Source organism: Cytobacillus oceanisediminis (genome assembly GCF_007830235.1).
GTDB lineage: Bacteria > Bacillota > Bacilli > Bacillales > Cytobacillaceae > Cytobacillus > Cytobacillus oceanisediminis.
On record NZ_VLKI01000028.1, the window covers coordinates 1 to 44477 of the forward strand.

A 44477-nucleotide genomic window follows, 5' to 3' on the forward strand; every position below is an offset into this window, starting at 1 on the left:
CCCCGCAATCTGGTCCGGTAGTTCAGTTGGTTAGAATGCCTGCCTGTCACGCAGGAGGTCGCGGGTTCGAGTCCCGTCCGGACCGCCATTTTTATAGCTTTAATTAAAGAACGAAACAAGGTTTCGTCTTTTTTTATGTCTTTTTTAGTCTTCGTTCTAGTGCACCGACTAATGAAAGATGGCATGCTTTGCCCATTGATTTAAAATGATGTACACTACATATAGATTATTCTCCTTAGGATTTATCCTAAGGTTTTTTTGTTCATACGCAGATTAAACCATTAAAGGTGATGAAATAATATGAGTCAGTTTGAGTTTATCTCGAACCAGCCAGAGGATACCATGGGATTGTCAAAACGACTTGGCAGCCTGCTCCAGCCGGGGGATGTTCTTGCTCTGGAAGGTGATTTAGGTGCAGGCAAAACGACATTTACAAAGGGGCTGGCACAGGGCCTGGGTGTAATCAGGAATGTGAATAGTCCAACTTTTACGATTATAAAGGAATACCAGGGAAGATTGCCTCTTTATCATATGGATGTGTATAGAGTGGAAGATTCCTTTGAAGATCTGGGATTTGATGAATATTTTGAAGGCAATGGGGTCACAGTTGTAGAATGGGCTCATTTAATTAAAGACCAGCTTCCTGATGAATTGTTGACGGTTAATTTATATTTGGGAGACAACGGATCAAGAAGGCTGGTTTTGGAACCAAAAGGAATGAGATATGAGGAATTGTGTAAGGAGATTATGTCATGAAGGTGCTATCCATCGATACATCCAATTATCCTCTAGGAGTGGCCCTCCTTGAGGGTGATAAGGTAATAGGCGAATATATTACAAATGTGAAGAAGAATCACTCTGTCCGGGTTATGCCGGCTATTGAAATGTTAATGAAAGATTGTGATGTCAAACCAGCTGATTTAGATAAAATCGTGGTTGCGAAAGGGCCTGGTTCTTATACTGGAGTTCGCATTGGTGTAACTATAGCCAAAACACTTGCATGGACATTAAATATACCGTTGGCAGGAGTATCAAGCTTGGAGATTTTTGCTGCTTCTGCAGGAAGGTACTTTGATGGGGTAGTATCCCCTTTATTCGATGCCAGGAGAGGACAGATTTATACAGGTCTGTATCGATATAAGGAAGGTCAGTTAGTTACTCTTGTGAAAGACCAGCTGCTTCTTTCTAAAGATTGGGCTGACCAGCTTTCTGAGCAAAATGAGAATGTGCTTTTCATAGGAAATGATTTGCCGCTGCATCAAGATATTTTTGAGGAAACACTCAAAGATCAAGCTGTATATGCAGCACCTACGGAACACAACCCAAGGCCTGCGGAACTTGCTTTATTAGGCAGAGACCGAGAGGGTGAGGAAGTTCATTCTTTTGTTCCGAATTATATTCGTCTTGCGGAAGCTGAGGCCAATTGGATAGAAGCGAACAAAGAAAAAAAGCTATAGTGATGAGGAATCGAAAGCATGAATAAGTCCTTAACTTTCCGTTTTATGAATGAGCAGGATATTGATGATGTTTTGGAAATTGAACACAAATCGTTTGCTACTCCCTGGAGCAGGGAAGCTTTTTATAACGAATTAACACAGAATCAGTTTGCCGTATACGTAGTTTTAGAAGAAGAGGATAAAGTGATAGGCTATTGCGGGGTTTGGATAGTAGTGGATGAAGCTCATATCACCAATGTTGCACTGCTGCCCGAATATAGGGGAAGGAAACTTGGTGAAGCACTAATGCGCAAGATAATTGAGGTTGCCGTTGAAATGGGTGCCAAAACGATGACCCTTGAAGTCAGGGTATCCAATTTTACAGCACAGTCCTTATACCGCAAACTCGGCTTCCAGGATGGGGCAATTAGAAAGAACTATTATACTGACAATCAAGAGGATGCTTTAATAATGTGGGTGAATTTATGAATAAAAAAGATCAATGGATCATGGGAATAGAGACGAGCTGTGACGAGACAGCAGTTGCCATCATTAAGAATGGCCGGGAGATGGCGGCTAATGTTGTTGCATCCCAAATAGAAAGCCATAAACGGTTCGGCGGAGTAGTCCCGGAAATTGCTTCCCGCCACCATGTCGAACAAATAACTATTGTACTGGAAGAAGCATTAAACCAGGCAGGAATTACTTATTCGGATCTATCTGCAATTGCTGTAACTGAAGGGCCTGGCCTTGTTGGGGCACTCCTTATCGGTGTAAATGCTGCAAAAGCGATTGCTTTTGCCCATGGGATACCGCTTGTAGGCGTGCATCATATTGCAGGGCATATTTATGCTAACCGCTTAGTTGCTGAAATGAAGTTTCCTTTGCTTTCTCTTGTTGTATCAGGAGGCCATACAGAGCTTGTCTATATGGAGGAACATGGCCATTTTGAAGTGATTGGCGAAACAAGGGATGATGCTGCAGGGGAGGCTTATGATAAGGTAGCAAGAACATTGAGCCTTCCATATCCGGGAGGGCCGCATATAGACAGGCTTGCACATGAGGGGGAGCCTTCGATTAATTTGCCAAGGGCCTGGCTGGAAGAAGGGTCCTATGATTTTAGCTTCAGCGGCTTAAAATCAGCAGTTATTAACACTGTCCACAATGCTGAACAGCGTGGGGAGAAAATTGTCCCCGAGGATCTTGCGGCAAGTTTTCAGCAAAGTGTCATAGATGTACTAGTGACGAAAACGGGAAGAGCAATGGATGAATATAAGGTTAAACAACTTCTGCTGGCAGGCGGTGTTGCAGCGAATAAAGGGTTGCGTGCAGCATTGGAGGACAAGTTTGCAAATAATCCGGGCATTGAGTTAATTATCCCGCCACTGTCTTTATGTACAGATAATGCAGCCATGATTGCAGCGGCAGGCAGTATTTTATTTGAAAAAGGCATTCATTCGGGCTTGGATTTAAATGCAAACCCAGGCTTGGATATTGCTATCCACAATGATAAATAATATAGGTAAAAGTCCCCGGTTGTCCTGGGGGCTTTTTTTGTGGATAAAATGGTCATTTTCTGAATTTTATGTTGATAATGTGGATAAAACACCATGATTCTGTGGATAATGTGGAAAACTCTGTGGAGACTGAATATAATCGACTTTTGTTTGTGGTTATCTTTGTGGATAATAAAAAAGACTGGCAGTGACTATCCTACCAGTCTAAAAGTTATGAATTTTCCTACATTAATCATCTGCTAAAGCTGCCCATTCATCCATTAGTTCTTCCAGCTTTGCTTTCAAATCATCATTTTCTTTTGTTATTTCCAATACTTTTTGGTGGTCTTGATAAACTTCGGGATCGCAGAGAAGCTGATCATAATCTTCGATTTTCTTTTCCAAAGCTTCTATCTGCTCTTCGATTTCTTCCATCCTTCTTTTTCTTTGTCTTTCGAGTTTTTTTACTTCCTTATCTAGCTGATAATTATTTTTTTCCTGTTTTGAAGGCTGTGCAGAATGCGCATTGTCATTTAGATCAAACGCCTGCAGTTCTTCTTGCTCCTGCTTTTTTTCAACATAATAATCGTAATCCCCAAGATATTCAGCTGCACCGCTGCTGGAGAGCTCTATCACCTTTGTAGTTATTCTGTTGATAAAATAACGGTCATGGGAAACAAAAAGAATAGTTCCCGGATAGTCGATTAAAGCATTTTCCAAGATTTCTTTGCTATCCAAATCAAGATGGTTTGTCGGCTCATCCAGGATTAAGAAATTAGCTTTCTGCATCATGAGCTTTGCCAGCGCCAGGCGGGCTTTTTCGCCGCCGCTAAGAGTTGATACGGTTTTAAGGACATCATCACCGGAAAATAGAAAATTGCCTAAGATCGTGCGGATTTCCTTTTCAGGCTTCAGCGGATATTCATCCCATAATTCGTTTAGAACTCGTTTATTGCTGTTGAGCTCAGCCTGTTCCTGGTCATAGTATCCGATTGTTACATTGGATCCATATTGAATATCACCGGAAAGAGCCGGTATCTTTTTCACAATCGTTTTCAGTAAAGTGGATTTGCCGATTCCATTCGGCCCTACAAGGGCAATGCTGTCTCCTCTGGCAAGGCGGAAGGAAATATTTTCAGAAACTTTATCTTCATATCCGACAGCGAGCGAGTTTACATTTAAAACTTCGTTGCCAGACTGCCTTTCAATATTAAAGCCAAAGGAGGCGGACTTCTCGTCTCCAAGCGGCCTGTCCATCACTTCCATTCTGGCAAGCTGCTTTCTCCGGCTTTGGGCTCGTTTGGTTGTAGAGGCTCGGGCAAGGTTGCGCTGGATAAAATCCTGAAGCTTTGAAATCTCTTCCTGCTGTTTTTCAAATTGCTTCATTTCGCGTTCAAAATTTTCCGCTTTTTGGTCCAAATAGGAGCTATAGTTTCCAGGAAATTTACGGATTTGGTGCCTTGAAATTTCGTATACCTGGGAAACAACTTTATCCAGGAAATAACGGTCATGCGAAACAATTAGAATGGCACCGTCATAGCTATGCAAGTATTGCTCAAGCCATGATAATGTTTCAATGTCCAGGTGGTTTGTAGGCTCGTCCAATATGAGAATATCGGGCTTTGTAAGCAAAAGTTTTCCAAGGGCCAGCCTTGTCCTTTGGCCGCCGCTTAAGGATGAAATTTTCGTATCGTAGCTGAAAGAACTAAAGTTCAGCCCATGAAGAATGGAGCGGATATCCGCTTCATACTGGTAGCCGCCATTTTCTTTGAATTCTACCTGAAGTTTGTCATATTCATTTAAGATTCGATCGTATGCATCAGAATTATTCATGGCGTCAGGATCTGACATTTGTTCTTCAAGCCGGCGCAGCTGTTTTTCCTGCTTCTGTAAATGCTCGAACACTGTCAGCATCTCATCCCAAATGGAAAGGTTGGATTCAAGGCCTGTATTTTGTGCCAGGTATCCAATCGTTACTTCCTTTGGTTTAATGATGTCGCCGGAATCATACGCCATATGGCCGGCAATTATTTTTAAAAGGGTAGATTTGCCTGCTCCATTCCGTCCGACTAGGGCAATCCGGTCCCTGGTTTGTACTTCAAGCTTTATATTCGTTAAAATAGGATCAGCAGCAAAATTTTTCGTTAGCTGATTTACTTGTAAAAGTATCATTATTTTCACCTCTATAGTATAGAGTAAGTGTAACTTATTCATATATGTTCGGCAATAAAGTGAAACTTCCATCAACGGAATGTTTTACATGTTGATGGTTAGTTGAGGCCCGCACGAGGCGGTCACTCAGACGATGCGACAGGACAAGGAAAGCTGCGGCAGCGATACATCGCACGACCAAAAGCGGCAGCTTTTGGGAGGATGTGGCGCTATTAGTCTGAGTTCATCTATTTGGGCATTTATAGACAGTTGTCCATTGAAGAACTATTCTCAAGTTTACTTTTTGATAAAGGAACTTACTGTCCGTTAATGCGGGGTAAAGGAGGAAGGCCTTTTATCCTGCAGGTGCAGAATGGAAATATTTTATTGGAAAATAGTAAAGAAATATGTGAAGAAGCATACAAAGCACGTACAAAGATGGGGTAAAATAGTGTATGATTTTGGAGAGAGGTGTTTTTTGATGGCAGATTTTACCCATTTTAATCAAGAGGGCAGAGCAAAAATGGTGGATGTCAGCGACAAGCCTGAAACAGCGCGGACAGCCATTGCCCAATCAAGCATAACTGTTAATAAAGAAATATATGAAAAGATTACATCCAATACTATGAAAAAAGGGGATGTGCTTTCTGTTGCACAAGTTGCCGGCATCATGGCCAGCAAGAAGACATGGGATATTATTCCGATGTGCCATCCGCTGCCGCTGACTGGAGTGGATATTTCTTTTTCATGGAAAACCGGGCAGGAAGAATATATTCTGCTCATCACTGCTTCTGTAAAGACGAAAGGAAATACGGGTGTGGAAATGGAAGCGTTAACAGCAGCTTCTGTTTGTGCTCTAACTGTTTATGATATGTGTAAAGCAGTAGATAAAGGAATGGTAATCGGACCAACCTTTTTAATAGAAAAAACAGGCGGAAAAAACGGAGATTTTAAAAGAGATTAATACATTATAGGGACGGAGATGGACGAATGGCCAATGAACCAATGAAAATACCGCAAGCCACAGCTAAACGGCTTCCTTTATATTATCGCTTTCTTAAAAACCTCCACTCCTCGGGAAAACAAAGGGTTTCATCAGCGGAACTCAGTGAAGCGGTTAAGGTGGATTCGGCAACAATCCGCCGGGACTTTTCTTACTTTGGTGCGTTAGGGAAAAAAGGTTACGGCTATAATGTAAATTATCTGCTATCCTTTTTCCGTAAAACCCTTGATCAGGATGAACTGACTAAAGTCGCTTTGGTCGGAGTAGGTAATTTAGGTACGGCCTTTTTAAATTATAATTTTCTCAAGAATAATAATACAAAAATAGAAGTTGCTTTTGACGTAGACGAGAACAAGGTAGGGACGAAGATAGGGGATGTGCCTGTCTATCATATGGATGATCTGGTAAAGGTCATTGAAGAAAATGATATTCAGGTGGTTATCTTAACAGTGCCGGCACCGCCTGCCCAGGCGATTACAGACCGGATGGTTAAAGCCAATATTAAAGGCATCCTGAATTTTACGCCTGCCAGGCTGACTGTGCCGTCGTCCATTCGGATTCACCATATAGACCTGGCTGTTGAATTGCAGTCACTGGTTTACTTCTTGAAAAATTATCCGGCAGAAACGTAAGCTGTCCTGCATTCCAATAGAAAACAGTTGAAGATTGTTATGGATTCGCTATTATAGGTAAGGGGAGGTGTGCGGCAATGATGAATCTTGGACCTGGTAGCCTCATACTCATTATATTGATTGCATTAGTTATTTTTGGCCCAAAGAAACTTCCGGAATTGGGGAGAGCAGCTGGGAGTACTTTACGTGAATTTAAAAACGCAGCAAAAGGCTTAGCGGATGATGACGATAAAAAAGATGCTAAGTAAGTTAGGATGAATAGTTATGAGTCATAATGATATGACGATATATGAACATATAGGCGAACTAAGAAAAAGGATAGTCATTTCCGTTATTTTTTTCTTTATCGCGGTGATATTTAGCTTTTTCCTGGCTGAACCGCTGATTGTCTATTTGCAAAAAGCAGATGAAGCGAAGGAACTGACGATGAATGCTTTCCGGTTAACCGATCCGGTTAAAATTTATATGCAATTTGCTTTTCTGATCGCTTTTATTATTACATCACCAGTGATTTTATATCAGCTATGGGCGTTTATCAGTCCGGGGTTATCAGATAAAGAGCGGAAAGTAACGCTTAGCTATATACCTGTTTCTGTCATTCTGTTTGTCGGCGGAATCGCATTTGCTTATTTTATTTTATTTCCATTTGTAGTCGAGTTCATGACTTCAATTGCCAATCGGCTGGATATCAATCAAGTAATCGGGATAAATGAATATTTTCAATTCCTTTTCCAGCTGACCATTCCATTTGGAGTGCTGTTCCAGCTTCCAGTTGTGGTTATGTTTTTAACAAGGCTGGGAATTGTCACGCCAATGTACTTGGTGAAAATAAGGAAATATGCATACTTTGTACTAGTAGTGATAGCAGCTTTTATTACACCGCCTGATCTTTTATCCCATATGATGGTCACGATACCGCTGCTGCTTTTATATGAAGTCAGTATTTTTATCTCTCGCATTTCCTATAAAAAAGTATTGGAAGCAGAGAAGCTGCAGGAAATTGAAAGTGAACAATCATAAAAAAAATGAGCCTTATCACAGGCTCATTTTTTGTTTTTATTTTTCATTTTAAAATGGAAACCAACCATTCGCAGGCCTGTGCCAAGATCGAATGTGGCAATAATGATTAGAAAATAGGTGAAGAATCCCCATGCTTCTTCACGCTGTATATTCTGAATGGCTATAAAGGTAAAAAGACATCCCAGCAGGATGTAAACGATGCCTGAAAACAAAGGTGTGCTTCTCATCAAAATCCTCCAATAAAGTGAAACTTCACTCAGCGGAGCGGTTTTCTTCGCTGAGTGTTAGTTGAACAAATCGGGCCTTTACGGGCAGTTGGCTATCATTATCGTACCTCGTCCTATTACTGAAATCGATAGTGGCGGCTTACTGCCCGTTAGACTGCGATAAAGCTGATAAAGCTTTGTACATTTTCCATTTCCTTCATCCACTTCTCCAGGTTGCCCTGATTAAGCTGAATGACTGCAACAAGAGTATTCATGGCGACGTGGGCAAAAATCGGTACGATTATCCGTTTTGTTTTTACATATAGGAAAGCAAAGGTAAAGCCCATGGCCGAATATAGAAGAATATGTTCAGGTTCAAAATGGGCAAGAGCAAAAATTACAGAGCTGATCAAGGCAGATAGGAAGAAGTTAAATCGTTTATAAAGAGAACCGAAAATAATCTTCCTGAATACGATTTCTTCCAGGATGGGCCCAACAACTGAACTAATCAAGATTACGACAGGGGAGGCTTCAATGATCCGGATGATTTGCTGTGTGTTTTCAGATCCCATTTCAACGCCGATCATGTTTTCAATGCTTGCAGCTGTAGCTTGAGCGATTAATGCTAAAAATATGCCTCCAATTGCCCAGCCAGCTGCACTTGCTGCAGAAGAAGCATCTCTTGGGGCCAAGCCCATTTTCATCTCTTTTCTCAGTAAAAGAAGGGTAATGACCAATGTAATAGTGAAACTGATGACCAGCCAATAGGCTACCGCCAGTATGTGCATGTTTTCGGGATTCTGTCCCAGGAAGTCTGCAATTAACATGATCAGCGGAACGCCGAAAAGACTTGAAAGCTGCATAGCTATATAAGCTATTAAAATAATCCAGTATTCCTTCTTCAAAATGTTTACCCCTTAAGATTGATGGTTTTAATACATGTACTAAAGCCATTTTACTCTTAAAAAGGAGTCGGTTTCAAATCTCAGCACTGTATCACGGATTTTTTAGCTGACTGACTAAAAAGAATACAAATGAAGCATACTTAGTGGGTTGTTTGTGTCGAATTTTGACGTGTTTTGGACGGTGCAAATTTTTTTAAAAAATTTAAGCTTCACCCTTGCAAATGGAAATGAGATTCATTAATATAATAATTGTGTTAGCACTCGATTAGAGAGAGTGCTAATAAATAAAAATATTTACATATTATTTGAGGAGGTTGTTTCACTTGTTAAAGCCACTAGGTGATCGAATTATTATCGAGCTTGTTGAAACTGAAGAAAAAACTGCAAGCGGCATCGTACTGCCGGACACTGCTAAGGAAAAGCCTCAAGAAGGTAAAGTTGTAGCTGTGGGAACTGGCCGCGTTCTTGAAAATGGTGAGCGCGTTGCTCTTGAAGTTGCTGACGGAGACCGCATTATCTTCTCAAAATATGCTGGTACTGAAGTGAAGTACGAAGGCAAAGAATACTTAATTTTACGTGAAAACGATATTCTTGCTGTAATTGGCTAATAGCCTAAGTACGTTAGATTTTAAAAACCGATAAAAAGCTAAAAAATTAGAGGAGGTTTTTTATAAATGGCTAAAGAGATTAAATTTAGTGAAGAAGCTCGCCGCGCGATGCTTCGCGGTGTAGATTCCCTTGCAAATGCAGTAAAAGTAACTCTTGGACCTAAAGGACGCAACGTGGTTCTTGAGAAAAAATTCGGTTCTCCGTTAATCACTAATGATGGTGTTACAATTGCGAAAGAAATCGAATTAGAAGATGCTTTTGAAAACATGGGTGCGAAGCTTGTTGCTGAAGTTGCAAGCAAAACAAACGATGTTGCTGGTGACGGTACAACAACTGCCACAGTTCTTGCACAGGCGATGATCCGTGAAGGACTTAAGAACGTTACTGCAGGCGCTAACCCAATGGGTATCCGCAAAGGTATCGAAAAAGCGGTTGTTACTGCTGTTGAAGAATTAAAAGCTATTTCAAAACCAATTGAAAACAAGGAATCAATTGCTCAAGTTGCAGCGATTTCTGCAGCTGACAATGAAGTTGGCCAATTGATTGCTGAAGCTATGGAGCGCGTTGGCAACGACGGTGTTATCACAATTGAAGAATCTAAAGGATTCACTACTGAGCTTGATGTGGTAGAAGGTATGCAGTTCGACCGCGGATATGCTTCTCCATACATGGTAACAGATTCTGATAAGATGGAAGCGGTTCTTGAAAACCCTTATATCTTAATCACTGATAAGAAGATTACTAGCATCCAGGAAATCCTTCCTGTCCTTGAGCAGGTTGTACAGCAAGGCAAGCCACTATTGCTTGTAGCTGAGGATGTTGAAGGTGAAGCATTGGCTACATTGGTAGTTAACAAGCTTCGCGGAACTTTCAATGCAGTTGCTGTTAAAGCTCCTGGCTTCGGTGACCGCCGTAAGGCAATGTTAGAAGACATCGCGATCCTAACTGGCGGTGAAGTGATTACAGAAGAGCTTGGCCGTGACCTTAAGTCTGCTACAATCGACTCTTTAGGACGTGCTACTAAAGTAGTTGTTACAAAAGAAAACACTACGATCGTTGAAGGTGCTGGAGACAGCGCGCAAATCGGCGGACGTGTGAACCAAATCCGTACTCAAATGGAAGAAACAACTTCTGAATTTGACCGCGAAAAATTACAAGAGCGCCTAGCTAAGCTTGCTGGCGGTGTTGCAGTTGTTAAGGTTGGTGCTGCAACTGAAACTGAATTGAAAGAGCGCAAGCTTCGCATCGAAGACGCCCTTAACTCTACACGTGCAGCTGTAGAAGAAGGCATCGTTTCCGGTGGTGGTGTTGCCCTTCTAAACGTATACAATAAAGTGGCTGCTATCGAGGCTGAAGGCGATGAAGCAACTGGTGTTAACATCGTATTGCGTGCGATGGAAGAGCCAGTCCGCACAATCGCTCACAATGCCGGACTAGAAGGTTCTATCATTGTTGACCGCTTAAAACGCGAAGCAGTTGGAACTGGCTTCAACGCTGCTACTGGCGAGTGGGTAAACATGATCGAAGCCGGTATCGTTGACCCAACTAAAGTAACTCGTTCAGCTCTTCAAAACGCTGGATCTGTTGCGGCTATGTTCTTAACAACAGAGGCTGTTGTTGCTGACAAGCCGGAAGAAAACGCTGCTCCTGCAATGCCTGATATGGGCGGAATGGGCGGAATGGGCGGCATGATGTAATAAGCATATAAACCTTTACAAAAGGTATATGCCCATCATTTGCTCATACTGAGAAAATGCTGAATAATAAAAAGGTCTTTCATCAGTTCGCAGAAACTGGTGGGGGGCCTTTTTTATTTTTGAAGTATAGTATTTTAAGTTTCACAAGTGTTATTGAAGATGTAGCTGTGGATTTTCTGAAAGAAGAAGGGTATATAGATTAAAAATAAATCCTAATTAAAAAGGGCTGCGGAAATTTCCGCAGTCCTTTTTTATGTGATCAAAGACTTATCCAATAAGGAAAATGTAGGATATTTATTTATCTGAATATTAATTCTATTAGCTGATTTACAATCCCCATTTGAAAAGGCATGATATTAATAATTCGGTTTTCGAATTAAATTGCCGGCTTATGGTTTTAGCTTTAGTAAACATTTCAATGGGAGGTTTGAAAATGAAGAAAAAGACTTTATGGCAAGTCCTAAGTTCAGCAGCACTGGCAGCATCAATCCTTGTTCCCCAAGTGAGTTTTGCTGAGGGTGCAAAACCTGTTACAGAAGAAAATGTATCAATCAATGGTTTTGTTGATTATGAAGAAATGAAGCAAAAGTTAAACCTGATCGAAAAATCATCCAATGGGCTAGTCGAGGTGGAATCAGCAGGGAAAACCAATCAGGATAGAGATATCTTTTCTGTCCGGGTAGGCCATGGAGATAAGGTTGTACTGGTACAGAGTGAAATCCATGGAAATGAAAAGACAGGTACTGCCGCTTTACTGAATATTCTTCAATTTTTGGGCTCAAGCCAATCAGAGGAAGCAAAAAGAATTAGGGAAGAATTAACGATTGTAGCTATTCCGATGATGAACGCTGACGGATCTGAATTGGACAGGCGCGGTAATGTCATGACATGGGAAGAAGTTCGGGAACAGTTCCCTCAATTACATAGTGCGCAGCCAACATGGAACTATTATACCCGCACCCTGCAAGGGGACAACTATTCCACAGCTCCAGGATTTGATGTAAACCGTGACTTCAATCCTGATTTAAATTACGTACCTAAAGCAGAGGACTTTCCGGGTAATTCAAGTACACCAGGCTGGTATATTACACCTGAGTCGCAAACAGTCCGAGATGTTTATAAGAGTTTACAAGACGAATTTGGAAAGGTAGAAGTATTTTTAGACCTCCATCACCAAAACTTCTATAAGATTGAAGGAACGGATACAGAGGTGACCATGTCCATTTCTGCAGACTTTGTACCAGATCCAAGCTCTCAAGAGGGTGCAAAGTATAACGAATATGCGGAGAAATACCGTTTTGATTTTTCCCGCCAGCTAAATGTTGCGCTTTATGATGCACTCCAAGAAAAAGGCAATTCTGTGTTTACAAATATCTCTTTATACGACCAAGATCTAGACTTGCCTGGAACAGCCTTGGGATCCTTCGCATTAAACGGAAGCGGGGTTGTCTTATTTGAGGTAAAGGGCCAAACGCAGAACTATGGCCAAAAAATGAAGGGGCAGCTAGTTAAAACGGTAGAAACTGGTGTAATGGGAATCATCAATGGTGTGGCAGATGGTAGTGTTTATAATTTAAATCCAGAGGAATATAATGAAATTCCGAACAGGGAACGTTATTAAGTAAACTAGTAAAAAGCTGATGATTCTGACAAGAACATCAGCTTTTTATATTTACTGCAAATGTCCAGGTATATTGTCTTTGGGAGATTCTTCAGCTATTTCTGTAAAAATATCCTCTTTATTTTCTGGAAGGATATGAATGGAGAAACCCTTGGAAAATGCGGGTTCTAATAAATTAATCAGCTGTTGGACGTCGGCTTGAAGCTGCTGGAATTCCTTTTTAGTGACAGGCTGGGCCTCTTCCTTTAATTCATAGCCAACCTGGCCGTTTGGCTCCAGGGTTGCCCATCTTACGTCACTGATTACGGCCACATTATGCTGCCTCAGCTTCATTTCCAGCTGGTCAACTGTAAAGCGCAGTTTTCTCAAGTTTTCCTCATTTAGTTCTCCTTCCTCAATAATAATTTTGGATTGTCCTGTAATGAATTTCTCAAATTTATCGGATTTGATTTGTACGTATTCCATGATGATTAATGTAAGGACAAGAATGAGGCCAACAGCAAGAGTGGTCCAAATGCTGTCTCCTGAAACAGGCTCGATTAATAAAGAACCGATGCCGATCATGATAACCACCTGAGCCAAAGTCATTTGCGAAATGGACTTTCTGCCTGCCAGCCTTAACAGCAAGGTACCGCCAATCACAACAAGGATTGGTTCCCAGATCCAGTCAAATCCCATCGTTATCCTCCTTTGCATGTTTTTTAATAGTCTCCCACAATAAGCTGCTGCTTATTGGCTTTTATATATTTATTTAACTAATAATAGATTTCCTATTGTTTCAATGTCATTAAACGTGTTATTATCAAAATATTATAAAATTTTCGAAACGCTTACAAGATTACATCATAGGTACATAAGAAAAATTTGCCGGGGGGATTAGGGATGAAGAAGATTATGGCCATTTTAGTATGCGGAGCTTTATTATTGCTGGCTGCATGCGGATCAGGAAACGAGGAAAGCAGCGGGGAAGCTGCTGAAAAGAAAACGGTGAAAATCGGGATAACCCAAATTGTTGAACATCCGTCTTTGGATTCAGCGAGAGAAGGTTTTATAGCAGCATTAAAGGATGCTGGCTATGAAGAGGGAAAGAACCTTAAAATAGACTTCCAAAATGCACAGGGAGATATGAACAATAACATGTCCATTGCCCAGAATCTTGTTGCAGATAAAAATGATTTAATCCTGGCTATCGCCACTGCAAGTGCCCAATCTGTGGTTCAGTCTACAAAGGATATTCCAATCCTGTTTACAGCCATTACGGATCCGGTAGGAGCGGAACTTGTACAAAGCATGGAAGAGCCAGGGGGGAATGCTACGGGGACATCTGACACACATCCAGATGCCATCAAGAATACGATCAACTCGATTAAAACATTCGTTCCAGATGCCAAAAAGGTTGGGATCATCTACAATGATGGAGAACCTAACTCGGTTGTGAATGTAAAACATGCGAAGGAAGCAATTGAAGAACTTGGACTTGAAGCAGTAGAAACAACTATTTCTACAAGCTCAGAAGTAAAGCAGGCTGCAGAGTCTTTAGTAGGCCGTGCAGATGTGTTTTATATTCCTAAGGATAATACAGTTGTCTCAGCACTTGAATCTGTACTTACTGTAGCAAATGAAAAAGACATACCATCCTTTGTTGGTGAAAGCGATTCTGTAAAACGCGGTGGATTTGCTTCTTATGGTTTTGAATACCATGATCTTGGTTACACAACTGGCCAAATGGCCGTTGAAATCCTCGAAGGCAAAAAGCCAAGCGAAATTCCAGTCGGTTACCCTGAAAGCCTTGAGCTTGTGATTAATAAAAAAGCTGCGGAAGAACAGGGCATTACTTTGACGGAAGAGATGCTGAAGGATGCTAAGGTGGTAGGGGAATAAAATAAAACGATACAGCCAGAAGGAGTTGGCTGTATCGTTTTTTGTTTAAGGCTCTGTTAAAGCTTATTGTTGTTTTTTAGCACCCTGTTGATTGGAGCGGAAGGTACGAGCTCCTCGAAAATGCATTCGCATTTCCTTCGTGCGGTGTTATTTCAGGGAAGCTTATTCAAAGTCCTGCGGGAGTGCGGATCAAAGGGTGACCCCGCAGGAGCAAAGCGACGAGGAGGCTCCCGGACCGCCCGCGGAAAGGGAGTGCCTGCAGTGGAAATCAACAGGCAAATTTAACAGAGCTTTGTTTAGAGTTCATTGTTAGAGATTTATATTTTGTTATTAAAGACCCTTGAGCAGCTGCTATAGAGAATAAAACTGTCTTCGATTTTGAAGGCAGTTTTTTATTGTATAGAGATATGCCATTCTGACTATTTAAGGGACAAGGAAACTCCCATAATTGTTTAAACATGTATTTAGTACTTATCCGACTATCTACAGACCTCTTTTTAAACTTATAGTGAAATAAATCATCTGTCAGTGAAATATTACATTAATTTTTAGTTTCGAAATTATTTTTACTATCATCAATAATACCTAATTAAGTATTAAGGCAGCTGAAAGGTTGGAATTTTTAGTAAAACGAACCTAAAGACCTATAATTTGTAATAATTGTAATAAGACTTGATGAAAATTAAAAAATATTTTATGAATATACATTCCATAGCCTCTATAGAGATAAGTCTTTATACCTAGGAAAAAATCTTGGTTTTGAAATGTTTATAGGAAAAAAATTACAGACATATTTCGACATTTTTAAAGGTGAGTTTGACGGATATGTGAACGCATGATAGTAAATATATAGTATAAAAAAAGGAAAATTTTTAAAAATACAGTTTTACATAATTTTAAACGGGGTAAATAGCAGGAAATTAGTTTCCATATTTTTTCATATAAATAAAATATATCCAGAATTAGGAGAGAAGATTTAGGATGTTAGAGTCAAAGAGGAGAGCCATTATATTTATATCTATCTCATTAATCCTGGCCCTGATAGCCGGGTTTATGTTTCTTCAAAAAGTAAGTGAACTTAATAATAAGCTGGGTGGAACCACAAAGGTTTATGTTGCCAGTGAACAGATTGATTCTAGGGTAATTATCAAACCGGAAGATGTAGAAACTGTCGATCTTCCAAATAAATTCTTTGTTGACGGTTCGCATATAAAGAATCCAAAAGAAATAACAAATAAAGTATCTGTAGTTCCATTAGCAAAAGGTGAAATTATTACAAAGAGTGTTTTGAAGGATTTCGCGGAATCAGGTGATCCGAATAATCGGCTTGTTGGACTTTTTGCCAGTGAAAAAATATCTTTTGATGAAGAATTAGAAGATTATGATCGGGTAGATATTGTAGTCTCGCACCAATTCGAAGGAACTCCAAAAACAGAAATTTTTATGTCGGATGTTTTTGTGTCTAGGATTTCTGAAAATAATAAGAAAAAATTGCTGGGTGTCGGCCTCGAGGTTTCCAAAGAGGATGCCCCTAAGCTGATTCACATGCAAAATTACGCAGACAGTATAAGAGTTTTAAAGGCTAACGTAGGTAAAGACCAACCGGCTCAAGAAGCTGTTAAAGGAGATAAGGCTGCCGAGAAGCAGGCCGAAAAACCAACTGAGAAGCCAGCAGAGCAAAAAGCTTCTAACGAAAAACCAGCTAAAAAGCCGGCAGAGAAGAAACCGGCCGAAAAACCATCTGGAGAGGGAAATTAATCAAGTTGCAAATTCAATAATATTGCCAAAAAAGTATATTGATGTCGGAGGTACAATACATGGCTACGGGAAGCAATATTCTGCTTGTCAGTGACGATAAGCAAATCAGTGAGCAGATTATACAGCAGGCACTTCAGGCATATTCTAGCCTTCAGCAGGCGGCTCCCTCTGAGGTAAGAAAAGAAATTGACCGGATTGCCCCTGATGTAGTATTGCTGGTAAATCCAGAAGATGAATCAGGAATTGAACTAGTCCAATATATTCATAGTGAATATCCGGACATAATTATCGTTTTTATTTCAAAACAACAGGATTTTCTGGTGCTGAGAGACGCTTCAAGAGCAGGAGCAACTGATTTTTTTGTTCTTCCGGATGAAATGAGCCAGTTCAGTGATCGAATTGAAAGAATACTATTAATTGCGCAGGAACAAAGCAAACATAATACACAAAACACTGTTTCTAACCAGGGCTTAAGAAGAGGGAGAGGGCAGATTTTTTCCTTTTATAGCGGCAAGGGAGGAAGCGGTGCAACACTTCTTGCAAGCACATTTGCCCAGACGCTTAAGTTAGAATCTACAGCTCAGGTACTTTTAATTGATATGAATCTGCAATTCGGCGGAGCTGATATGTACTTGGGTATTGAAAGCAATCGCTCGCTTGCTGATTTAAAGCCTGTTATTAATGAATTAAATGAGAATCATATAAGGAATGTCAGTGAGAAAGAACCAAACTCCAAAATGGAGATACTGCTGAGCCCAAGAGATGCTGAGATAGCAGAGGGATTGAATGAAGACTTCTTCACCAAATTGTTAAGGGCTTGCAGGCGCAGCTATGATTATGTCATTGTTGACCTGCCTTCAAATATGACATCCAATACATATGTAGCTTTGGAAGAAGCGGATGTTATTTACTATGTTATGAACTTGGACACTCCATCCCTTCAGGTGTTCAAACACGTAGAAGATTTATTTAAAAGGCTGGGCATGGATACAGAAGAGCGCCTGGAAATTGTGGTCAATCAAAAAGGAAGAGAGAACGAATTGACCCCGGCTGATGTGAAAAGTTTGCTGACAGCTCCTGTAAGTGCTGAAGTAAGACGAGATATTAAAGGGGTACAAACCTTTATTAATAAAGGGGAGCCACTAAGAAAAACAATGAAAGAGAAGAAACTTACACCGGTTGCAAAAGACGTTCGAAAGTGGGTATTAACCCTTCTAAAATAATTGATTTGACAGGGAAGGAGGGAAAGAATGTCGTTATTTAAACGTACAGAGAAACATCACCCAGAAACATCAAAGTCAAAGGTGAGCTATTCTGCTTACGACAGCCCTTATATCGAAGAACTAATCGAACATTATAAAACACGGCTGCTGAGAGAAACCAATTTGGAACAGCTGACAAGCTTGACACAAGGAGAAATGCGGTTAGCCATCGAGCGTTTAATTAGCCAATTCATGACTGAAGAAAAAGTTATTATTTCCAGAAGCGACAAAGAAACTTTACTTACTCGATTAATCGATGAATCAGTAGGTTTTGGACCGCTCGAGCCCCTTCTTCAAGATGATGAAATCACAGAGATTCTTATAAATGGACATAATGAAGTCTACATTGAGAAAAAAGGACAATTGCAATTAACTAATCTGCAGTTTCGTGATGAAGCTCATGTAAGGCATATCATTGACCGGGTTGTAGCGCCGCTCGGAAGGCGTGTCGACGAGAGCTCTCCTATGGTCGACGCCCGGCTCCAAGACGGAAGCCGTGTAAATGCAGTTATTCCTCCTGTTAGTTTAAATGGGACTCTCATATCTATAAGGAAATTCAGGGCCGATCCTTTTAAAATGAGCGATCTGATTGAATTCGGGTCTTTAAACGAAGCAATGGCGCAGTTTATCAATGCCGCAGTTTTTGCCAAGATGAGTGTCCTTATTTCGGGGGGGACAGGCAGCGGTAAAACAACCCTCCTTAACGCCCTTGCCAGATCAATACCTAGTGGCGAAAGGGTTATCACAATCGAAGACTCGGCGGAATTAAAGCTAGACCGGCCCAATGTAGTCGGAATGGAAGCGAGACCTCCAAACGTGGAAGGGACCGGAGAAATAACGATCCGGCAACTGGTGCGGAACGCCCTGCGTATGAGACCTGACCGAATTATTGTTGGGGAGGTTCGCGGATCAGAGGCATTTGATATGCTTCAGGCGATGAACACAGGCCATGAGGGTTCTCTTACTACAGTCCATGCCAACTCTCCGCTTGACGCCTTAAAGCGGGTGGAAGGTATGGTTATCATGGCAGGTATGGATCTGCCTTCAAAAGTAATCAGAGAATACATTGTAGGAGCATTGGATTTAATTATACAGGGAATACGCCTTCCAGATGGACAGAGGAAATTAGTTTCAATCTCTGAAGTCATAAAAAACCCTAACGGAGAAGCGGAGATTCAAGAAATTTTCAGATTCAAACGTACGGGTATCGATGGAAATGGTAAAATATTAGGCTACTTTACACCAACCGGAGTAATTCCTAAATGTCTCGATAGATTAAGAATTTTTGGAGCAGATATAGACGAATCAATTTTTCATGCAGAAGAAGAGGTGAGGGACAGTGACCATATCTATTCTTTATAGTTTAGCTGTCCTCTTCGGTTTATGGGGAGTATACAATCTATTAGGCTATCGAAACTCAAAAAAAGAGTGGCGGAATAAAGTTGGAAAATGGTACGGCCATAACAACAACCGAAAAAGCTTCATTCTCGTTCTGGGTGATAAATTTGACCGGACCAGCAGGGGTCAAAAAACGATTGATCAGCTAAGACGTGCAAACATTCACTTAATGGCATCTGAATTTTACGGAATATTATTTTTTGGCGCTATTACATTTGCGTTTTTCTTAAATAATTTTTTCAGTATTAAGTTTCCTATAAACATTGTCGTATCAATCGTTTTAATGGAAGTGGCTAGGAGAGCCTTATTCTTAATCCGCCGTAACAAATACGAAGAGAGGATGAATGACCAGCTCCCTGAAATCTGCCGGATTTTAGCTAACTCCACCCGCTCCGGAATGACCTTGACACAAGGCATTGGGATAGCCGCACAGGAACTGAATGAACCTGCAAGGGCAGAATTCAGCAGGCTGCATAGTGAACTTCAGCTTGGGGTCGACTTTAACCGTGCACTTAGAAATATGCAAAAAAGAATATCGTCCAGGGAATATCAATTGTTTGTAGCATCCCTCTTAATTCAAAAACGAGCTGGAGGTAACATCCATGCCGTTCTGGACGAAATGGGAAAAACAATGGAAGAAAGAAAATTGCTTTTGCAGGAAATCAAAACGATGACTGCAGAGCAAAGATATGTTGCATATATCGTACCTGTCCTTCCCATCTTTTTACTGCTGGTCATGAACAATATCAATGAAGGGTTTATCGATCCTTTATTTACGGGAATAGGGCTTGTCCTATTAGTGTTATTTTTGATAGGTACTTTCTTAACTTTCTTCTTAATTAGAAAAGTTACCAACATAAGGGTGTAGGCTATGGATGTTTTAATTTTGATTAGTGTTTTAATGAGCTTGTTCCTTTTTACTATTGGTTTAAAGTCATTCTATGACTATTTGATTGAGAAACAAGATTTAAAAAAGCATATACAAGACAATGTATTTGTAAATAGGTTTAGTTTAAAAAGAAGGAAAAGCAGCAGTGAAAAATGGCTGGAAAAAACGTTTTACTACGCGGATGATTTTTCCTCACTGGGAAACAGGGTGAATTTTTTCAGTGAATCACAGGATGTTGAGAGATGGCTTATGCAGGCCAGCTACCCTTATGGCCTGACTGTTGAACGGTTCCAAGGGCTGAAAATATTCGCTCTGATAGTTGGGCTTGTTGCCGGATTCATGCTAATTATCATCCAATTTCCTATGTCCCAGATTTTGATTATTGCACTCCCGCTTGCAGGCTATTTCAGTGTAATCTTATGGATTAAAAACAAAGCTAAAAAAAGGCAGGATGAACTTGGCTATGTTTTGCCGGACTTTCTTGATACTGTCAGTGTGACCCTTCAGGCAGGCATTGGATTGGACCAGGCACTAAGGGACATTGTTCCTTACTTTGATGGGCCTGTAGGAGAAGAGTTTTCGCGGTTTAACCAAGAGATAGATTTAGGGCTTCCCCGGGAGAAAGCATATAGGAATCTCCTGGACAGAAATGATAATGAGGCTTTTCAGTTGCTGATTAAATCATTGATTCAGGGATCGCGCCTCGGAGTGCCTGTAGCAACTACATTTAAGCTGCAGGCAAATGAAATGCGGAATATGAAAAGAGAGAAAATCAAAGAAGAGGCAGCAAAAGCTTCACCAAAGATTACTTTAATTACTACTTTCATCGTCATGCCGACTGTTATGCTATTGATCGGCGGATTGCTTATTTTAAACATGTTTACTGGCGAGGACACTATAATTAACATTTTTAATTAGGATTTTTATAATTTATTAAATTAATAGGGAATGAACTTTATTTGAAGGGAGGTGTTAAGCCATGAAAAAGGTTTCAATCAAACTTTATCAAAGAATAACAAGTGCTCTTAACAATGAACGAGGGGCTCAGACTTTGGAATGGGTAGCAGTTGGAGCAGTAGTTGTAACCATTGCAGCGCTTCTCGGGAGTGCATTTGATGGAAATGGAATTAAAGGAATTGTAGATAGTATTCTAGACAAAATTGCTGATACTTTATAGATCCTGGGTTCACAGTAATTTAATAAGATTACAATCAATATTTAGCGGCAATTGATCCCACAAACTTGCCGCTAAATATTCATTTTTGTTTAGGGAGTGTTTTTCATTATGGGGAAGAAGCTTCAACGCGTACTTATTTTTCTGCTGGCAGCTATTTTTTTATCAGCATGCAGTGAAGATAAGCCAGATTCTGATTCTAAAAAAGCAAGTAATAATGAGAAAGAGACTGTTGCAGATCAGCAAGAATCAGAAAAGGAAAAAGAAGGTGAGCCTTCGATTGAAGAGCTGCTGGCTGAACTTCCTAAACCCTCCGAATCGGTAACAGAGCTAGTTAATGCAGAGGCAGGAGAATTCTCAGGGAAAAGATTTGATGACTTAACTCCTGAAGAACAAAAGGGAGCAGTAGAAAGACTGAGGGAACTTCCCGAGCTAGGCAAAGATCCCACTGAGCAAGAAATAGAACTGTATTGGAGGAAGTCACTTGCTCTATTTCATGAAGACTACGCAAATCCGGCAGAGGTGCTGGGGGTCCTTGAAGTTGAAGCATTTGGCAGTCCGGATATAGAAGATGAACGGTTTCAATTTAAAGATAATTTGAATGTTGAAATCCTTCTTGATGCAAGCGGCAGTATGGCAAATCAAATTGATGGAAGATCCATGATGGATATCGCAAAGGGGTCCATTAAGGAGTTTGCGGAATCCTTGCCTGAAGGTACAAACATTGCTCTCCGTGTATATGGGCATCTGGGTACAAGTTCAAATCAGGATAAAGAACTTTCCTGTAAGAGCAATGAATTGGTTTATGAAATGAATTCTTACAATGCTGAAGCTTTGGGGAAATCTTTAAATAAATTCCAGCCAGCTGGGTGGACACCACTTGCTAAAGCAATTGAAGAAGCCAAGAAAGACTTAAGTTCATATAAGAGCGATACCAATACCAATATCATTTATTTAGTAAGTGATGGAGTGGAAACATGTGATGGTGATCCGGTTACTATGGCTAAAAGTCTGGCAGATTCCGATATAAAGCCGATTGTGAATGTAATAGGCTTTGACCTTAACGCTAAGGGCCAAAATCAATTAAAAGAAGTAGCGCAAGCAGCTAAAGGGATTTATAGCAATGCTAGAAATCAAGAACAATTAAATCAAGAATTGGATAGAGCCCGCGAAATTGCAGATAAGTGGACAGAATGGCAGAAAGATGCTGTAAACAATGCCTCCAGTCAGAGGTATGATCAGCTATTATCTGATATTCCACGAATGGGAAGTGAATGGAGTGAGGCAAACATGTACGAGAAATTCAATATTAGAGAGCCTTTGAGAGTATTAAGAGATGAAGGCCATATTAGCAGGGAAGCTTTCCAGCTATTATCTGATAAAACAAGTGAACGGTTTAGCAAAGTCATGGATATGAACAAACAAATCAGAGAAGAATTAAGAAGTTTAGCTAATAAAAACTTTGAGACTGTAAAAGAAGAAATCAACAAGAAATATAGTGAAAACGTAAATTAAAGTGAATATAATATCGATATTTTTGCAGGAATAGATGCTAGTTATTCCTGCAAAAATATCGATTTACCATTATTTAATTAACAGAGCCAATCTGGAAAAAAGGAGGGATGTTCATATGTCCATTATAAAAAAGAAACTCCAGGAAGAAAAAGGTTCCATGACACTCGAATTTCTAATGGTCATGCCTTATTATCTTTTTTTCTTTCTATTATTATGGCAGGCGGTTGCCTCGGGATTAACCATGATGAAGGCTCAGTCAGCTGTGAATGAAGCAGCAAAGTATTATGCGGTGACTGAAGAATACAGTGAAGCCTATAGTATTGCCAGTGATGCCATTGGAGTAAGCGACACTATGACATTCCAGGGATTTGATATTAATACAGGTTATAATGGTGAATTTGAAGCCATTATTCAACTCCGGCATGGGCTGGTATTTATTCCTAAGGAATGGAGAAATAAAGCATCTATTAATCTTACTCACAAGGTAAATAGCAGGGTGATTAAATGAGGCGTTTTTTAGATAATGAACGGGGAAGCGGAGTTCTTCTGACCATTTCAAATTTCGCAATAGTGGGAATAATGCTAATTCTCATTCTGAATATTGCCATGGCTTTTACAAAAAAAGAGCAGGCTTCCATTGCGGCAGAGCATGCGAGCTTGGCAGCTACAAGTGTATTGTATGAACAGGTATATGAAGATGTTAAAAGCTACAAAAAGTTAATAGACGCTGATATAGAAGAAGGCACCATAGACATATTAAAAACGATTGAGGAAAAAGTGGAAGAGAGAGAAGACAAACTTAAGTATTCCCAGCCTTTCCTTTCAAAGAATGAACGGCGTATTCAAGCCATCGATGATGTTTTATCAAGCGAAATTAAAGAGGATCATCTCTTTTCCGACCAAGTACTTCAAGCTGTAAGGAATGCGGAAAGCTATATAGATAGTTCTGTGCAGAAAACCATTGGAAAAAATCACGGTAATGATGCAGCCAGTGAGTATAAATGGGAATTCCAAGAATACCGAATTGTAGTGGAAGCAGAGACAAGGTTTGAAGCAGTTCACTACAATGGCCTTAATTTTGGAAAAGATAGCGACGTTTCACAAGTTGGTACAGGTCCGGAAATTTCATTTTTAGAGGCTTTAGGATGGTGAAAGTGTTAGTTGAATGCTAGATAAGAAAGGAGTATGAGGCAATGAAGAGGAGAACCAAAACTATGTTTAAAAGAACGGCAGCTTGCTTACTAGCATCTTTCATAATACTGATTAACTTTCTACCTGTGGCGGCGCTTGCCCAAGGGAATTTCAGCCCTGGCACTTTTTCTCCGGGTACCTTTTCCCCCGGCACATTCTCTCCAGGTGAATTCAATCCTGGTACATTTAGTCCGGGGCAATTCAATCCGGGTACATTCAGTCCTGGACAATTTTCACCTGGCCAGTTCACGCCTGGTCAGTTTACACCCGGAGATTTTAGCCCGGGTGAATTTTCTCCAGGAGAGTTTGATCCAGGGCAATTCATACCGGGGACAACAACGCCCGGAAATGGAACTGTAACAGATCCGTTTGGAAATTCCGGCGGGCAAAATGGCCTTCCTCCACAATTTAATCCACCCATCATAGACCTGCCGGGGAAGGTTGAACATCCTATTGGCAACACGGGAACCATGGATCCTGGCAATCCTGAGGCGAACAAGCACGTGCCATTTCCGTATGAAGATGACGGGAATTACCAGGCTTTTAAATTTATTACGAAAGACATGCTTTTTCCAGCTGTCGATGGCTTGTATCTGCATACCATTCAAGATATAGATTGGAATAAGTATGGAGATGGATTAAGCAGAGATCTTGCTAAGGGAATAGTTAAAAATCGTTTAGATGCAATGTTTAAAAATGAATCATTGTTGAGTGTGCCTGTTAATCTGGGAGTAGATATTTGGTCTGCTTATGATAATGGAAAACACATTAGCAAGTTTTTGGGTTCAACCGCTGATATTCGAAATGCCTGGAATGCTGCTAGGGCTGCTTCTACTACCGGAGGCTCCTTTAGTACAGCTGCGAATGCTGGATCATTCCTTTCAAATGCAACAAAAACATTTGAAATGGGTACAGGATTTGCGGGGAAAGCTGCCCCTTGGATGGCTGCAATCAGTACTGGGATTTCCGGAGCGGAAACTGTTATGAACTTTGCAAATGGAAAAACAAATGACGGAATTGCCAGCTTAGGAGAAACATTGATGTCCGGGGCAGTTGTTCTTTCGGCAACAGGTGTGGGTGCACCGATTGCTGCCGGAGTTGCTTTAGTCGGCGGGGCTCTTTGGGCCGGGGCTAAGATTTATAAGCATGCAGGAGCAATTAAAAGTGCATGGAAAAACAGAAGAAAACTAGTTTCGGATGCTGCCAAATCAGTAAGTAATGCAGTTAAAGGCGGGGTAGATGCTGTAAAATCTGGCTTTAAGGCAGTTTCTGGGTGGTTTAGCTAAATAAACTCCTATAGAATAGACACAGTTACTTAAATAACACAGCTAGTAATAGGGGGAAGATTCATGATCAGAATGCATAACTTGCCGGAAAATATTAAAGAGTCTCTAAAACCATATTACAAGGAAAACGAAACGCCGGATGTGTTTCCTGCCAAGTTTAATATTGGCGGGAAACTGTACTATTATTTTACATTTGCTCCTGCTGAGGAACAGTTAATTATGGAGAATGATGGTACTGTTCAACGCTTCGATGTTGTAAAAGAAGTTGCAGTAATTACTAATAGCTACAATGTATGCATTGAAACATTTGTAAATATCGGGTCTAAGTGGATTAAAGCTAATCGAATCGAGAACTATGTGAAATTAAAGGATATTTTGCAAGAGATAAAAAGTAAGCTTGACCCATTTCCACAAGATGTCGAAAGGGCTTATAGAATCTTTGAACCGGTGCCGGATAAAATCATTGAAAATCAGAAGGTTATTGAAGAATCAGTTAAAAAAGCTGACCAGCTTTGGCAGAGAGGCCGGGAAGACCTGCTGGTTACAGAGGAAGATGAAAAGGAAATGCACGGATACCTTGTGGACATGATCAGGGCACAGGTTCATCAAAATGATATTCAGCTTCAAACAGAAAATGAAAGAAAGATAATCTATGACTATGTTTCTTCTAAAAAAGGGCTGTTTAACTTTACTGCTCTAAATTTGGCCAGAAAATTAAAACCATACGAGAAACATATGTTTACTAGTAATTCAGAGGACGCTAAAGGCTGGAGTGAACTTAGGCATTCTGTTTTTAACGATGATCTTGAGGCTGAGCGTCAAAAAAATGCTGTGTTAGTATATAGGAAATTGCGTAACCCAAGATAAATCTAAAAGGGGGAATTTGCTTTGCTGCAAGCAATAAAAGAGGGCAGTGAATTATATAAAAAATACTTCCTCCGTGTAATCCTGATTGGCTTTACAATTATTCTTCCCATTCAAGCCATATATACATTAGCCATTAACTTTATTGCCATGCCTTTTGAGTTTTTTAATCTGTCTTTATGGACTTCAATTTTCCAAAGCATTTTTATGCTAATGAGCCTTTTTATCATCCTTATCCCCATGATTAGCTTGGCCAGCCAGGATACAAGAACCCATACAGTAAAAACAGGCAAAATATATGGAGATACGATTAAATATGCCTTTTTTGCGTATTTAATCAGTATCCCATTTTCCGTTGTGACAACAATTGGGTTACTGTTATTAATAATCCCTGGAGTCATTCTGCTAGTTCTTTTCATGGGCATTCCATTTGTTAAAGTTATTGAAGACGAAACTGTAACAATGGCCATAAAAAGGTCAGTATCCTTTGGGAAAGAAAACTTCATAGCGCTGCTTGGCATGCTTCTATTGTTTGCTGCAGCTGATTTTTTAGGTTCTTACTTGTTCTCATACTTAGCTATTATTATCTTAGGCCAAATGGCTGCAGTGAACTGGGCGATGATGATATTCAATATGTTCCTGCTTCCGCTTTTTGTATTTTCAGTTGCCAAACTATACTTTAAGTGGAATGGCGAAGCTGATCTTATTCAGGAAGGAGAGTTTCAGCAGCAGCTGGAGCAATACCGATAGAAGGTATCTGCAAGAAGAGATGCTTGAATTGTCTAAGAAAGAGAAAAACTGGAAGCAATTTTACTTATTTAACCGCTCTTCTTTTACGTCGTTTCTCTTTCAGTGGCAGAATGGATTTTTTCAGATGGAGGGATTCCATTAACGGCTATCGTTGTTAGCTATGCTTTTCCGGTTAACAGAATGTCTATGTCACTTTGCTCATCATGAAAATTATTTTGCTGATGCTTTTGCTGCCTCTTCAAGCAATTATATGACAAATGTTTTTAAAAAATAGAAGTTTTTCCCTGTTCAGACTAGCAATTCAATGAAGTCATATCCTAAGTCATAAGAATCCTTGCTTATGGCTTTTTATATGGAATAAAGCATGGGATTTGGCTTTGCTAAATTTCAGTAGTAACTATCGGCCTAAATGTCTTCTATCTTTTGAATCCATTAGAAGATGGAGAAATAGTAAAAAAGAATCAGGAACCAAAGCATACATAACTCGTAAATAAAATATCAAAAAGCAAGCCAAACCCTAATTAAGTTAAAAGGATAAGGATGAAGGAGGACCCCATGATTAAAAAAAGGCCTATTTCAATCGTGATATTTTGTTTGTTGAACACCCTGCTGCTCCTCTCCGCCTGCAGTAATTCCGATACAAGCAATGCGGAGACAAAGGCAACAAAGAAGGAAGAAGACAAATTTGAAAAGCTAGTTGAGGAAAAGAATAAGGAGCTGGAGCTTGAGCCGCTCGAGCTGACTTCTTATAGCGAGGAAGTCGGAGCCATAATAAAGGAGCCTGCGTATAAGGAGTTTGCCGTGAATGGCAAAGTAGTAGTTGAAGGAGAGGTAGAGAAGCATTCAGCGCTAATGTCTGAATATGCATGGATAAAGGTCCGTGCAGCAGAAGAGGGCCCTGCCGGCTATGACCATGAGTATTATACTCCCATCAAGGAAGGAAATTTCAAGCAGCCAATCCGTTTTTTTAATGGGGAAGGCGAGTATCGGGTGACGGTCCAGCTTCCAAGCATGGATAGTGAAAATTATTACTATGACACGGCAACATTTACAGTTCACAATATCAGCCCGGAAGCGGAGCGGGATGTAACCTTTACTCCATTTGGCCAGGAAGCGGAAATGGCTCTTGATTTGAAATCAAGTTATGTAAAAGAGAATGAAATCTTCACTTTAAATGGGAAACTGCGAACCTGACAGACAGCGATACGATTATGCTCAAATTAAACAAGGATGCTGGAATGTGGAAACACGTAATACCGATTGAGGAAGGCAAGTTCTCTTATGATGTTCCTTTATTCTACGGAAAAGGACTACACAAGCTCGAAATATTGGTTCCGGATAAAGAGCGCGAAAATTACTATCAGACTGCGACAACACTTTTAATAGATAACGAGTCTGACAGAACCATGAGCCCAATCGAGTACTCTAAAACCTATGAGGAACGGGGAGTAACATTGGAGTATCCGCAGTATGGCGGGGAGAAATCGGACGGCACCTTTTCGGTTAAAGGAAAAATTGATCCGAAAGCAGAGTTTGGCACTGAGACCACACACATCTATATTACGACTAAAAAAGGCGAGGACGAAGCGCTGGATGTAATCCCTGTCGAGGACTTCGCATTCGATGATTCTTTCTTTCTAAGATTCGGTCCCGGTATGTATGAGGTCACGTTAAGTGTTCCGGAAATAAAGGAGGAAAACAGTGATTACTTCAGGTTTTATGGGTTTGCCAAGTTTGAAATCGAGTCAACAGGCGAGGATAAGCGTGACCTGCTCCCATCCAGAGGCGTCCAATCAGATGCACAGCCGATTGCAGATCTGGCTAGAGAGTTAACAGAAGGGAAGAGCAGCGATCGGGAAAAAGCTAAAGCCGTTTATGATTATGTGGCAAAAACCATTTCCTATGATGTTGAAAAACTGGAAACAGATGATTTTAACTGGGATGATAGCGCCCTGAAGACCCTGGATTCTAAGACTGGTGTCTGCCAGGATTACTCTTATCTGGCAATTGCCCTGCTGCGTGCAAGCAATATGGAAGCCCGTTTTGTGGAAGGTACTGCCTTTAGCGGATTCTGGCCTCAAAGGCATGCCTGGGTGGAAGTAAAAGTGAATGGCAGCTGGCTGACCATGGATCCAACATGGGGAGCAGGTTATATAAAAGATGATAAATTCGTAGCGGCTTTTAATGAAAAATACTTTGATCCGAATAAGGAAGAGTTTGAAAAAACACATAACCGCACAGGGGTTTCTTATTAAGTTTATAAATCTTACTTAAAGTCATGGGGCTTGGTCCTATGGCTTTTTCTTCTTTTATAGAAAGGTAAAATGAGATAGGGCGGCGAAATTGTAGGATTGTGCGTTTTTAAACTGGCTGTGGAGGAAACAAAGTGAGAAAGATGATGGCGGCTGTGTTTTTATCCCTGATATTTCCAGGGTTAGGGCAGTTTTATAATAAGGAGTATAAAAAGGCAATCGCCTTTATTATTGTCGATATTGTGTTTGTGTATGTGTACCTGAAGGGGCTGATGTTTCCGCTGATTCTTTTCCATATCGTTGCGGCAGCAGATGCTTTTGCAGCTGCGAAAGACAAGAACAGTGAACAGGAGGATTTTCTCACATTCCAAAAAGCAGTTCCTATTTTGGGTACTTCCGTTATTTTTATTACACTGATGATTGCGGCCCCCTATTATTTTTTCCTAAAGCCTGCTGAACCTGTTGCTTCTGTACCCCAGAAAACGAGAGCAGAGATGAAGGCGGCAGAGGATAAAGTGATTTTGCATCTAGCGGATAAGTACCGGCATGATTTTTATGTTCAGAGTTCAAGATATAATGGTGAGGCTTCAAGATATGATATTACTGTTTATCCAAAAAACCAGCAGGAGCTTGCGTTTATAGCTAGCTATTCTGAAAAAGGGCAGAGCTTCAAGGATCGCTATATGAATATCAGATGGGAGAAAGAGTTCGACCAGGAGACGTCCTCTCTGCTGGGTAAGGGGGCAGCGCTTTCTTCTTCGATAGATGCGGATGAAGGGACACAGAAAAATCTAGATCAACTGGCCATTCCGTCTTATGAAGAACTCCGGCTAATGTATGCACAGGGGTATACCCACGAAATGAATATTAAGGTTAAAAATCCGGAAAGCCTTTATCCTTTTATCATCTATATAAAAGATAAGAAGATTAATAATCCAATGCTGAAATTGCAACTGTCTGACAGGATTCTTGAGCTTAATGCTAGAGATATAGAGGAGCTACAGAATCCATCTGATTTGAAAAAATATATAAAATAAAAGTGCCAGTATCCAGCTGGCACTTTTTTTTTAAAATCGTCGACGAAATACATACAAGGGTATATAATAAAAAACAAATACCATATAGGGTATAAAAATAGGGGGGGTAATAATACATGAAAAATATAGTAATCAAATCTATTATGGCATTTGCATTAATGCTATCTCTTTTTGCAGCAGGTGGAATTCTGCAAAAAGCAAGCGCTGCAACCACTGCAGCTGATGTACTTGTAACTTATGGACAGCTGGGTACCGACACGTACACGGATACACTTAATGGTGTTTTATATACAGTTGATTCTATCGGATTTATGGCAGACCGAATTCTATGGACTGAGGAGCAAATCGGTATTATGGCAGAACGCATTGTATATGTAACGGAGTTTTCTCAAGACAATTCTATAAAAGTTATTTATATGGCTACTTCATTATGGCCAACAGGAACAAGTGATGGCGGCTATACGTATAAAGTAGCGCTGATGCCAGTTGCCATGCTTCCTGCTGGATGGTAATCAATAATCTGACGAACAGGGTGGATCCCAGGATTCCCCTGTTTTTTTGTGGTGAGAAACTTTACAAATAAATCCAAATACCCTTTCTTGTATTTTCTGAAAATTATAAAATTATATAGACTGGGCTTTTTTGTCAGAGATCTTTCTGAAGGAGGGAAAGGTTTGATAAAACAAATGACAGGAGTTGTATTTTGTATGATGCTGATTTTTCCTGGAATGGTGAAGGCTGGCGGTTTTGGAGGAGATGACAGGGGGACTCCAGGCTATTGGTACTCTGGAGGCACTCCAGGCTTAATTGATCCGGCAAAGTCTCCACTCGTTTTTATTCATGGTTATAATAATTCATCAGCTGTTTGGCATGAAGGAAATGATATGTACGAAGTTGCGTTGGCCAATGGCTATGAAACAGCCTTCATCGATCTTCATCCTGATCGGGACATGTGGGCAAATGGCGCCATTCTGGCTGAGAAACTAGAGGAAATGTACCATTATTTCGGCGGACAGAAGCTTGTAATTATCGGCTACAGTAAAGGCGGGGTGGATACGCAAACAGCACTTGTTCATTATGGAGCGCATCAATATGTTTCAAATGTCATTTCTTTATCATCTCCGCATCATGGAACCCAGCTCGCAGATCTCGCACATAGCAGTGCAGCCTGGTGGCTGGCTGCTCTCCTTGGAAACAACAATGAAGCAACCGAATCCCTGCAGACAGGCCATATGCAATACTTCAGGACTATAACGGATACCCATGCAAATACCGCAAAAAATCAGTATTATACACTTGGCGGTACAAGATGGGGATCTTTTGGAAGCCCTTCCTATTGGGGCGGATTATACTTAAGCCAGTACGGCAAAAATGATGGCGTTGTAACGACAGTTAATTCCCGCTTACCCGGTGCCTCTATTGTACAGGAAGGCAGCTGGAACCATACGACCATCCGGGAAGGATCCTACACATTCCAGGCATTTAGGCCATATACAACGGTTACCCAGCCTGCTTCTATTTGGGCATCGGCAATCAAGGAAACTCCACCAAGCCAGCCGAAAATACACTCCATCGTAAAAGGCGGCAAAGCAGTGAATGCTTTAAAGGACCATTTTGCCGTTGAAGAAAATGTTAAATCCATGACTGTATCCTTCTTAAGCGATAAGAATTTGTCTTCATTAAAATTAATCGGTCCGGACGGGAAGGCGTTTAAAACAAAAAAGATCTATAAAGAAGCATCGGAATTTTTTAAGGGAGCATGGGTTCACCAGTTTGAAATGGATGCACCTGAAGCGGGGACCTGGTCATTGAAGGGACCTGGCAACGTTTCCTACCTCTACACAGTCTTTCTCGATAGTCCTTTAAATGAGACACTCCAAGAAAAGGCCGGGATTATGAACAGTAATAAAACTTATAAAACAAAATGGATTCACTTTGGACTCGATTCAACTGGGAAAAAACTGCAAAAAAAGACAAAGGGTGAGAAGACCGGACTGATGGCGGATAGCGAATTCAAACAGGAAGGCGTATATAACGTTACAACTGAAGTAAGAGGGGTAACCTCCAATGGGAAGCCTTTCGAGAGAACGATCATTGAATCTTTCTTTGTAAATAAGGATGGAGAACGTCAATAAATATTCTTTGGGCTGCTGGGAGGCAGTCTTTTTTAATTGGGAGATATGTAGTATAAAGCTTCGTCCCTTCCGAAAAAAATAAATTCCAATAATTTCATGAAACCTTTTACCAGTTTAACCGTTAATAGAATTATGCCAATTTTTTCAAAAAGACAGAAACGTCTCGTCAGATTACAGGACTTTTAGATGAGATATCGAATATATAAATGGTTGAAAGTAATTTTATTAGAATTGATAAATGCAAAACGCATGAGATAGATAAGGGGAGGTTTCACATGGATCGGAATCATATGCATCCTACGATAGAGAGGGTATTGGGGAATATTGAGAAAGTGATGATCGGTAAACGGGATGTAGCAGAGTTAAGCTTGGTAGCGCTTCTCGCGGAAGGCCATGTATTGCTAGAGGATGTTCCAGGCGTCGGAAAAACGATGATGGTGCGTGCGCTCGCGAAATCGGTTGGTGCAGCATTCAAGCGTATACAGTTCACACCTGACTTGCTTCCTTCAGATGTAACAGGTGTATCCATCTATAATCCAAAGGAAATGGAATTTCAGTTCAGGCCTGGTCCAATCATGGGCAATATCATTTTAGCAGATGAAATTAACAGAACTTCTCCCAAAACGCAATCCGCACTTCTCGAGGGGATGGAAGAAAGCAGCGTCACGATTGATGGGGTAACACACCGCCTTGAAAAACCGTTCTTTGTCATGGCGACACAGAATCCGATTGAGTATGAAGGAACATATCCGCTTCCGGAAGCACAGCTGGATCGTTTTTTATTAAAAATGAAGATGGGCTATCCCGAGGTTTCGGAGGAGATGGAAGTGCTGAACCGGGCGCAGCGAATTCCGCCAATTGAAGAACTGGAGCCTGTCATAGATTTGGCGGAGCTCCGTGAACTGCAGAAAGAAATCAAGGAAGTCCATGTTGATGATACAATAAAACGCTACATTGTGGATATTGCCAACCGGACTAGAACGCATAGCAGTGTGTATCTAGGGGCGAGTCCGCGTGGTTCGATTGCTTTAATGAAAGCGGCCCAGGCATACGCATTTATGTATGGACGCGATTATGTGCTTCCGGATGATATTCAGTATTTGGCACCAGCTGTGTTTGTCCACCGGATTATTTTAAAATCCGAGGCGAAGTTTGAAGGCATTACAGCAGATGAAGTAGTGGAACGTGTTTTTGCCAGGGTTCCAGTCCCTGTTCAAAGGTTAGTGAAGTAATATGAGCCGGGTATTTAATACGCTAAAAGGTGTATGGAAACTAATCATTTTATTCATTCTTATTCTCCTCACCTTTTCTTATGCCATGTTTCAGGGAGGGTTTGTGAGCTGGTTTCTATTTTACAGTTTTCTTCCTTTTGCTTTATATGCGCTCGCTTTATCTTTTTATTCCTTAAACGACTTTCAAGTGGAAAGGGTACTGCCTAAAACGGAGTTCAATGCAGGTGAAAATGCCGTCATCACATTGAAAATAAGGAGGAAAGCTGCTGTTCCATTATTATATATGGTTATCGAGGATGGGATGAGCGAGCAGCTCCTTTATTCGAAGCAGGGGAAAAAGGCAAAGCGGTTTTTGTTTCCCGGGTTCCAAAAGGAAATTTCCCTGCAATATCAAATAGATAGTTTGCCTAGGGGGGAGCATTTCTTTACCTCCATTCGAATTAAAACAGGGGATTCGCTTGGTTTAATTGAAAAAGAAAGACAAGTTCCTGCAGAGAATCGGATGATTGTTTATCCGGCTTATGAGGAGATTATCTATAAGCCTTTGGCGCATCATTATGACCAGGGAATGACTGCCTCAAAAGAGCGGGTGCAAAGGGATACTTCCATGGCTATCGGCATAAGGGAGTATCAGCCGGGAGATCGGTTTTCCTGGATTAACTGGAAAGCGACAGCTAAGAGAAATGATATTATGACAAAGGAATTTGAACAAAGACAGTCTCATGATGTCTCTATTCTCATGGATTGTGAACCGGATAGCCGATTTGAAGCCGTTGTTTCTTTTACGGCATCCCTTGTGAGAGCCATTCTGCGCAAAGGAGCTCAAGTTGGCTTTCTGACTTCTGCAGCAGAACGGACTATTTTTCCGATCAGGGGCGGAGAAACACAGCAGCTGCAGCTGTTTTATCATTTGGCCAAAATAAAGGATGGTTCTTCTGTACCGTTGGACCGTGTACTTGAAGCCGAAAGCTTTCTTTTGCAGCAAAACAGCCAGCTTATGCTCGTTACACCCAAATTATCAAAGGCGCTGATTGAGAAAGTGGGATTTGTCGCTTCAAAAAATGGTTCAATTACAATCTTTTTAATAAAAGACATGGATGAATCCCCTCTACAGGAGGAGATTGCGCTAAAAGCATCAGCCAATTCAAGGGGAGTCCGGGTAATCATGGTTCATAACGGACAGTTTTCAGATGCATTTACGGGGGTGAGCAAAGGATGACATCTCATAAGGTCCAAAAAGATCTTGCCACCTTCCTTCTCTATGTTTTGGGATTTTTACTATTATGGGAATGGCTGAGGCCACTTGAACAGTTAACAGATACATCGAATATAACAGTGTTTCTGATATTTTTGATGTTATCTCTACTCATGTCTTTTTACGGTGTTTCCCCTTTATTAAGCGGCTTTATAAAAGTGCTTTATGTGGTTTATGTACTGCACTTTCTGTATTTTGAAGGTGCCTTCTTTCAAACATCCTGGATCTCGCCATTTTGGGAGGATCTGATATATAATTTTAGCCTAATGGCTGATAGAGATTGGTCAAGCATAACCAACCTGTTCAGAAGTTTATTATTTTTTGTTCTGCTTGGGCTGATGACCTATTTAATTCAATACTGGCTCATAAACCGCAGGCAGATTTTTATCTTCTTATTTATGACGCTGGTTTATATAACCGTTCTGGACACATTCACTCCGTATGTGGCAAATGGGGCAATTGTCAGAACGGTTATTGCTGGCTTTGCTGTCATGGGAATATTGACTTTTTATCGCCTTCTGGACAAGGAAGGGATTAAGAAAGAAGTCTCGCTATCCCGCAAATGGATGGTTCCGCTGGCCTTGCTGATAGCTGTAAGCGCCGGCTTGGGCTTTACGGCTCCAAAGGCAGAACCGATGTGGCCGGATCCGGTGCCATTTATAAAATCTTACGGACAAAACAGCGGCGGAAATGGACCGGGTATCCAGAAAATCGGGTATGGGGAAGATGATTCCCGCCTTGGCGGCCCTTTTATTGGGGATAACGGGGTGGTTTTTAGAGCGGAAGTGGAGTCACGCCACTATTGGAAGGTGGAGACGAAGGATACATACACTGGCAAAGGGTGGGTTACCTCTCAGCCGGAAGAAGAATTCCTTCCATTTGGAATGGGTGAGGATATTCCTGTCTCATCGTTTATCGACAATAATGCAATTGAGACAACCGAAGAAACCAGCTCTGTGTATACTTTTATGAATTACCCACACGTGGTTTATCCATTAGGAGTAAAAAGTATAGATGCTCCGCCATTTATTACGTATGAACTCGAAACGGCTACTGAAAAAATCCGCACTCTCGATGGCGGCCGTCCTGTCGCGTTAGATCAATACAAACTGAGGTTCGAAGTACCGGAATACAGTGTCACCGGCCTGAAGTCGGCAGAAACTAACGCAGGGGTACTGCCTGATGAATTTTTGGCAAGATACACACAGCTGCCTGATGAACTGCCAAATAGAGTCAGGGAATTGGCGCTTGAAATCACCCAGGATAAAACCGATTGGTTTGAAAAAGCCAGGGAGCTGGAAAGGTATTTCCACAGATCGGAATACAATTATGACCAGCAGGACGTGGCTGTCCCGGATGAAGATGAGGATTATGTTGATCAATTCCTATTTGATACAAAACAGGGCTATTGCGACAATTTCTCCTCTTCAATGGCGGTCATGGCCAGGTCGATTGGATTGCCTGCCAGGTGGGTCAAGGGCTATACCGAGGGAGAATTCCAACAGCCTACTGGTTCTGGACTTCGTTTGTTTGAAGTGACAAATAATAATGCCCATTCCTGGGTTGAAATTTATTTTCCTGAAATCGGCTGGGTTCCGTTTGAGCCTACCCAGGGCTTTAGCAATAACATTCAATTTAATTTTGATAATGCCGGCCAAAATACGAACCAGGCTGAACCAGAAGAGCCGAAAGAGACGGAAACGCCTGTTAAGCCAGAAAAGACTGAAGAAAAAGTGGCGGATGAATCCTCATTCTCCATAAAAGAGATTTGGGAGTCAGTGAAGGCTTTCTTTGCTGACAACTGGAAAGTAATCGGAATAGCGGTTTTGACTGGGGCATTACTGATCTTAATGCTTTACCAAAAGCGCGGTAAATGGCTCCCGCATTATTTCGTCTGGAGATTTAAACAGACGGAAAAGGATGAACACTTTCCTAAAGCATATTTAATTCTTTTAAAGGAATTGGACCGTTACGGCTTAAAGAGGAAAAACGGCCAAACCTTAAGAGAGTATGCCAAATATGTGGACAGCTTCTTTTCTACGAAGGAAATGAGCCGATTAACATCACGCTATGAGGAGCTTATTTACCGGGGAGTTCTGAAGGAAGGAAGCTGGACTGAGACGAAGGAATTGTGGGAAAATTTAATTAAAAAGACAATAGCTTGACCAGAAATTAAGCGTGTTGTTACAATAGGCAAATAAGACAGCTGCAAAAATCCAGCATATTGTTCGGTTTTTGCTGTTAAAACAACTTAATCATGCAACCTTCATATATCCTCGATAATATGGTTCGAAAGTCTCTACCGGATCGCCGTAAATGATCTGACTATGAAGGCAGAATATACTTTTTGCTATATGTAAAAACCGGAATTCTGCCTTCACTTTTTTTTGTGGGGAGAGTTCCGGTTTTTTATTGTCTAGCTCCAGGCGCCGTCGGCTCGAGGTCATAAGAAAATCGCTTCTGAAGGCAACAAACGTCTCCTGCTAGCACTTTTCTTATGCTAAGTCCCGCAGGTCATACAGACGCTGCCACAGGACGTGGCCGCTTTAGTCTGCGTTCAATTTTAGCGGGCGCCTTGCGCTTTTCTAATTGTATATGTTGGATTGCAAAGAATTTTATTTTCACTAGATATTTTGTTTACATGAGAGAACACTAAAGGCAATATCACAAATTTAATGAGGTGAACAGCGTGACGGGGAAAACAGAACTTCAAAATCAAGAGATGATCGTAGTGCTGGATTTCGGAAGCCAGTACAATCAGTTAATCACACGCAGAATCCGCGAATTTGGCGTTTACAGTGAGTTGCATCCGCATACGATTACTGCTGCAGAAATAAAAGAGATGAACCCAAAGGGAATTATTTTCTCCGGCGGTCCTAACAGCGTCTATGGGGAAAATGCTTTTCGCTGTGATGAAGAGATTTTTGAACTGGGCTTGCCGATCTTCGGCATTTGCTATGGCATGCAATTAATGACGATGCATTTTGACGGCAAGGTTGAGCCGGCCAAGCACCGTGAATACGGCAAGGCAGTTCTTAAGGTTGAAAATGAATCAAAGCTATTTGCAGACCTTCCTAGGGAACAGACTGTTTGGATGAGCCATGGGGATCTTGTAGTGGAAGCCCCGGCAGGCTTTACTGTTGACGGAACAAACCCTTCTTGCCCGATTGCTGCAATGAGCAATGAAGAGCGAGGATTATATGCTGTGCAATTTCACCCGGAAGTCCGCCATTCCGTTCATGGAAATGATATACTGAAAAACTTTGTATTTGGCGTTTGCGGCTGTACAGGCGATTGGTCTATGGAAAATTTTATTGAAATTGAAATGGAGAAAATCCGCCAGGAAGTCGGCGATAAAAATGTTCTATGTGCTTTAAGCGGTGGTGTTGATTCCTCTGTTGTGGCCGTCCTCATCCATAAGGCAATTGGCGACCAGCTGACATGTATCTTTGTTGATCATGGTTTGCTGAGGAAAGATGAAGCGGAAGGTGTCATGAAGACTTTTGCTGATGGTTTTAATATGAATGTAATTAAAGTGGATGCACAGGAGCGTTTCTTAAATAAACTTAAAGGTGTCAGCGACCCGGAACAAAAGCGAAAAATTATTGGCAACGAATTTATCTATGTATTTGATGATGAGGCAGCCAAGCTTGAAGGCATCGACTTCCTTGCTCAGGGAACACTTTACACAGATATTATCGAAAGCGGTACGGCTACTGCCCAAACAATCAAATCACATCATAATGTAGGCGGTCTCCCTGAAGATATGCAGTTCAAGTTAATCGAGCCACTGAACACTTTATTTAAAGATGAAGTGCGGGCGCTTGGAACAGAGCTTGGTATTCCGGATGAAATTGTATGGAGACAGCCATTCCCTGGACCTGGTTTGGGCATCCGTGTACTAGGAGAAATTTCTGAAGATAAGCTTGAAATCGTACGCGAGTCTGATGCAATTTTACGCGAAGAAATCCAAAAAGCCGGACTGGACCGAGACATTTGGCAATATTTCACTGTCCTGCCTGATATCCGCAGTGTTGGAGTAATGGGCGATGCCCGGACATACGATTACACAATCGGAATCCGTGCAGTAACATCCATTGATGGCATGACATCTGACTGGGCAAGAATTCCTTGGGATGTGCTTGAAGTCATTTCAACAAGGATCGTCAATGAAGTATCCCATGTCAACCGAGTTGTTTATGATATTACAAGCAAACCGCCAGCAACGATTGAGTGGGAATAAAATACGAACGATAAGAAAAGACGAACATAAAAATGTTCGTTTTTTCTGTTGACTAAGACTTTTTGGGGTGTTAAGATAAAGTAGAATTATATATGTCGTATTACGTCGTATAATCTTGGGAATATGGCCCAAAAGTTTCTACCGAGCTGCCGTAAATAGCTTGACTACGAGGTAAGTGTTACTTATAGGGGATCTGTTTTGGCTATTATACTTTTTCCTATTTATCCCTATTTGTTCACGAACCCTGTTGTCAACGCTCCGGTAACTCTCGGAGCGTTTTTATTTGGTCAATTTGGCAACCATATAAACAGACATTTTTAGGGGGGAGAAAAATGAAGAAGTACTTCCAGTTTGAAGAACTTGGAACAAACTATCGCCGTGAATTTATCGGCGGTCTTACAACTTTTTTAGCAATGGCTTATATACTAGTTGTTAATCCGATTACCTTATCGTTAATGGATATCCCAGATCTGCCAGATGCCATGAGAATGGATTATGGTGCCGTATTCGTCGCCACTGCTGTTGCAGCAGCGATTGGTTCTTTATTGATGGGGGTAATAGCTAAATACCCAATAGCGCTAGCGCCGGGAATGGGCTTGAATGCGTTCTTTGCCTATACAGTTGTTTTAACAATGGGGATCCCTTGGCAGCATGCTTTAGGGGGCGTCTTGATTTCTGGAGTTATATTCATCTTATTAACGCTTACAGGATTGCGCGAAAAAATTATCAATTCAATACCAGCGGAATTGAAGTATGCAGTTAGTGCAGGTATTGGTTTATTCATAACGTTTGTTGGTGCTCAAAGTGCTGGGCTAATTGTTAATAATGATGCTGTTCTGGTTGGATTAGGAGATTTTACTGATGGGAATGTGCTGCTGGCTATCTTTGGTATAGCAGTAACAGTCGTTTTAATGACAAAAGGAATTAACGGCGGAATTTTTATCGGTATGGTCATTACAACTATTGTGGGAATGATTACAGGGTTAATTGATGTTCCTGGCAAGATTGTGGATTCCGTTCCAAGTGTGGCTCCTACTTTCGGAGCAGCTTTCGAAGCTTATGGCGATCCTTCCTTCTTTTCAACAAGCATGCTGGTTGTGGTATTAACATTTTTATTTGTTGATTTCTTTGATACAGCGGGAACCTTAGTAGGAGTAGCAAATCAGGCGGGCTTAATGAAAGATAACAAATTGCCGCGGGCAGGAAAGGCTTTATTCGCGGATTCTGCTGCAACTGTAGTGGGAGCTATCTTTGGAACATCGACAACAACGTCATTTATTGAGTCATCATCAGGGGTAGCGGCAGGTGCGAGAACAGGTTTTGCTTCGGTTGTAACAGCAGGGCTTTTCCTGTTATCACTATTCTTCTTTCCGCTTTTGGAAGTCATCACTTCAGCGGTTACAGCTCCGGCATTAATTATTGTGGGTGTATTAATGGTCGCTTCATTAGGGAATATCGATTGGAATAAATTCGAAGTTGCAGTCCCTGCTTTTCTAACGATTATTGTGATGCCATTGTCTTACAGCATTGCTACCGGAATTGCGGTCGGATTCATTTTCTATCCGATTACAATGATTGTAAAAGGAAGGACCAAAGAAATCCATCCGGTTATGTATGTTCTGTTCGTAATCTTTATTCTGTATTTTATTTTCTTAAAATAATGATTTGATTTGGAGATCCGCTCTTAAAATGCGGGTCTTTTTTTTATTTAGCCAAATAAATAATTCAATCCGTTGACTTCCCGGACGGGCTTTAATACCATGAGAGTACATTTGTTTAATGGGCGGGGAGAAAAGAATGGGAGAGTATAAGGTAAAAAAGGTACTTAATAATAATGTCTTAATCGGCAGCCATGAATCGTTCGGCGAAGTCGTCCTCATTGGGAAGGGGATCGGCTTTAATCAGAAACCTGGGCAGCAAATCGATTCTGCTCTGGTAGAAAAGCTCTTTGTACTAAAAAATGAAAAAGAGCAGGAAAATTACATTAAACTGATGCCGTTTGTTGACAATGAATTGCTCGAGGTAATCATCTCCTCTATTGAATTGATTAAACAACGGTCAAGCTCGGTACTTAATGAGCATATCCATGTTGCTTTAACAGACCATCTGATGTTCGCCATAACGCGCTTAAAAAAGGGAATGGAAATGAAAAACCCTTTTCTTATTGAAACAAAAGCCTTATATCCCTTTGAATACGAGGTTGCCCAGGAGGTTGTAGGCCTTATTGGACAGCGAACAGGTATTTATTTGCCTGAGGGAGAGGTTGGCTTTATTGCCCTTCATGTTCATAGCGCTGTCATGAACCGCAATCTATCTGAGGTCAATCAGCACTCCCAGCTTGTAACCCATCTAGTCAATATGATTGAGGATCAGTTAGATATAAAAATTAATAAAGACAGCATAGATTATATGAGGCTTGTCCGGCATATTCGTTTTACCATTGAACGTGTTAACAAAGGCGAGCAAGTAGAAGAACCAGAAAAAATAACTTCCCTCTTGAAAGAAGAATACCCGGTATGCTACAATCTCTCATGGAAGCTCATTAAGGTAATGCAGCAAACATTAAAAAAACCAGTTTATAATGCGGAAGCGGTTTACATGACCATGCATCTGCAGAGACTTCAAAAGAAAATAAATTAGTCATTATTTTATCTTGTCTAGCTACAGGCGCCAACGGCTTCGAGGTCATAAGCCAATCGGTCAAGAAGGTAAAGATCAACCTTCATGCCCGCTTGTCTTATGCTTGTCGCTGTTAAGCGGGCGCCTTGCGCTTTTCGTCTTTACGTGTTACTGATTCGATCAGGCATGAGTGAAGAAAGGTAATTGAATTTAGGCAAATAGGGTAAGATACCCTTGTATACGCCTAAGTTCTATCCTTTTTTCCTCATGCCTTTTTTATTTGTTTTTAATGCTTGCGGCAATGAAATGAAAACGCTTAATGAGTAAAACTATTAGGGGGTTAACTTATGTTTAAAAAAATATTTGGCGTCCTGCAAAAAGTCGGGAAAGCTTTAATGCTTCCGGTGGCGCTATTGCCAGCAGCGGGAATCTTGCTTGCTTTAGGTGCGGCGCTGCAAAATCCGGCACTTCTTGAACTGGCACCTTTCCTGGATAACAGCGGGGTTTTGATCGTCGCTCAGGTCATGCAAAAAGCGGGAGATATCGTCTTTGCAAACTTGCCTGTGCTATTCGCAGTCGGTGTAGCTGTTGGGTTGGCTGGCGGTGAAGGTGTAGCGGCACTGGCTGCCATCATCGGATATTTAATTATGAATGTCACAATGGGTACGGCGGCAGGGATTACTGCAGAGGATGTAAATGGACTTAACTATGCGAATATCTTGGGAATTCCAACTCTGCAAACTGGTGTATTCGGCGGTATCATCGTCGGTATTATTGCGGCTGCTCTTTATAACAAGTTTTATGAGATAGAACTGCCATCTTATTTAGGGTTCTTTGCCGGTAAGCGTTTCGTTCCGATTATTACAGCTGCAACAGCAGTGGTCTTAGGGTTGCTAATGCTTGTAATCTGGCCGCCGATCCAGGCTGGATTAAATGCTTTCTCGCAAAACATGGTTCATGCAAACTTAACACTATCAGCGTTTATCTTCGGTTTAATTGAACGTTCATTGATTCCTTTTGGATTGCACCATATTTTCTATTCTCCATTCTGGTATGAATTTGGCCAGTATGTAACCAATGCGGGTGAAACTGTCCGCGGTGACCAGCGTATCTTCATGGCGCAAATCAGCGATAATGTTCAAAGATTGACGGCTGGTACCTTCATGACTGGTAAGTTCCCGTTCATGATGTTCGGTCTGCCAGCAGCTGCGTTAGCGATTTATCACGAAGCACGCCCTGAAAAGAAAGTTATAGTTGGCGGACTTATGGCTTCTGCCGCATTGACTTCATTCTTAACAGGCATTACTGAACCGCTTGAATTCTCATTCTTATTCGTAGCGCCTGTACTTTTTGCCGTACACGCAGTGTTTGCAGGTCTTTCTTTCATGACTATGCATTTATTGGATGTTAAAATTGGTATGACATTCTCGGGTGGTTTAATCGACTATATTTTATTCGGCTTAATCAACCCTCAAACAAATGCTTGGATCGTTATTCCGGTAGGATTAGTCTTTGCAGTCATTTATTATTTCGGTTTCCGATTTGCCATTCGCAAATTCAACCTGAAAACTCCAGGCCGTGAAGAGGTAGAAGATGAGGAAGAGGTTGCTTCCGGCAAAGGTGGAGACCTTCCGTATGAAGTTCTTGAAGCAATGGGTGGACAAGAAAACATTTCTCACTTAGACGCTTGTATCACTCGCCTTCGTGTATCAGTAAATGATATTAACAATGTAGATAAAGATCGTCTGAAGAAATTGGGCGCTTCTGGTGTATTGGAAGTCGGAAATAACATACAGGCTATCTTTGGACCGAGGTCTGAGACTATTAAAGGGCAAATGAAAGATATTATGAGCGGCAAAAGACCGCGAGTTGTTGAAAAGGCTCCTGAAGGCGGAGTTGAACAGCAAATTGAAGAAGTAAATCCTGAAGCGCTCCAAACTGAGCATAAGGAAGACCTTTTCGTTGCACCGATCAAGGGTGAAATCAAACCTATTACAGAAGTTCCTGACGCGGTATTCTCAGGAAAAATGATGGGTGATGGATTTGCAATTGTGCCTACAGAGGGAACAGTAGTCTCACCTGTAGACGGAAAAATCGTTAATATGTTCCCGACTAAGCATGCAATCGGTATTCTTTCAGATTCTGGCCGTGAGATCCTTATCCATGTGGGTATTGATACGGTTAATTTAAAAGGCCAAGGCTTTGAAACGCTGGTAGCTGAAAACGAGCGTGTAGAAGCTGGGCAGCCATTATTAAAAGTGGATCTTGATTACATCGAGAAAAACGCCACTTCTAAAATCACGCCAATCGTATTCACGAACCTTGAACAGGGTGAAGCAGTAACGATAAATAAACCAGGAGCTGTAGACCTGAAGGATAAAGACATTATTACCATCTCCAAGCAGTAATATATTATATAGAAGAAACCAGTCACTTTTTTTGTGACTGGTTTCTTCTATATAAAGGTACAGGTACAATAGGATGTATTTTCAATGGTTAAAAAAACCAATTTATTTTTGTGGATATTATGTTGACCCTTTGGGTACATAGGTGTTATTATATATAAACAGTCGCTGACACGTTAGCAACGAATTAAATAACTTGAAAAAAGTTGTTGACGCTGCGATTAAGAAATGATATATTAATAAAGTCGCTTTTGAGCGACGGAATAAAACTTGCTCTTTGAAAACTGAACGAACAAAAACGTCAACGTTAATTCTTTAGTCTTTTTAAAAAAGACAACTTATGAGCTTAATCAACTCTTATATGGAGAGTTTGATCCTGGCTCAGGACGAACGCTGGCGGCGTGCCTAATACATGCAAGTCGAGCGGACGGATGGGAGCTTGCTCCCGGAAGTCAGCGGCGGACGGGTGAGTAACACGTGGGCAACCTGCCTGTAAGACTGGGATAACTTCGGGAAACCGGAGCTAATACCGGATAATTCTTTCCCTCACATGAG

40 protein-coding genes, 1 tRNA gene, 1 rRNA gene and 2 riboswitches are annotated in these 44477 nt (G+C 41.1%); of the genes, 38 read left to right on the forward strand and 4 right to left on the reverse strand.

Going from position 1 to position 44477, the window contains the following annotated elements; genetic code table 11:
* Positions 1-11: 11 nt before the first annotated feature.
* The 5 genes from IQ19_RS25325 (at position 12) to tsaD (ending at position 2953) form a co-directional block, all read left to right on the forward strand.
* Positions 12-88 (forward strand) — tRNA-Asp (locus IQ19_RS25325).
* 212 nt (positions 89-300) lie between these two features.
* The gene (tsaE, locus tag IQ19_RS25330; protein ID WP_144546254.1) at positions 301-756 is read left to right on the forward strand and encodes a tRNA (adenosine(37)-N6)-threonylcarbamoyltransferase complex ATPase subunit type 1 TsaE; all 456 of its coding nucleotides are present in this window, start codon (positions 301-303) and stop codon (positions 754-756) included.
* Positions 753-1457: a tRNA (adenosine(37)-N6)-threonylcarbamoyltransferase complex dimerization subunit type 1 TsaB gene (gene tsaB / locus IQ19_RS25335; RefSeq protein ID WP_144546256.1), complete on the forward strand. Its 705-nt coding sequence runs from the start codon at positions 753-755 to the stop codon at positions 1455-1457. The genes tsaE and tsaB overlap by 4 nt, the downstream gene beginning before the upstream one ends.
* An 18-nt stretch (positions 1458-1475) precedes the next feature.
* Positions 1476-1925, forward strand: coding sequence for a ribosomal protein S18-alanine N-acetyltransferase (gene rimI / locus IQ19_RS25340; protein WP_144546258.1), 450 nt, complete (start codon positions 1476-1478; stop codon positions 1923-1925).
* On the forward strand, positions 1922-2953 hold the full coding sequence (tsaD, locus tag IQ19_RS25345) for a tRNA (adenosine(37)-N6)-threonylcarbamoyltransferase complex transferase subunit TsaD (RefSeq protein ID WP_144546260.1): 1032 nt from the start codon (positions 1922-1924) through the stop codon (positions 2951-2953). The genes rimI and tsaD overlap by 4 nt, the downstream gene beginning before the upstream one ends.
* A 228-nt stretch (positions 2954-3181) precedes the next feature.
* On the opposite strand, the gene IQ19_RS25350 is transcribed toward tsaD, so the two are convergent.
* Positions 3182-5104, reverse strand: coding sequence for an ABC-F family ATP-binding cassette domain-containing protein (locus tag IQ19_RS25350; RefSeq protein ID WP_144546262.1), 1923 nt, complete (start codon positions 5102-5104; stop codon positions 3182-3184).
* Between the two features lie 460 nt (positions 5105-5564).
* On the opposite strand from IQ19_RS25350, the gene moaC reads away from it, so the two are divergent.
* The 4 genes from moaC (at position 5565) to tatC (ending at position 7738) form a co-directional block, all read left to right on the forward strand.
* On the forward strand, positions 5565-6047 hold the full coding sequence (gene moaC / locus IQ19_RS25355; protein WP_144546323.1) for a cyclic pyranopterin monophosphate synthase MoaC: 483 nt from the start codon (positions 5565-5567) through the stop codon (positions 6045-6047).
* Positions 6048-6073: 26 nt separating this feature from the next.
* On the forward strand, positions 6074-6718 hold the full coding sequence (locus IQ19_RS25360) for a redox-sensing transcriptional repressor Rex (protein WP_144546264.1): 645 nt from the start codon (positions 6074-6076) through the stop codon (positions 6716-6718).
* 77 nt (positions 6719-6795) lie between these two features.
* Positions 6796-6966 (forward strand): twin-arginine translocase TatA/TatE family subunit, encoded by a 171-nt coding sequence (tatA, locus tag IQ19_RS25365; protein ID WP_144546266.1) that lies wholly within the window; start codon positions 6796-6798, stop codon positions 6964-6966.
* A 16-nt stretch (positions 6967-6982) separates the two neighbouring features.
* Positions 6983-7738 (forward strand): twin-arginine translocase subunit TatC, encoded by a 756-nt coding sequence (gene tatC / locus IQ19_RS25370; protein WP_110067737.1) that lies wholly within the window; start codon positions 6983-6985, stop codon positions 7736-7738.
* 23 nt (positions 7739-7761) lie between these two features.
* Here the strand turns inward: tatC and IQ19_RS25375 are convergent, their stop codons facing one another.
* Positions 7762-7965, reverse strand: coding sequence for a YdiK family protein (locus tag IQ19_RS25375; protein ID WP_144546268.1), 204 nt, complete (start codon positions 7963-7965; stop codon positions 7762-7764).
* Between the two features lie 149 nt (positions 7966-8114).
* Entirely contained in the window at positions 8115-8849 is a 735-nt protein-coding gene (locus tag IQ19_RS25380; RefSeq protein WP_144546270.1) for a CPBP family intramembrane glutamic endopeptidase, read from the reverse strand.
* A gap of 323 nt (positions 8850-9172) precedes the next feature.
* Here IQ19_RS25380 and groES point away from each other — a divergent pair, with 323 nt between their 5' ends.
* From groES to IQ19_RS25395, 3 genes are all read left to right on the forward strand, one after another.
* Positions 9173-9457, forward strand: a complete 285-nt coding sequence (gene groES / locus IQ19_RS25385; RefSeq protein WP_009336289.1) for a co-chaperone GroES — start codon at positions 9173-9175, stop codon at positions 9455-9457.
* A 66-nt stretch (positions 9458-9523) separates the two neighbouring features.
* Positions 9524-11155 (forward strand): chaperonin GroEL, encoded by a 1632-nt coding sequence (gene groL / locus IQ19_RS25390; protein WP_144546272.1) that lies wholly within the window; start codon positions 9524-9526, stop codon positions 11153-11155.
* 433 nt (positions 11156-11588) lie between these two features.
* Positions 11589-12776, forward strand: a complete 1188-nt coding sequence (locus tag IQ19_RS25395) for a M14 family zinc carboxypeptidase (protein WP_144546274.1) — start codon at positions 11589-11591, stop codon at positions 12774-12776.
* Between the two features lie 51 nt (positions 12777-12827).
* Here the strand turns inward: IQ19_RS25395 and IQ19_RS25400 are convergent, their stop codons facing one another.
* A complete protein-coding gene (locus IQ19_RS25400) occupies positions 12828-13454 on the reverse strand; it encodes a DUF421 domain-containing protein (protein ID WP_144546276.1) in 627 nt (208 codons plus the stop codon).
* Positions 13455-13658: 204 nt separating this feature from the next.
* Between IQ19_RS25400 and IQ19_RS25405 the strand changes: the two genes are divergently transcribed.
* From IQ19_RS25405 to IQ19_RS25525, 26 genes are all read left to right on the forward strand, one after another.
* Positions 13659-14657, forward strand: coding sequence for an ABC transporter substrate-binding protein (locus tag IQ19_RS25405; protein WP_144546278.1), 999 nt, complete (start codon positions 13659-13661; stop codon positions 14655-14657).
* A gap of 981 nt (positions 14658-15638) precedes the next feature.
* Positions 15639-16415: an SAF domain-containing protein gene (locus IQ19_RS25410; protein ID WP_144546280.1), complete on the forward strand. Its 777-nt coding sequence runs from the start codon at positions 15639-15641 to the stop codon at positions 16413-16415.
* A 59-nt stretch (positions 16416-16474) separates the two neighbouring features.
* Complete coding sequence (locus IQ19_RS25415; RefSeq protein WP_144546282.1) at positions 16475-17638, forward strand: CpaE/TadZ family protein; 1164 nt, start codon at positions 16475-16477, stop codon at positions 17636-17638.
* Positions 17639-17665: 27 nt separating this feature from the next.
* Entirely contained in the window at positions 17666-19039 is a 1374-nt protein-coding gene (locus tag IQ19_RS25420) for a TadA family conjugal transfer-associated ATPase (protein WP_144546284.1), read from the forward strand.
* Complete coding sequence (locus IQ19_RS25425; RefSeq protein WP_144546285.1) at positions 19017-19943, forward strand: type II secretion system F family protein; 927 nt, start codon at positions 19017-19019, stop codon at positions 19941-19943. The genes IQ19_RS25420 and IQ19_RS25425 overlap by 23 nt, the downstream gene beginning before the upstream one ends.
* 3 nt (positions 19944-19946) lie before the next feature.
* Complete coding sequence (locus IQ19_RS25430; protein WP_144546287.1) at positions 19947-20882, forward strand: type II secretion system F family protein; 936 nt, start codon at positions 19947-19949, stop codon at positions 20880-20882.
* A gap of 61 nt (positions 20883-20943) precedes the next feature.
* The gene (locus IQ19_RS25435) at positions 20944-21141 is read left to right on the forward strand and encodes a hypothetical protein (RefSeq protein WP_144546289.1); all 198 of its coding nucleotides are present in this window, start codon (positions 20944-20946) and stop codon (positions 21139-21141) included.
* Positions 21142-21249: 108 nt separating this feature from the next.
* A complete protein-coding gene (locus IQ19_RS25440; RefSeq protein WP_144546291.1) occupies positions 21250-22653 on the forward strand; it encodes a VWA domain-containing protein in 1404 nt (467 codons plus the stop codon).
* Positions 22654-22768: 115 nt separating this feature from the next.
* On the forward strand, positions 22769-23161 hold the full coding sequence (locus IQ19_RS25445; protein WP_144546293.1) for a TadE/TadG family type IV pilus assembly protein: 393 nt from the start codon (positions 22769-22771) through the stop codon (positions 23159-23161).
* Entirely contained in the window at positions 23158-23805 is a 648-nt protein-coding gene (locus IQ19_RS25450) for a TadE/TadG family type IV pilus assembly protein (RefSeq protein ID WP_144546295.1), read from the forward strand. Before IQ19_RS25445 ends, IQ19_RS25450 begins: the two co-directional genes overlap by 4 nt.
* A gap of 62 nt (positions 23806-23867) precedes the next feature.
* A complete protein-coding gene (locus IQ19_RS25455; protein ID WP_144546297.1) occupies positions 23868-25130 on the forward strand; it encodes a hypothetical protein in 1263 nt (420 codons plus the stop codon).
* A 63-nt stretch (positions 25131-25193) separates the two neighbouring features.
* Positions 25194-25997, forward strand: a complete 804-nt coding sequence (locus IQ19_RS25460; RefSeq protein WP_144546299.1) for a hypothetical protein — start codon at positions 25194-25196, stop codon at positions 25995-25997.
* A 21-nt stretch (positions 25998-26018) separates the two neighbouring features.
* Positions 26019-26744, forward strand: a complete 726-nt coding sequence (locus IQ19_RS25465; protein ID WP_144546301.1) for a hypothetical protein — start codon at positions 26019-26021, stop codon at positions 26742-26744.
* 555 nt (positions 26745-27299) lie between these two features.
* Positions 27300-27938 carry a hypothetical protein gene (locus IQ19_RS28790; protein WP_242021125.1) on the forward strand — a complete coding sequence of 213 codons (639 nt, stop codon included), beginning with the start codon at positions 27300-27302 and terminating at the stop codon, positions 27936-27938.
* A 44-nt stretch (positions 27939-27982) separates the two neighbouring features.
* On the forward strand, positions 27983-28999 hold the full coding sequence (locus IQ19_RS28795) for a transglutaminase domain-containing protein (protein WP_242021126.1): 1017 nt from the start codon (positions 27983-27985) through the stop codon (positions 28997-28999).
* A 140-nt stretch (positions 29000-29139) separates the two neighbouring features.
* Complete coding sequence (locus tag IQ19_RS25475; RefSeq protein WP_242021127.1) at positions 29140-30033, forward strand: DUF5683 domain-containing protein; 894 nt, start codon at positions 29140-29142, stop codon at positions 30031-30033.
* 116 nt (positions 30034-30149) lie between these two features.
* Positions 30150-30545, forward strand: coding sequence for a hypothetical protein (locus IQ19_RS25480; protein WP_144546305.1), 396 nt, complete (start codon positions 30150-30152; stop codon positions 30543-30545).
* A 162-nt stretch (positions 30546-30707) separates the two neighbouring features.
* Positions 30708-32168 carry an esterase/lipase family protein gene (locus tag IQ19_RS25485; protein WP_144546307.1) on the forward strand — a complete coding sequence of 487 codons (1461 nt, stop codon included), beginning with the start codon at positions 30708-30710 and terminating at the stop codon, positions 32166-32168.
* 275 nt (positions 32169-32443) lie between these two features.
* On the forward strand, positions 32444-33400 hold the full coding sequence (locus IQ19_RS25490) for an AAA family ATPase (protein WP_144546309.1): 957 nt from the start codon (positions 32444-32446) through the stop codon (positions 33398-33400).
* A 1-nt stretch (position 33401) separates the two neighbouring features.
* Positions 33402-34619, forward strand: coding sequence for a DUF58 domain-containing protein (locus IQ19_RS25495; protein WP_144546311.1), 1218 nt, complete (start codon positions 33402-33404; stop codon positions 34617-34619).
* Positions 34616-36820: a transglutaminase TgpA family protein gene (locus IQ19_RS25500; protein WP_144546313.1), complete on the forward strand. Its 2205-nt coding sequence runs from the start codon at positions 34616-34618 to the stop codon at positions 36818-36820. Before IQ19_RS25495 ends, IQ19_RS25500 begins: the two co-directional genes overlap by 4 nt.
* A gap of 81 nt (positions 36821-36901) precedes the next feature.
* Positions 36902-37003, forward strand: a riboswitch (purine riboswitch).
* 374 nt (positions 37004-37377) lie between these two features.
* On the forward strand, positions 37378-38898 hold the full coding sequence (gene guaA / locus IQ19_RS25505; RefSeq protein WP_199749556.1) for a glutamine-hydrolyzing GMP synthase: 1521 nt from the start codon (positions 37378-37380) through the stop codon (positions 38896-38898).
* A gap of 85 nt (positions 38899-38983) precedes the next feature.
* Positions 38984-39085, forward strand: a riboswitch (purine riboswitch).
* Positions 39086-39230: 145 nt separating this feature from the next.
* Positions 39231-40559 carry an NCS2 family permease gene (locus IQ19_RS25510; protein ID WP_144546317.1) on the forward strand — a complete coding sequence of 443 codons (1329 nt, stop codon included), beginning with the start codon at positions 39231-39233 and terminating at the stop codon, positions 40557-40559.
* A gap of 136 nt (positions 40560-40695) precedes the next feature.
* On the forward strand, positions 40696-41538 hold the full coding sequence (gene glcT / locus IQ19_RS25515; RefSeq protein WP_144546319.1) for a glucose PTS transporter transcription antiterminator GlcT: 843 nt from the start codon (positions 40696-40698) through the stop codon (positions 41536-41538).
* Between the two features lie 326 nt (positions 41539-41864).
* On the forward strand, positions 41865-43925 hold the full coding sequence (gene ptsG / locus IQ19_RS25520) for a glucose-specific PTS transporter subunit IIBC (RefSeq protein WP_144546321.1): 2061 nt from the start codon (positions 41865-41867) through the stop codon (positions 43923-43925).
* 355 nt (positions 43926-44280) lie between these two features.
* Positions 44281-44477: ribosomal RNA gene (locus IQ19_RS25525) — 16S ribosomal RNA — on the forward strand; the annotation flags it as partial.

Bases quoted from the DNA above. Each gene is read 5' to 3' on its own strand.
- IQ19_RS25430 (WP_144546287.1), top strand. From the start codon at position 19,947: ATGGATGTTTTAATTTTGATTAGTGTTTTAATGAGCTTGTTCCTTTTT.
- IQ19_RS25395 (WP_144546274.1), top strand. From the start codon at position 11,589: ATGAAGAAAAAGACTTTATGGCAAGTCCTAAGTTCAGCAGCACTGGCA.
- guaA (WP_199749556.1), top strand. From the start codon at position 37,378: ATGATCGTAGTGCTGGATTTCGGAAGCCAGTACAATCAGTTAATCACA.
- rimI (WP_144546258.1), top strand. From the start codon at position 1,476: ATGAATAAGTCCTTAACTTTCCGTTTTATGAATGAGCAGGATATTGAT.
- IQ19_RS25500 (WP_144546313.1), top strand. From the start codon at position 34,616: ATGACATCTCATAAGGTCCAAAAAGATCTTGCCACCTTCCTTCTCTAT.
- IQ19_RS28790 (WP_242021125.1), top strand. From the start codon at position 27,300: ATGATTAAAAAAAGGCCTATTTCAATCGTGATATTTTGTTTGTTGAAC.
- IQ19_RS25495 (WP_144546311.1), top strand. From the start codon at position 33,402: ATGAGCCGGGTATTTAATACGCTAAAAGGTGTATGGAAACTAATCATT.
- ptsG (WP_144546321.1), top strand. From the start codon at position 41,865: ATGTTTAAAAAAATATTTGGCGTCCTGCAAAAAGTCGGGAAAGCTTTA.
- moaC (WP_144546323.1), top strand. From the start codon at position 5,565: ATGGCAGATTTTACCCATTTTAATCAAGAGGGCAGAGCAAAAATGGTG.
- IQ19_RS25410 (WP_144546280.1), top strand. From the start codon at position 15,639: ATGTTAGAGTCAAAGAGGAGAGCCATTATATTTATATCTATCTCATTA.
- IQ19_RS25360 (WP_144546264.1), top strand. From the start codon at position 6,074: ATGGCCAATGAACCAATGAAAATACCGCAAGCCACAGCTAAACGGCTT.
- tatA (WP_144546266.1), top strand. From the start codon at position 6,796: ATGATGAATCTTGGACCTGGTAGCCTCATACTCATTATATTGATTGCA.
- IQ19_RS25450 (WP_144546295.1), top strand. From the start codon at position 23,158: ATGAGGCGTTTTTTAGATAATGAACGGGGAAGCGGAGTTCTTCTGACC.
- IQ19_RS25400 (WP_144546276.1), bottom strand. From the start codon at position 13,454: ATGGGATTTGACTGGATCTGGGAACCAATCCTTGTTGTGATTGGCGGT.
- IQ19_RS25480 (WP_144546305.1), top strand. From the start codon at position 30,150: ATGAAAAATATAGTAATCAAATCTATTATGGCATTTGCATTAATGCTA.
- tsaD (WP_144546260.1), top strand. From the start codon at position 1,922: ATGAATAAAAAAGATCAATGGATCATGGGAATAGAGACGAGCTGTGAC.
- IQ19_RS25375 (WP_144546268.1), bottom strand. From the start codon at position 7,965: ATGAGAAGCACACCTTTGTTTTCAGGCATCGTTTACATCCTGCTGGGA.
- IQ19_RS25420 (WP_144546284.1), top strand. From the start codon at position 17,666: ATGTCGTTATTTAAACGTACAGAGAAACATCACCCAGAAACATCAAAG.
- IQ19_RS25460 (WP_144546299.1), top strand. From the start codon at position 25,194: ATGATCAGAATGCATAACTTGCCGGAAAATATTAAAGAGTCTCTAAAA.
- glcT (WP_144546319.1), top strand. From the start codon at position 40,696: ATGGGAGAGTATAAGGTAAAAAAGGTACTTAATAATAATGTCTTAATC.
- tsaB (WP_144546256.1), top strand. From the start codon at position 753: ATGAAGGTGCTATCCATCGATACATCCAATTATCCTCTAGGAGTGGCC.
- IQ19_RS25455 (WP_144546297.1), top strand. From the start codon at position 23,868: ATGTTTAAAAGAACGGCAGCTTGCTTACTAGCATCTTTCATAATACTG.
- IQ19_RS25350 (WP_144546262.1), bottom strand. From the start codon at position 5,104: ATGATACTTTTACAAGTAAATCAGCTAACGAAAAATTTTGCTGCTGAT.
- IQ19_RS25445 (WP_144546293.1), top strand. From the start codon at position 22,769: ATGTCCATTATAAAAAAGAAACTCCAGGAAGAAAAAGGTTCCATGACA.
- IQ19_RS25440 (WP_144546291.1), top strand. From the start codon at position 21,250: ATGGGGAAGAAGCTTCAACGCGTACTTATTTTTCTGCTGGCAGCTATT.
- IQ19_RS25405 (WP_144546278.1), top strand. From the start codon at position 13,659: ATGAAGAAGATTATGGCCATTTTAGTATGCGGAGCTTTATTATTGCTG.
- tsaE (WP_144546254.1), top strand. From the start codon at position 301: ATGAGTCAGTTTGAGTTTATCTCGAACCAGCCAGAGGATACCATGGGA.
- tatC (WP_110067737.1), top strand. From the start codon at position 6,983: ATGAGTCATAATGATATGACGATATATGAACATATAGGCGAACTAAGA.
- IQ19_RS25475 (WP_242021127.1), top strand. From the start codon at position 29,140: ATGATGGCGGCTGTGTTTTTATCCCTGATATTTCCAGGGTTAGGGCAG.
- IQ19_RS25510 (WP_144546317.1), top strand. From the start codon at position 39,231: ATGAAGAAGTACTTCCAGTTTGAAGAACTTGGAACAAACTATCGCCGT.
- groL (WP_144546272.1), top strand. From the start codon at position 9,524: ATGGCTAAAGAGATTAAATTTAGTGAAGAAGCTCGCCGCGCGATGCTT.
- IQ19_RS25435 (WP_144546289.1), top strand. From the start codon at position 20,944: ATGAAAAAGGTTTCAATCAAACTTTATCAAAGAATAACAAGTGCTCTT.
- IQ19_RS25415 (WP_144546282.1), top strand. From the start codon at position 16,475: ATGGCTACGGGAAGCAATATTCTGCTTGTCAGTGACGATAAGCAAATC.
- IQ19_RS28795 (WP_242021126.1), top strand. From the start codon at position 27,983: ATGTGGAAACACGTAATACCGATTGAGGAAGGCAAGTTCTCTTATGAT.
- IQ19_RS25490 (WP_144546309.1), top strand. From the start codon at position 32,444: ATGGATCGGAATCATATGCATCCTACGATAGAGAGGGTATTGGGGAAT.